Source organism: Dietzia maris (assembly GCF_036287335.1).
GTDB classification, from domain to species: domain Bacteria; phylum Actinomycetota; class Actinomycetes; order Mycobacteriales; family Mycobacteriaceae; genus Dietzia; species Dietzia cinnamea.
This window is the reverse complement of the sequence record NZ_CP143053.1, coordinates 802,260-850,000: the sequence shown is the minus strand read 5'-3', so window position 1 is coordinate 850,000 and position 47,741 is coordinate 802,260. Positions and strand designations below refer to the sequence as shown.

General features: G+C 71.4%; 46 protein-coding genes and 4 tRNA genes (2 of these 50 cut by a window edge). 15 read left to right on the top strand and 35 right to left on the bottom strand.

Going from position 1 to position 47,741, the window contains the following annotated elements; translation table 11 throughout:
- Positions 1–770, bottom strand: the 5' portion of a protein-coding gene (gene murA / locus VYL96_RS03920) for a UDP-N-acetylglucosamine 1-carboxyvinyltransferase (protein WP_007627009.1). The gene continues 514 nt to the left of window position 1, outside the view; the window shows 770 of its 1,284 coding nt (coding positions 1–770); its start codon is at positions 768–770; its stop codon lies beyond the left edge, outside the window.
- A gap of 72 nt (positions 771–842) precedes the next feature.
- Between murA and VYL96_RS03915 the strand changes: the two genes are divergently transcribed.
- A complete protein-coding gene (locus VYL96_RS03915; protein ID WP_061916078.1) occupies positions 843–1,415 on the top strand; it encodes a cob(I)yrinic acid a,c-diamide adenosyltransferase in 573 nt (190 codons plus the stop codon).
- Between the two features lie 31 nt (positions 1,416–1,446).
- On the opposite strand, the gene VYL96_RS03910 is transcribed toward VYL96_RS03915, so the two are convergent.
- From VYL96_RS03910 to VYL96_RS03880, 7 genes are all read right to left on the bottom strand, one after another.
- A complete protein-coding gene (locus tag VYL96_RS03910; protein ID WP_061228985.1) occupies positions 1,447–2,331 on the bottom strand; it encodes a LuxR C-terminal-related transcriptional regulator in 885 nt (294 codons plus the stop codon).
- A 205-nt stretch (positions 2,332–2,536) separates the two neighbouring features.
- A complete protein-coding gene (locus VYL96_RS03905) occupies positions 2,537–3,751 on the bottom strand; it encodes a CobW family GTP-binding protein (RefSeq protein WP_131886190.1) in 1,215 nt (404 codons plus the stop codon).
- Entirely contained in the window at positions 3,739–4,524 is a 786-nt protein-coding gene (locus VYL96_RS03900) for an enoyl-CoA hydratase (RefSeq protein ID WP_063934968.1), read from the bottom strand. Before VYL96_RS03900 ends, VYL96_RS03905 begins: the two co-directional genes overlap by 13 nt.
- A gap of 74 nt (positions 4,525–4,598) precedes the next feature.
- A complete protein-coding gene (locus VYL96_RS03895) occupies positions 4,599–7,838 on the bottom strand; it encodes an arabinosyltransferase domain-containing protein (RefSeq protein WP_131886189.1) in 3,240 nt (1,079 codons plus the stop codon).
- An 83-nt stretch (positions 7,839–7,921) separates the two neighbouring features.
- Positions 7,922–7,998, bottom strand: a tRNA-Phe gene (locus VYL96_RS03890).
- A gap of 47 nt (positions 7,999–8,045) precedes the next feature.
- Positions 8,046–8,122, bottom strand: a tRNA-Asp gene (locus VYL96_RS03885).
- Between the two features lie 205 nt (positions 8,123–8,327).
- Positions 8,328–8,400: transfer RNA gene (locus VYL96_RS03880), tRNA-Glu, on the bottom strand.
- A gap of 103 nt (positions 8,401–8,503) precedes the next feature.
- On the opposite strand from VYL96_RS03880, the gene VYL96_RS03875 reads away from it, so the two are divergent.
- From VYL96_RS03875 to phoU, 3 genes are all read left to right on the top strand, one after another.
- Positions 8,504–8,579, top strand: a tRNA-Lys gene (locus tag VYL96_RS03875).
- Positions 8,580–8,649: 70 nt separating this feature from the next.
- On the top strand, positions 8,650–9,828 hold the full coding sequence (dusB, locus tag VYL96_RS03870) for a tRNA dihydrouridine synthase DusB (protein WP_061228988.1): 1,179 nt from the start codon (positions 8,650–8,652) through the stop codon (positions 9,826–9,828).
- 79 nt (positions 9,829–9,907) lie between these two features.
- The gene (phoU, locus tag VYL96_RS03865; protein WP_061228989.1) at positions 9,908–10,690 is read left to right on the top strand and encodes a phosphate signaling complex protein PhoU; all 783 of its coding nucleotides are present in this window, start codon (positions 9,908–9,910) and stop codon (positions 10,688–10,690) included.
- 134 nt (positions 10,691–10,824) lie between these two features.
- Here the strand turns inward: phoU and pstB are convergent, their stop codons facing one another.
- The 6 genes from pstB to VYL96_RS03835 form a co-directional block, all read right to left on the bottom strand.
- Positions 10,825–11,601, bottom strand: a complete 777-nt coding sequence (gene pstB / locus VYL96_RS03860) for a phosphate ABC transporter ATP-binding protein PstB (protein ID WP_131886188.1) — start codon at positions 11,599–11,601, stop codon at positions 10,825–10,827.
- Positions 11,602–11,610: 9 nt separating this feature from the next.
- Positions 11,611–12,525, bottom strand: coding sequence for a phosphate ABC transporter permease PstA (pstA, locus tag VYL96_RS03855; RefSeq protein ID WP_007632139.1), 915 nt, complete (start codon positions 12,523–12,525; stop codon positions 11,611–11,613).
- A complete protein-coding gene (pstC, locus tag VYL96_RS03850; RefSeq protein WP_007632138.1) occupies positions 12,525–13,574 on the bottom strand; it encodes a phosphate ABC transporter permease subunit PstC in 1,050 nt (349 codons plus the stop codon). Before pstC ends, pstA begins: the two co-directional genes overlap by 1 nt.
- A gap of 80 nt (positions 13,575–13,654) precedes the next feature.
- Positions 13,655–14,764, bottom strand: a complete 1,110-nt coding sequence (gene pstS, locus VYL96_RS03845) for a phosphate ABC transporter substrate-binding protein PstS (protein WP_131886187.1) — start codon at positions 14,762–14,764, stop codon at positions 13,655–13,657.
- 252 nt (positions 14,765–15,016) lie between these two features.
- Positions 15,017–15,955 (bottom strand): mycothiol synthase, encoded by a 939-nt coding sequence (gene mshD / locus VYL96_RS03840; protein WP_131886186.1) that lies wholly within the window; start codon positions 15,953–15,955, stop codon positions 15,017–15,019.
- Positions 15,952–16,641: a winged helix-turn-helix domain-containing protein gene (locus VYL96_RS03835; RefSeq protein ID WP_007632135.1), complete on the bottom strand. Its 690-nt coding sequence runs from the start codon at positions 16,639–16,641 to the stop codon at positions 15,952–15,954. Before VYL96_RS03835 ends, mshD begins: the two co-directional genes overlap by 4 nt.
- A gap of 84 nt (positions 16,642–16,725) precedes the next feature.
- Between VYL96_RS03835 and VYL96_RS03830 the strand changes: the two genes are divergently transcribed.
- The 4 genes from VYL96_RS03830 to VYL96_RS03815 all read left to right on the top strand — a co-directional run bounded on the left by VYL96_RS03830 (position 16,726) and on the right by VYL96_RS03815 (position 19,665).
- Positions 16,726–17,469 (top strand): DUF2993 domain-containing protein, encoded by a 744-nt coding sequence (locus tag VYL96_RS03830; protein ID WP_061228994.1) that lies wholly within the window; start codon positions 16,726–16,728, stop codon positions 17,467–17,469.
- 10 nt (positions 17,470–17,479) lie between these two features.
- Positions 17,480–18,310: a sulfurtransferase gene (locus VYL96_RS03825; protein ID WP_061228995.1), complete on the top strand. Its 831-nt coding sequence runs from the start codon at positions 17,480–17,482 to the stop codon at positions 18,308–18,310.
- Between the two features lie 45 nt (positions 18,311–18,355).
- Positions 18,356–18,856 (top strand): DUF8021 domain-containing protein, encoded by a 501-nt coding sequence (locus VYL96_RS03820; RefSeq protein WP_131886185.1) that lies wholly within the window; start codon positions 18,356–18,358, stop codon positions 18,854–18,856.
- A 119-nt stretch (positions 18,857–18,975) separates the two neighbouring features.
- The gene (locus VYL96_RS03815) at positions 18,976–19,665 is read left to right on the top strand and encodes a heme-binding beta-barrel domain-containing protein (protein ID WP_207913583.1); all 690 of its coding nucleotides are present in this window, start codon (positions 18,976–18,978) and stop codon (positions 19,663–19,665) included.
- A gap of 107 nt (positions 19,666–19,772) precedes the next feature.
- Here VYL96_RS03815 and VYL96_RS03810 read toward each other — a convergent pair whose 3' ends face one another.
- Positions 19,773–20,681 carry an aminodeoxychorismate lyase gene (locus VYL96_RS03810; RefSeq protein ID WP_243699759.1) on the bottom strand — a complete coding sequence of 303 codons (909 nt, stop codon included), beginning with the start codon at positions 20,679–20,681 and terminating at the stop codon, positions 19,773–19,775.
- Between the two features lie 38 nt (positions 20,682–20,719).
- On the opposite strand from VYL96_RS03810, the gene ygfZ reads away from it, so the two are divergent.
- Complete coding sequence (ygfZ, locus tag VYL96_RS03805; RefSeq protein ID WP_131886184.1) at positions 20,720–21,883, top strand: CAF17-like 4Fe-4S cluster assembly/insertion protein YgfZ; 1,164 nt, start codon at positions 20,720–20,722, stop codon at positions 21,881–21,883.
- A gap of 207 nt (positions 21,884–22,090) precedes the next feature.
- The gene (locus VYL96_RS03800; protein ID WP_131886183.1) at positions 22,091–22,276 is read left to right on the top strand and encodes a DUF3073 domain-containing protein; all 186 of its coding nucleotides are present in this window, start codon (positions 22,091–22,093) and stop codon (positions 22,274–22,276) included.
- A gap of 158 nt (positions 22,277–22,434) precedes the next feature.
- On the opposite strand, the gene purM is transcribed toward VYL96_RS03800, so the two are convergent.
- The 4 genes from purM to VYL96_RS03780 form a co-directional block, all read right to left on the bottom strand.
- Positions 22,435–23,517: a phosphoribosylformylglycinamidine cyclo-ligase gene (purM, locus tag VYL96_RS03795; RefSeq protein WP_007630684.1), complete on the bottom strand. Its 1,083-nt coding sequence runs from the start codon at positions 23,515–23,517 to the stop codon at positions 22,435–22,437.
- 65 nt (positions 23,518–23,582) lie between these two features.
- Entirely contained in the window at positions 23,583–25,136 is a 1,554-nt protein-coding gene (purF, locus tag VYL96_RS03790) for an amidophosphoribosyltransferase (RefSeq protein ID WP_407935080.1), read from the bottom strand.
- Between the two features lie 232 nt (positions 25,137–25,368).
- Positions 25,369–25,755, bottom strand: a complete 387-nt coding sequence (locus VYL96_RS03785) for a sterol carrier family protein (RefSeq protein ID WP_063973035.1) — start codon at positions 25,753–25,755, stop codon at positions 25,369–25,371.
- Positions 25,752–27,317, bottom strand: coding sequence for an LssY C-terminal domain-containing protein (locus VYL96_RS03780; RefSeq protein WP_279432748.1), 1,566 nt, complete (start codon positions 27,315–27,317; stop codon positions 25,752–25,754). The genes VYL96_RS03785 and VYL96_RS03780 overlap by 4 nt, the downstream gene beginning before the upstream one ends.
- A gap of 60 nt (positions 27,318–27,377) precedes the next feature.
- Here VYL96_RS03780 and VYL96_RS03775 point away from each other — a divergent pair, with 60 nt between their 5' ends.
- Positions 27,378–28,514 carry a hypothetical protein gene (locus VYL96_RS03775; protein WP_131886182.1) on the top strand — a complete coding sequence of 379 codons (1,137 nt, stop codon included), beginning with the start codon at positions 27,378–27,380 and terminating at the stop codon, positions 28,512–28,514.
- A gap of 22 nt (positions 28,515–28,536) precedes the next feature.
- On the opposite strand, the gene VYL96_RS03770 is transcribed toward VYL96_RS03775, so the two are convergent.
- The 3 genes from VYL96_RS03770 to VYL96_RS03760 all read right to left on the bottom strand — a co-directional run bounded on the left by VYL96_RS03770 (position 28,537) and on the right by VYL96_RS03760 (position 32,830).
- On the bottom strand, positions 28,537–29,205 hold the full coding sequence (locus VYL96_RS03770) for a YoaK family protein (protein WP_131886181.1): 669 nt from the start codon (positions 29,203–29,205) through the stop codon (positions 28,537–28,539).
- Between the two features lie 40 nt (positions 29,206–29,245).
- Positions 29,246–31,546, bottom strand: coding sequence for a phosphoribosylformylglycinamidine synthase subunit PurL (purL, locus tag VYL96_RS03765; RefSeq protein ID WP_131886180.1), 2,301 nt, complete (start codon positions 31,544–31,546; stop codon positions 29,246–29,248).
- A gap of 72 nt (positions 31,547–31,618) precedes the next feature.
- Complete coding sequence (locus VYL96_RS03760) at positions 31,619–32,830, bottom strand: saccharopine dehydrogenase family protein (protein WP_131886179.1); 1,212 nt, start codon at positions 32,828–32,830, stop codon at positions 31,619–31,621.
- A gap of 535 nt (positions 32,831–33,365) precedes the next feature.
- Here VYL96_RS03760 and VYL96_RS03755 point away from each other — a divergent pair.
- Positions 33,366–33,599: a hypothetical protein gene (locus tag VYL96_RS03755; RefSeq protein ID WP_131886178.1), complete on the top strand. Its 234-nt coding sequence runs from the start codon at positions 33,366–33,368 to the stop codon at positions 33,597–33,599.
- A gap of 121 nt (positions 33,600–33,720) precedes the next feature.
- Here the strand turns inward: VYL96_RS03755 and purQ are convergent, their stop codons facing one another.
- The 4 genes from purQ to VYL96_RS03735 form a co-directional block, all read right to left on the bottom strand.
- Complete coding sequence (gene purQ, locus VYL96_RS03750; RefSeq protein WP_131886177.1) at positions 33,721–34,398, bottom strand: phosphoribosylformylglycinamidine synthase subunit PurQ; 678 nt, start codon at positions 34,396–34,398, stop codon at positions 33,721–33,723.
- The gene (gene purS / locus VYL96_RS03745; protein WP_007631242.1) at positions 34,395–34,649 is read right to left on the bottom strand and encodes a phosphoribosylformylglycinamidine synthase subunit PurS; all 255 of its coding nucleotides are present in this window, start codon (positions 34,647–34,649) and stop codon (positions 34,395–34,397) included. The genes purQ and purS overlap by 4 nt, the downstream gene beginning before the upstream one ends.
- A gap of 97 nt (positions 34,650–34,746) precedes the next feature.
- Entirely contained in the window at positions 34,747–35,451 is a 705-nt protein-coding gene (locus VYL96_RS03740; protein ID WP_131886176.1) for a DUF2334 domain-containing protein, read from the bottom strand.
- A gap of 84 nt (positions 35,452–35,535) precedes the next feature.
- Entirely contained in the window at positions 35,536–36,033 is a 498-nt protein-coding gene (locus VYL96_RS03735) for a glutathione peroxidase (RefSeq protein ID WP_131886175.1), read from the bottom strand.
- 63 nt (positions 36,034–36,096) lie between these two features.
- On the opposite strand from VYL96_RS03735, the gene VYL96_RS03730 reads away from it, so the two are divergent.
- Entirely contained in the window at positions 36,097–36,372 is a 276-nt protein-coding gene (locus VYL96_RS03730) for a helix-turn-helix transcriptional regulator (RefSeq protein ID WP_070721402.1), read from the top strand.
- Positions 36,372–36,926 (top strand): hypothetical protein, encoded by a 555-nt coding sequence (locus tag VYL96_RS03725; RefSeq protein WP_063972949.1) that lies wholly within the window; start codon positions 36,372–36,374, stop codon positions 36,924–36,926. The genes VYL96_RS03730 and VYL96_RS03725 overlap by 1 nt, the downstream gene beginning before the upstream one ends.
- 135 nt (positions 36,927–37,061) lie before the next feature.
- Here VYL96_RS03725 and VYL96_RS03720 read toward each other — a convergent pair whose 3' ends face one another.
- The 7 genes from VYL96_RS03720 to VYL96_RS03690 all read right to left on the bottom strand — a co-directional run bounded on the left by VYL96_RS03720 (position 37,062) and on the right by VYL96_RS03690 (position 44,532).
- Positions 37,062–39,311 (bottom strand): S9 family peptidase, encoded by a 2,250-nt coding sequence (locus VYL96_RS03720; protein ID WP_207913582.1) that lies wholly within the window; start codon positions 39,309–39,311, stop codon positions 37,062–37,064.
- Positions 39,308–40,201, bottom strand: coding sequence for a phosphoribosylaminoimidazolesuccinocarboxamide synthase (locus tag VYL96_RS03715; protein WP_063934961.1), 894 nt, complete (start codon positions 40,199–40,201; stop codon positions 39,308–39,310). The genes VYL96_RS03720 and VYL96_RS03715 overlap by 4 nt, the downstream gene beginning before the upstream one ends.
- 71 nt (positions 40,202–40,272) lie before the next feature.
- A complete protein-coding gene (locus VYL96_RS03710) occupies positions 40,273–41,136 on the bottom strand; it encodes an alpha/beta hydrolase (protein WP_063934962.1) in 864 nt (287 codons plus the stop codon).
- A gap of 55 nt (positions 41,137–41,191) precedes the next feature.
- A complete protein-coding gene (locus tag VYL96_RS03705; RefSeq protein WP_129591181.1) occupies positions 41,192–41,389 on the bottom strand; it encodes a hypothetical protein in 198 nt (65 codons plus the stop codon).
- Between the two features lie 211 nt (positions 41,390–41,600).
- Positions 41,601–43,058: an adenylosuccinate lyase gene (gene purB, locus VYL96_RS03700; protein ID WP_131886174.1), complete on the bottom strand. Its 1,458-nt coding sequence runs from the start codon at positions 43,056–43,058 to the stop codon at positions 41,601–41,603.
- A 21-nt stretch (positions 43,059–43,079) separates the two neighbouring features.
- Positions 43,080–43,289, bottom strand: a complete 210-nt coding sequence (locus tag VYL96_RS03695) for a hypothetical protein (protein WP_131886173.1) — start codon at positions 43,287–43,289, stop codon at positions 43,080–43,082.
- 67 nt (positions 43,290–43,356) lie between these two features.
- Positions 43,357–44,532 carry an aminotransferase class I/II-fold pyridoxal phosphate-dependent enzyme gene (locus VYL96_RS03690; RefSeq protein WP_131886172.1) on the bottom strand — a complete coding sequence of 392 codons (1,176 nt, stop codon included), beginning with the start codon at positions 44,530–44,532 and terminating at the stop codon, positions 43,357–43,359.
- A 157-nt stretch (positions 44,533–44,689) separates the two neighbouring features.
- Between VYL96_RS03690 and VYL96_RS03685 the strand changes: the two genes are divergently transcribed.
- On the top strand, positions 44,690–45,280 hold the full coding sequence (locus VYL96_RS03685; RefSeq protein WP_131886171.1) for a GNAT family N-acetyltransferase: 591 nt from the start codon (positions 44,690–44,692) through the stop codon (positions 45,278–45,280).
- A 79-nt stretch (positions 45,281–45,359) separates the two neighbouring features.
- Here VYL96_RS03685 and VYL96_RS03680 read toward each other — a convergent pair whose 3' ends face one another.
- Both VYL96_RS03680 and VYL96_RS03675 read right to left on the bottom strand, forming a co-directional pair.
- On the bottom strand, positions 45,360–46,967 hold the full coding sequence (locus VYL96_RS03680; protein ID WP_131886191.1) for an SLC13 family permease: 1,608 nt from the start codon (positions 46,965–46,967) through the stop codon (positions 45,360–45,362).
- A gap of 131 nt (positions 46,968–47,098) precedes the next feature.
- A protein-coding gene (locus tag VYL96_RS03675; RefSeq protein WP_131886170.1) for a family 43 glycosylhydrolase crosses the window boundary here: on the bottom strand, positions 47,099–47,741 show its final stretch. Its footprint extends 818 nt past the window's final position; 643 of the gene's 1,461 nt are visible here — the last part of the coding sequence; its start codon lies beyond the right edge, outside the window; its stop codon occupies positions 47,099–47,101.

The following is a 47,741-nucleotide window of genomic DNA, read 5'->3' as shown; positions in this document are numbered from 1 at the left end:
ACGTCCCCCCGGGTCATGACCGCGCCCATCGCCCAGGTGGCGGCGACGATCCGGTCGCCGATCACCCGGTGACTGACGGGAGTGAGCTCGTCGACGCCGCGGATGGTGATGGTGCTCGTCCCCGCGCCGCTGATCTGTGCGCCCATCTCGTTGAGCAGGTCGCAGATGTCCACGATCTCGGGCTCGCGGGCGGCGTTCTTCAGCACGGAGGTGCCCTTCGCCAACACCGCCGCGGTCACGAAGGTCTCGGTCGCGCCGACGGAGGGGAAGCTCAGTTCGTAGCTCGCGCCCCGGAGCTCGGTGGCCTCGGCGACCAGGCGACCGTGGTCCATCCTGGTGCGGGCGCCGAGACGATTGAGCCCGTTCTGGTGCCAGTTGAGGGGGCGGCTCCCGATCGCGTCTCCGCCCGGCATCGCGATCACGGCCCGGTGGTGGCGGCCGACGAGGGGGCCCAGGATGCACACCGAGGCTCGGAGTCGCTGGGCTGCCTTGTCGTCCGCGATGTGCCCCGGTTCGGCGGGCGTGTCGATCACCACGGTGTCGCCGGAGATCTCGACGGTGCACCCGAGGTGCCTCAGCACATCGGCCATCGCCGGCACATCGGAGATCGAGGGACAGTTGGTCAGCGTCGTCCGGCCCTCGGCCATCAGGGCGACCGCCATCAACTTGAGGACACTGTTCTTGGCCCCCGCGACGGAGATCTCTCCGGACAGTCGGGTGCCGCCTCTGACGAGGAAACTCTCCTCGCGGGACGTGGGATTACCGCTCACGCGTCCACCCTAGGCGAGACCGCCGGGCCGTCCTCCGACCGCGGGGCCCCGCGGCCACGTAGGTTGACTCCCATGGCTGTTCATCTGACCAAGATCTATACCCGCACCGGCGACGACGGATCGACCGGATTGTCCGACTTCTCCCGGGTGAGCAAGAACGACCCTCGGCTCGCGGCGTACGCGGACTGCGACGAGGCCAACGCCGCCATCGGCGTGGCCCTGACCGTCGGCGGACTCGACGAGCGCGTCGCCACCGTGCTCAGGACGGTGCAGAACGATCTCTTCGACGCGGGCGCGGACCTGTCGACCCCCATGGTGGAGAACCCCAAATACCCGCCGCTGCGGATCGAGCAGTCCTACATCGACCGGCTCGAGGGCTGGATCGACGAGTTCAACGCGGATCTGCCGGACCTCACGTCGTTCATCCTCCCCGGCGGGACCCCCGGGGGCGCGTACCTCCACGTCGCGCGCACCGTCGCCCGCCGTGCGGAGCGGGCGGCGTGGGCTGCCGTCGAGGCGTTCCCCGAGACCACCTCGGTCCTGCCGGCCAAGTACCTCAACCGGCTCTCGGACCTGCTGTTCGTGCTGGGCCGCGTCGCGAATCCCGAGGGCGACGTGCTGTGGGTGCCGGGCGGCGAGCGCTGACGCGTCCCGCGCCCGCTCTACGCCGCGCGGCTCAGGGCAGGGCGCCCATGCGCCGTGCGGCGTTGACCGCCTCGAAGCGGGTGTGGGCGTCGAGCTTGCGCATCACCGATCGCAGGTAGCTCTTCACGGTCTCGGCGCCGATGCCCATGTCGGCGGCGGTCTCGATGTTCGTCTTGCCCTGGGCGACACACGCCAGCACGTCGAGCTCGCGGCGGGAGAGGCGCGCGGTGGGCATCTCGGGCGGCGGCGAGACCATCTCCGCGCAGATCCGTTCGAGCTCGGCGCGGACGTCGGGATCCTCGGTGCGCGAAGCGAGCATCCGGAGGCGGGCGTGGGTCTCGCGCATCCGCTCGTTGGACAGCACGTCGTCCCAGCGGCCCTCACCGGAGCCGGGACCGACCGGGGCCGAACCGCGCGCCGCCAGCGCGTCGTTCACGGCGATCTCCTGCTCGAGGGCGCGCGCGGTGGCGGCCATCTGGTTGAGGACCTTCTCGCCGAACCGCACCGACGAGTGCACGCCGGCGTAGATGACGGCGCGCACGTCCTTGCCCACCACCACCGGGATCGCGGCCATGGACCGCAGGCCCTCGGAGAGCACCGGGAGGTCGTACTCGTGGGTGATGACGCCCGCGCGCGGGTAGTCGGCCACGCCGACCGGCTTGCCGGTGGCCATGACCTTCCCGCCCACACCGGCGCCGTAGTGGACCTTGAGGTCCTTCATCGCCGAGGTGCGCATCCCGAGCGATTCGGACAGCACGAGCGTGTGTCCCTCGCCGACCACTCCCCCGATCGTCACGGGGATCCCGGTCGCCTCACGCAGGGCCGCGATAGCGCTGCGCACCGAGGCGAGGTCACGCTTGCGCCGCTGGGCATCGCCCGCTGCGCTCGGGCCGCGGCCCGCATTCTCCTCGTCCACGAGGTCTCCTCCCTCGTTCGGTGCAGCACCCCCACCGCGGTCGGTGCAGCACCCCCACCGCGGTCGGTGGGGCCCCTGTCGGTGCGACACTTCGCCGTCGTCAGCGCCACTATACGCACGTGGACGGGGTGATGCCGAACAGGAACATGAGACGACCGTCAGGTTGACGGGGGTAGTGCGCCAGGCGTTCCCACCCGAAGGACGCTCAGGGGGTGAATGCTGGATCGAATGCCTCGGGATCCTCGGGGTCGGCCAACATGGCCGCGGCCCCGGTGAGCGGCGCAGCGCGCTGTTCGTCGTAGATCCACTCCTCCACGTCGCTGGAGTCCGGGTCGCCGATCAGGTACGGGTGAAGGCCGAGTCCGGCGGCGGGGTCGACGTGTTCACCGGGGGCCAGAACGGCCTCGTCGAGGAAGCGCGCCACCTCGTCGTCGTCCATCCCCACGCCGATCACCACCAGCCCGTCGGGGCCGGATCCCCCGGCGCGCAGCTCCAACCGGCGGCCCACCAGTGCCACCTCGTAGCGCCGCGGGCCGTCCGCGTCCGCCAGGGTCAGCGTGCCCTTGGCTCGGTAGGCGCCGGTCGGCGGGGCGGAGACCGCGGCGAGGAACCGGCGCGGGTGGAGGTGGCCGTCGGGCGCGACGGTGACGGCCGTGTAGCCGTCGTGGAGGTGGGAGTGGTCGCGCGCGTCGCCGCCCGGCGCGTGTCCGCCGTCCGTCGCTGCGGTCGACGCGGTGCGGGGCGCGGCGGGTTCCAGTCCCAGGAGCAGCCCGGCCGGCACGGCGGCGCGCACCGCGGGCAGTACGGCCACGCGCGGGGCGTGGGCGCGGATCGTCGCGCGGAGCTCGCCGAACCGTTCACGGGTGACGAGGTCGCATTTGTTGACGACGACGAGGTCGGCCTCCGCCAGGTGCGCCGCCAGACGCGGGTGGCGCTCCATGGCGTCGTCGAGGCCCTCGGCGTTGACCACCTGGATCATCCCGGCGTGCCGCACGATGTCGCGCGGCACGTCGTGGACCATCCGCGACAGCACCGACGGCTCGGCGAGTCCGCTGGCCTCGATCACGGCCAGGTCCAGACCCATCCCGGGATCGGCCAGCCGCCCCAGCGTCCCGGCCAGTTCACTGGCGTCGACCTCGCAGCAGACGCAGCCGTTGGCGAGGGAGACCATCGAGTCGACGCGGCCGGCCACGGCGGTGGCGTCGACGTCGATCTCGCCGAAGTCGTTGACGATCGCCGCGATCCGCAGTCCGGGCGCGCCGGAGAGCAGGTGGTTGAGAAGGGTGGTCTTGCCCGCGCCCAGGTAGCCGGTCAGGACCAGTACCGGCAACGGCTCGCCGGGGGCGCGGCGGGCGTCCGTACGCCCGTCACCGCCCCCGGCGAGGTGACCGTGCGCGAGACGGTTGCTCAGCGCTTCCACTCGGGCTTCCGCTTCTCCGCGAACGCGGACATGCCCTCGGACTGGTCCTCGGTGGCGAACAGCGCGTAGAAGGCGTTCTGCTCGGCGAGCAGCCCCTCCTCGAGCGTGGTCTCGAAGGAGCGGTTGACCGCCTGCTTCGCGGCGATCGCGGTGGTCTTGCTCATGGAGGCGATCTTGTCCGCGACCTTGCGGGTCTCCTCCAGCAGGTCGGCGGCGGGCACGACGCGCGCGACCAGGCCGGATCGCTCGGCCTCGTCGGCGTCCATCTGTCGGCCGGTGAGGCACAGGTCCATGGCCTTGGCCTTGCCCACGGCGCGGGTCAGGCGCTGGGAGCCGCCCATGCCCGGGATCACGCCGAGGGTGATCTCCGGCTGGCCGAACTTGGCGTTGTCACCGGCGATGATCATGTCGCACATCATCGCCAGCTCGCAGCCGCCGCCCAGCGCGAAGCCGGAGACGGCGGCGATGATCGGGGTGCGCGCGGCGGTGAGGCGCTTCCAGTCACCGAAGAAGCGCTCGAGGTAGATGCCGGGGTAGGTCTTGTCCTTCATCTCCTTGATGTCCGCGCCGGCCGCGAAGGCCTTCTCGGATCCGGTGATGATGATGCAGCCGACGTCGGGGTCCGAGTCCAGGCCCTCGACGGCCTCGACGACCTCCTTCTCCATGGCGCTGGACAGCGCGTTGAGCGCCTTGGGGCGGTTGAGGGTGATGGTCGCGACCCGGTCGGTCTGCTCGACCAGGATGTTCTCGAACTGCTTCTCGGTCACGGACATGCGCGTCTCCACTCTGTGTCTGCCTACGATTAGTTGGAAGTCCTTGTAAAGACTCCGGGGCCGATGCTAGCCGGTCAGCGCGCGAGCGGCCCGCCGTTCCACAGCCCCGACCGTACGGCCTCCCCGTGGTCGACGGTCGCCTCGCGCGCCTCGGGCACGAGCGGCGAGTACCGCACGAGCGATCCCCAGTCGCGGTCCCAGTCGTGCTCGAGGTAGGTCGGCACGGTCTCGCCCTCGAGCAGCAGCTCGATGAAGCCGAGCGGCCCGCCGCCGTCCCACGACTGCCACGTGTTGGTGGAGCTCACCGCCAGCCCGCGGTCCGGCAGTACGCGGTACTCGGGCAGCTCGTGGATGCCGGCGTACTCGTCGAACGGCCGCAGGCACGGCACGTGGAACGCCACCGCCCAGTCGGGCAGCACCGGACGGGTGTCGCCGACCAGCTCCTGCATCGTCACGAGCTCCGGCATGCGCGGCGGGGTGAAGGCGATCCAGCGCGACGGGTCGGGGTCGAGGTCGCGCACGACCAGCCGGATCGCGGTGGTGTCGTCGGGCAGCGTGTCCACGGGCACGCGCAGGTTGCGCCACGCGGGGGCCGGGCCGATGTCCAGGGGGAGGACGGAGCCGGCGACCTCGGTGCCGCCGCCGGTCGCGTACTCGACGCGCAGGGCGTCGGGGGCGAAGGAGCCGGCCACGGCGATGGTGATGAGCGGGTTCTCGTCCGACCGGTCGGGCAGCGGGTACCAGTCGGTGGTCGTCTCGGCGTTGAACTGCGCACCGGTCTGGTGGCTGCCCAGGACGGGCACGCGGGCGGGGTCGAGCCCGAACGGCAGGACGGCGTGGCTGCCGTTGATGCCCTCCCCGGCGCGGACGCCGCCCTCGGTGCCGGCGGTGGTCGACGTGGTGTCGGAGCTCTCGCCGGTGCCCGGGGTGTCGGTGTCGACGTCCTGCGTCGCCGTGAGGTCGGTGGGGATGCCGTCGGGTTCGAACCGGATCGCCTCGGCCCCGGCCTCGAGCTGGTCACGCGGCTCGCCCACGGGCGCGAGGAGGCCCGCGTTGGCGTCCGGCTCGGCGAGGACCGCGTCGGCGATGCCGCACGGCTTCCCGGACAGTGCGCGCAGGTTCTGGAGACCGACCGAGTAGGCGGGGTACTGGTTACGGACGGCCGCGGCCATGGAGGCGACGATGATGACGACGACGAGGGCGGCCGCGAGCCCGAGCGGGGCCCGCGAGACCTCGCGGGCGAAGCGACGGAGCGGCCCGCGGTCGCGGTCGGGCCGCTGCGGCCCGGTCCGCGTGACGAACGGCTCGCGGTAGTGCAGCACCAGCGCGGCGAGGAGGGCCAGCAGCATGAGGCCGACGAACACCGAGGACAGGGTGACGCCGGCGATGGACGGCTGGGCCCCGCCCCACGGGATGCCGTAGATAGAGATGTACCACCAGCCGTTGGTGGAGGTGAAGCTCAGCGCCAGGACGAAGAACACGGCGGCCAGGAACAGCATGCGGTTGCGCAACGAGCGGGTCGCGGTGGGCAGAACCGCCATGGTCACGAGGGCGGCGAGCGCCGCACCGATGGTCGCGAAGGCGCCGAAGTGGTGGGTCCACTTGGTGGGGTTGAGCGCCATGAAGGCGATGGAGATGGCCGCGAGGCCCACGATGCGCCGGGCCGGCCCGATCGCCACGCCGGGGACGTGGCCCTTGCGGAAGAGGATCGCCGCGCAGGTGATGAGCGAGAGGAACATGGTGAGCACCGCGAACCGCCGCGCGAGCGAGCCGTCCGGAGTCGGGTTCATCAGCCACTCGTAGCGCCACACCTCCTCGAACCAGCGGCCGGTCGGCCCGACGTCGCCGAGCAGCGCCGAGGACTGGAGCGTGGTGACCAGCGGCTGGTCCAGGAAGATGAGGTGCAGCACCCCGAGTCCCGCGGCCAGCAGGGGCGCCACGGTCGGGATCCACCCGTCGCGCCGCGCCCGCCGGATGACGAGCAGCAGCAGCGGGCGCGAGGCGGCGATGATGACGGCGATGCAGAACGTCCCCGTCGGCGCCGCGGACAGGGTGAGCCCGCCGATGATGAAGCCTGTCGCCGCCGGCAGCAGCCGGCCGGTCGCGAGGGCCCGTTCGAGCGAGACCCAGGTGGCCAGCACGCCGAAGGCGATGATCGGCTCGGGGCGCAGGCCGTTGTTGTAGGTGAGCCAGAACGCGAGGAAGACGGCGGCGGTGCTCCACCGGACGGCGGGCGCCCGGCGGGCGGCGATTCCCAGGCGCGGGATGACCTCCCGCGAGAGCAGGATCCACGATCCGATGCCCAGGAGCAGGGCGGGCAGTCGGAGCCAGACACTGCCGAGCGAGACCGCGCTCATCAGGGTGTAGAGATAGTACGGCATCCCGAAGGGGGCGTAGGGGGCACCGTAGTAGCGGAAGACCTCGGGCATGTAGCCGCTGGAGACGGCCGCGCGCGCCTCGGTGAGGATGTAGCCGTCGTCGGCCGTGTTGGCGCCGATGACGTGCCACACGAGCAGGGTGCCCACGACGAGCACGTCCAGCGGTCGCGGCTTCCACCAGCCCGGCGGGAGGATCCGGCGGGCCAGCCGTCCGTCACGCAGGTCGAGCCGGTGTAGGGCGACCAGCGCGACGATGATGGCGAGGATGCCCACGACGATCGCGATCTGCTTGATCGCCGTCGCCTGCGTGGTGTAGCGGGAGTCGACCGTGATGTCGACGGACATGCCCTCCGGGGCCGCGCCCTCCAGATCGGTGAAGACGCCCACCACCTGGGGTCGCAAGTCGCGGTCGATGCGGCCTCCGACGCCCTGCCCGTCGACTGAGAGTCCGGTGAACTCGGCACCGATCGAACCGGAGTCGGCGATGACGCGGATGCTCGAGCAGCCGCCGGGCGCGGCGACCGCCTCGGTCGGAGCGGAGGCGATGAGGACGTTGCGGCTGCGCACCTCGACGTTCGGGCCGGCCACGGACACCATGAGGCCGCGCGCGCCGGCGTCCTCCCCCGCCTCGCGCGGCGCGGTGGAGACGAGGACGCCGTCCTCGCGGCCCTGCTCGCGCAGCTCGGTCACCGCCGAACACGGGAGTTCCACCTCGATGTCGAGCGGGTAGTACGCCACCAGGGGCGCGGTGACCGGGTCGAGGGTGCCGCCCTCGGGCCAGCTGATACTCGTCGTGGTCTGCGTGACGGGGAGCAGCGGCACGACGATCGCGAGCAGGATGCCGATCAGTCCACTGACAGCGGCGATGATCCCCCACCGAGGTCCCGACTGGGTTCTCTCCGGCACGACAGGGACCTCGCTGGCAGTCGATGGCATGGCGTCCACGCTATAACGAGGGATCGACGATCCCCGAAACGACGAACGCGCCGGAGGGATAACCCTCCGGCGCGTCATGTCCGTGGTGGCCAGAGTCGGGATCGAACCGACGACCTTCCGCTTTTCAGGCGGACGCTCGTACCAACTGAGCTACCTGGCCATAAGACCACCGGCGCACCCGGTGAAACCGAATGCGCCGGTTGCCTCTGGCGACCCTGACGGGACTCGAACCCGCGACCTCCGCCGTGACAGGGCGGCGCGCTAACCAACTGCGCCACAGGGCCGTGCTCTTCGCACGAGAAAGAACATTAGTGGACGCCGCCGTCGATGCGCAAATCGGGGCCCGGTCCCCCGGTCGTGCGCTGGTCAGCACCGCGTTCGGAACGGGGCGCCCCCGACCCCGAGGGAGCGCGGTGGCGCCACCGTCGCGAGGCACTGAACGCACGAGGTCCCGGCCACCTGCTCGGTGACCGGGACCTCGACTGTGTGTACCCCCTACGGGATTCGAACCCGCGCTGCCGGCGTGAAAGGCCGGTGTCCTAGGCCGCTAAACGAAGGGGGCCTACGCCACGTCCGGGATCGCCGGTCCGCAGCGCGCTCCAGTGTAGGGCACCGCCCGCCGGGCGGATAAACCAACCGGGAGGCGGGGCGGTATCGTGGCCGTCGCCCCTATAGCTCAGTTGGTAGAGCTACGGACTTTTAATCCGCAGGTCGTCGGTTCGAGCCCGACTGGGGGCACCACCGCGGTCGCCGGGTCGGCTGCTCGTCACCGATTTTGGACGCGTGCGCCGACCACTGGGACACTTGATCCATGTCCGCCCCCACCGCCACCGCCTCCCCCGCGCTGCGCATCGGCCCGCTCGAGCTCGCGTCGCCCGTCGTCCTCGCGCCGATGGCCGGGGTCACCAACGTCGCCTTCCGCACCCTGTGCCGCGAGATCGAGCGGGAGCAGCAGGGATCGGTGTCGGGACTGTACGTGTGCGAGATGGTCACCGCCCGTGCGCTGGTCGAGCGACAGCCCGCGACCTTGCACATGGCGACGTTCGCGTCCGACGAGTCGCCCCGCAGTCTGCAGCTGTACACGGTCGACGCGGAGTACACGTACGCGGCGGCCAGGATGATCGTCGACGAGAACCTCGCCGACCACATCGACATCAACTTCGGATGCCCGGTCCCCAAGGTCACCCGGCGCGGCGGCGGATCCGCGATCCCCTACAAGCGCCGCCTGTTCCGGTCGATCGTGGCGGCGGCGGTGAGGGCCACCGAGGGCACCGAGATCCCCGTGACGGTCAAGATGCGCGTCGGGATCGACGACGAGCACCACACTCACCTCGACGCCGGTCGGATCGCCGTGGAGGAGGGCGCCAAGGCGGTGGCGCTCCATGCGCGGACCGCAGCCCAGCGGTATTCGGGAGAGGCGGACTGGTCGCAGATCTCGCGACTGGTCGAGCACGTCGGCGCGGTATCGGACGTGCCGGTTCTCGGTAACGGCGACATCTTCTCCGCCGAGGACGCGGTGCGGATGCGCGAGCAGACCGGGTGCGCGGGCGTGGTGATCGGGCGCGGTTGTCTCGGCCGGCCGTGGCTGTTCTCCGAGCTGGCCGCCCGCCTCGCGGGCCGCGAGGCGCCGACCCCGCCCACTCTCGGAGAGGTCGCCCGGATCATGTACCGCCACGGCGAACTCCTCGCCGAGCACCACGGCGAGGACAAGGGCATGCGGGACATCCGTAAGCACGTCGCCTGGTACCTGCGCGGGTTCCCCGCCGGGTCGGAGAAGCGGGTGGCCCTGTCCGCCGTCCGCACCCTGAACGATCTCGCCGCAATGCTGGCCGACCTGCCGACCGACGAGCCGTTCCCCGCGGACGGCTACGGACCGCGTGGGCGGCAGGGCTCGCCGTCGAAGGTCCTGCTGCCCGAAGGGTGGCTGGACGACCCCGAGGACGACGCGGTGGCGCTCGCCGGCGCGGACGCCGAGAACTCCGGGGGCTGACCCCCGGGGTGACCCCGAGTTCACCGGGCGTTCACCGTGAGCGGCGATCACCGCGCTGACATGGGCGTATGCTGGCGGTATGCGTCTTGTCTACTCCGAAGAACTCGCGGATCTGGCCACCTCCATGGCCCGGATGTGCTCCCTCGCGACCGATGACATGGAGTTGGCCACCCACGCTCTGCTCCAGGTCGACCTCGTCGCCGCGGAGAAGGTCCTACAGTCGTCGTCGGAGATGTCGCGGCTGGCGACCGAGAACGAGGAGCGCGGTTTCGCGCTGCTCGCCCTCCAGGCCCCGGTAGCGCGTGACCTCCGCCAGGTGGTCACGTCGATCCAGCTGGTGCAGGACCTGGTCCGGATGGGCACCCTGGCGGGCCACGTCGCCAAGATCGTCCGCCGGCGCCATCCCGAGCCGGTTCTGCCAGAGCCGGTCAACGGCTACCTAGCGGAGATGGGCCGCGTGGCCGTCGCCCTCGGCCGCTCGGCCACCGAGGTGCTGCTCAACCGGGACCCCGAGCAGGCCGCGACCCTGGCACAGCAGGACGATGCGGTCGACGACCTGCGTCGCCACCTGTTCACCCTGCTCACCGTTCGCGAGTGGAAGTGGGGCGTGGCCTGCGCGGTCGACGTGACCCTGCTGGGCCGGTACTACGAGCGGTTCGCCGACCACGCGGTCGAGGTCGCGCAGCGCGTGATCTTCCTGGCGACCGGCGAGTACGCCACCACCCCCGAGAGCGATCCCGAGGAGCCGTCGCCGTCGAGCGAGGAGCTGGTTCGCCGCTTCAACGAGACGGACCGTGCCTTCAAACAGCGGATGGCGCAGCACGAACCGGATGAGGACGAAGGGTCACCACAGGGGTCCTGACCAGCGGGTGGCGCGCCACACGCGTCACGCACGACGAAGACCGCCCCGTCCCGGGGTTCCGAGCCCGGGGCGGGGCGGTCTCGTGTGTGGCGGGATCCGGCTCGTGCTGCGAGGCGATCCGGGTCGTAGTCGGCTCAGCCGAAGCGGCCCGAGACGTAATCCTCGGTCTGCTTGTTCTCGGGGTTGGAGAAGATGCGCTCGGTGGAGTTGACCTCCACGAGCTGCCCGGGCATACCGGTGGCCTCGAGGGAGAAGAACGCCGTCTGGTCGGACACGCGGGCGGCCTGCTGCATGTTGTGCGTGACGATCACGATGGTGAAGTCGTTCTTGAGCTCGGCGATGAGATCCTCCACCGCCAGGGTGGAGATCGGGTCGAGCGCCGAACAGGGCTCGTCCATGAGCAGCACCTGGGGCTCGATGGCGATCGCTCGGGCGATGCACAGACGCTGCTGCTGACCGCCGGACAGGCCACCGCCCGGCTTGTCCAGACGGTCCTTGACCTCGTTCCACAGGTTGGCACCGCGCAGCGACTTCTCCGCGACCTCGTCGAGGGTCTTCTTGTTCTTCACGCCCTGCAGACGCAGACCCGCGACCACGTTCTCCTTGATCGACATCGTGGGGAACGGGTTCGGGCGCTGGAAGACCATCCCGATAGTGCGGCGGACGGCGACCGGGTCGATCTTCTTGTCATAGATGTCGACGCCGTCGAGCTTGATGGAACCCCTCACCGAGGCGCCGGGGATCTCCTCGTGCATCCGGTTGAGCGAACGCAGCACCGTGGACTTCCCGCAGCCGGAGGGGCCGATGAACGCCGTCACGGAGCGGGGCGGAACATGGAGGTTCACGTCCTTCACGGCGTGGAAGTCGCCGTAGAAGATGTCGACGCCCTCGAGGTCGAGTCGCTTGGCCATGTCGGGTCCTTACTTGGTCTTGGGCGCGAGCGCCTTGGCGGCGAACGTGGCGAGAACGTTCGCCAGCCCGATGATGATGATGAGCGTCAGGGCAGCACCCCAGATGCGGTACTGGCCGGCCTCGTTGGGGTTCGAGAGCTGGTTGTAGATCAGCAGCGGCAGCGAGGCCATGTTGCCCTCGAAGACGTCATAGTTGTAGCGCGCCGTGTAGCCCACGAGGATCAGCACCGGGGCCGTCTCACCCATCACGCGGGCGAGCGCGAGGAAGATGCCGGAGATCATTCCCGACAGCGCGGTCGGGACCACCACACTGACGATGGTCTTCCACTTGGGCACCCCGAGAGCGTAGGAGGCTTCGCGGAGCTCGTCGGGAACCAGCTTGAGCATTTCCTCGGTCGACCGCACGATGAGCGGCAACATGAGGAGGACCAACGCCAGCGCCACGGCGAACGCGCTGAGGTTGAACCGCAGGACCGAGATCCAGATGCCGAAGATGAAGATGGCGGCCACCACGGACGGGACGCCGGCGAGGACGTCGACCATGAAGGTGGTGGGCTTGGCGATCTTCGAATCGGGGTACTCGACGAGCATGATGCCCGCCGCCACGCCGAGCGGGATCGAGATGACGGCCGCGATGAGCGCCTGCACGAGGCTGCCGTAGATGGCGTGTCCGACACCGCCGGCCATCGACGACGGCGAGACGAGATTGAACGAGTTGGTCCACCAGTCGAGGTTCAGGACCGCGGGCACGCCCGAGACGACGACCTTGAACAGCAGGGCGACCAGGGGGACGACGGCGAGCACGAAGCACACCGTGAACACCACGGTCGCGGCCTTGTCCTTGACCTTGCGGCTGCCCGAGATCGGGAGGAAGGTGTCTGCCGGCTTGGCCGGCTTGGCGAGGTCGGGGGTTGCCTGGGACATCAGCCGTTGACCTTTCCACCGGACACCGAGCGCGCGATGAGATTGACGATGAAGGTGAGGATGAAGAGCACGAGGCCGGCGGCGATGTACGCGCCGGTCGGCAGCGGGTGGTTGAACTCCGCGCTGCCGGACGCGATCTTGGACGCGAACGTGAAGCCGCCGTCGAACAGCGACAGCGTGCTGGGCGCGCTCGCCGCGCGGAGGATGATGAGGACGGCCACGGTCTCACCGAGGGCGCGACCGAGGGCGAGCATGGAGCCGGCGATCATCCCCGACTTGGCGTAGGGGAAGCAGGTCATCCGGATCTTCTCCCACTTGGTGGCGCCCAGCGCGAGCGCCGCCTCCTGGTGCAGAGAAGGCGTCTGGCGAATGGTCTCGCGGGACATCGAGGTGATGATCGGCAGGATCATGATCGCCAGGACGACGCCGGCGGTGAAGATGGTGCCGCCGCCGGCGATCGTGACGTTGCCGTCGCCGAACAGGAAGAACCAGTTGAGGTTCTCGTTGAGCCACGTGGCGAACGGGACCATCCACGGCCCCAGGACGAGCAGACCCCACATGCCGTAGATGATCGACGGCACGGCGGCCAGCAGGTCGATGAGGGCCGACAGCGTCCGTGAGAGCCGGGGCGGCGCGTACTGCACCAGGAACGTGGCGATCCCGATGGAGACGGGCACCGCCAGCACCAGGGCGAAGACGGAGCTCAGCACCGTGACCTTGAGCAGGTCGAGGATGCCGAACGACATGTTCTCCGGGTCCGTGGTGTTCCACACGGACGACGTGAAGAAGTTGACGTTGTTCTGCATGAGCGACGGCGTCGCCTGCATGACCAGAACGATCCCGATGAGGGCGATGAGCGCGACGATGACCGCGCCCGCGAAAACGGTGAGCCCGCGGAAGATCGCGTCGATCCTCTGGGACGACCCGGCGTCGCGCAGGCCGCTCCCGCCGCCCGTGTCCGCGTCCGACGCCGGGGCGGTGCCGTCGGCGGGCCCGCCGGACGAGGAGTTCTTGCCGGCGTCACGGTCGACGGATTCGTGAACTGTCATGAGACCTTCAGTCGCTCAGGTGGGAAAGGGGTCGGTCACCGCGCCCGACCGTACAGGGGTGGACGCGGTGACCGGAAATATCAGGAGATCTCGGAGATCGCCGTCACCAGCTTCTCGCGGAACTCGTCGGGCACCGGGATGTAGCCCTCGGGCTCGAGCTGACCCTGGACGTCCTCGGACACCGCGATGTTGAGGAAGGACTTGACGGCCTCGGCGGTCTCGGGATCGCCGTAGGTCGAGCAGACGATCTCGTAGGTCGGCATGATGATCGGGTAGGCGCCCGCGGCCTCGGGGACGTAGAACGACGAGGTGTCGATGACCAGGTCGTTGGAGCCCTCGTTCTTCAGGGTGGCCGAGTCGATCGTGGTGCCGGCGGTCTCGGCGTTGAGCTCGACGCCCTCGGAGTCGGCCGGGGTGATGACCTTGACCATGCCGAGGTCCTGGCTCTTGGCGTAGGACCACTCGGTGTAGGTGATGGTGCCCGGGGTCTGCGCGACGGCGGCGGAGACGCCCTCGTTGCCCTTGGCGCCCTCGCCCGTGCCGCCGTTGAACGTCTTGCCGGCGCCCTCGGTCCACACCTCGGGCGCGGCCGCCTCGAGGTACTTCTGGAAGTTGTCGGTGGTGCCCGACTCGTCCGAGCGGAAGATCACGGTGATGTCCTGGTCGGGCAGCTCGACGCCTTGGTTCTCCTCGGCGATGGCCGGGTCGTTCCAGTTGGTGATCTCGCCCTTGAAGATCTTGGCGAGCGTGTCGGCCGACAGCGCGACCTCGACGCCGTCCAGGTTGTAGGCGATCGCGATCGGGCCGAAGACAGCCGGCAGGTTCCACGCCGGGCCCTCGCACCGCTGCTCGGCCTGCGTGTACTCCTCGTCCTTGAGGGGGGAGTCCGAGCCGCCGAAGTCGGTCTGGCCGCCGATGAACTCCTTGACGCCGGCGCCGGAGCCGTTCGAGTTGTAGTCGAGGGTCTGGCCCTCGCAGCTCATGGCGTAGGAGTTGGCGAAGACGGTCATCGCGTTGTTCTGCGACGAGGCGCCGGAGGCCTTGAGTGCGGCCTTGCCGCCGCACTCCGCGTCGGCGACCTGCTGAGCGGCCTGATCGCCGGAACCGGCATTGTTATCCGAGCAGGCGGCGAGGCCGACCGTCGTGAGGGCAGCGAGGCCGAGCAGAGCACCGGTGCGCTTGAGGTCCACAAAATCTCCTAGGTTCATCCGGCGGGACGCCCCACCGGGTCACGTTCTTGGCGATCTGGTCGCGGGGCCGGACCGCACACCGGCCCGACGGGGAGAGAACCTAAAGCTCGGACGTGAACAGCCCCGCGGAGGTAGGTGAACCCGAGATGAACTCCCTGCTCTCGCGTAGTTCACCCGACCCGCGGACCTCGCCCGGCGGGGCCCCCACCTGGGGTGTCCCTGAGAATCGGCGGGCACCGTCACCGCTGCCGGTCACCGCGAGGCATACGTCACATCGCGGTGTTCGACGGCGAAACCGAGCCGCTCGTAGGTGCGGATCGCCGGCGTGTTGTCGCCCTCGACGTAGAGCACGACCGACTCCGCGCCGATGGTGTCCTCCAGGTGCGCGACGCCGATGGCGGTGAGGAGACCGCCGAGGCCCCGACCCTGCTCGGCCGGATCGACCGCGACGACGTAGACCTCGCCCTCCACGGGCTCCCCCGGCTCGGCGACGGTCTTGGTCCAGTGGAATCCGGCCAACGTCGGCCGCGGGCCCGTGACGTCCACGGCGAGGAACACCGCGGCGGGGTCGACCCAGTCCACGGCGAGGCGCTCGTCGAGCTGCTCTCGACTCCACCCGCCCTGCTCCGGGTGCCACGAGAACGCGGCGTTGTTCACTCGAAGGAACTCCGCCCGCGCGTCCAGTCCCGGCCACCGCTGTCCGCCCTCGGAGGCCGCGTCGGCGAGCGTGCCGGTCTCGATCCCCTCGGCAGGGCGCGGATCAGGCAGCGCAGGGCCGTCGGCGGCGCGCCTGCGCATCATCAGCAACTCGCGCGTGCGCGCGAGGCCCATGCCGTCGGCGAGCGCCCGGGCGGCCGGCAGATCCCCGTGGGCCCACACGGCCACACCCGGTTCCGCTTCCAGCACCGCGCGCACGAGGGCGGTCCCGAGTCCCTGCCGGCGGTGTCCGGGGTGGACCACCAGCTCGGCGGTCGCACCGGTCCCGGAGCCGGTCAGCTGCGCGTACCCGGCCGGCTCGTCGGCGCCGGGAGCGCTCGCGAGGAAGTGACGGGCCCGGGCGGACGGCGACCGCAGCGCACGGAGGGGCTGCTCACCCAGCGGGGCCACCCCGTCCAGCCTCTCGGCCTCCACCGCCATCGCCTCCACCCGGTCGGCGGTGGTGGCGTCCATCGATCGTTCGTCGATCGTCATGCGTCCCCTCCCTCCTCGCGGCGGTCCGTCGGCCTGACCGCCTTGTATCCGACGTTACGGACGGTTCCGATGAGGGACTCGTGATCCGGGCCGAGCTTGGCGCGCAGGCGCCGAACGTGGACGTCGACGGTCCGTGTGCCGCCGAAGAAGTCGTAGCCCCACACCTCCTGGAGGAGCTGGGCGCGCGAGAACACCCGGCCGGGGTGCTGGCAGAGATGCTTGAGGAGCTCGAATTCCTTGTAGGTGAGGTCCAGGGGCCGGCCCTTGACGCGTGCGACGTAGGTCTCCTCGTCGATCACCAGCTCACCGACCGTGAGCAGGCCGCCGTCGGCCTCGCCCTGCGTGGTGCGGCGCGCGGCCGCCAGTCGGAACCGGGCGTCCACCTCCGCGGGCCCCGTGGTCGGCAGGAGGATGTCGTCCAGTCCCCAGTCGCCACTGACCGCGATCAACCCGCCCTCGGAGACCACCGCGATGACGGCGAGGTCCGCGCCGCCCGCGAGAAGCCTGCACAACGCCCGCGACGCCGCCAGATCACTCCGCGCGTCGACCAGCGCGAGGGCCGCCCCGGAGAGCTCGCCCAACGAGGAGGCGAGCGGCGGGAGCACACGCACCGAGTGCGGGAGCAGAGGCAGTGCCGGGATGACCGCCTCCGGGTCTGCTTCAGCGGCGAGGAGCACTACGTCCATGTCGCTTCCTCTCCATCCGGGGGGCCGAGAGGAATACTAGCGACCTCCACCCCCGAAACAGGGAGTGGAGTACACCTGGAGCCCATGAGGATCCCCCGCCCCGCCGTCGTCGCGGTCGTCGCAGTGGCAACGGTCGCCCTCGGCGCCTTCGTCACGGAGACGGTGCACGCCTCCCGGATCGAGGCGGACCTGTCGACCCGGATCGGCGGCCCCGCGACGCCCGGGTCGGCGCCCCCGTCGGTCATGATCGGCGGCGGTCCGGGGTCGCGATGGGTCGGGCCCGACACTCTCGCGTCCGCGGCGATCCGGATCGAGGGGGTCGAACGGCCGGGTCTCGGCCCCGTCGCCGTCGAGGCGAGGGCCACCGACGTCCTCGTGCCGGACGATCCGGCAGCCCCGCCGATCGCCGGGGAGTCGACGGTCTCGGTCCAGATCACCGGCGACTCACTCGGCCCCGCCCTGGGGATGCGGGACGTGCTGGTCGGCGCCGCCGACGACCCGAGTCTCGCGGGCGGAACCGAACACCGGGCCCGCGTCACGGGGACCCTCGAGGGATCCGACGTCCGCGTCTCGGCGTTCGTCGACCTCGTCGTCGACACCCACGGCGCGCGGCTCGTCCCCGTCGCCCCGGCGACCGGACCCGCGGGGTTCCCCGACGGTGACGGCGAGCTCGCACTGCGCCGGACCGCCCTGACCCTGGAACCCGATGTCCTCCCCCTAGGAGCCACGGTCGACACCCTCACGGTGACCGGCGGCACCATCACCGCCGCCGGCGTCGCCGCGCGCGGCGGAGCGCCGCTCGACGGTCTCGCGCGCCCCGGCCACTAGACTCGGCCGCATGAGTCGCGACGACGTACTGGTCAGCACCAGCTGGGCCTCCTCGCGCCTGGCCGATGACTCGGTGGTCTTCCTCGAGGTCGACGAGGACGTGACGGCGTACCACACCGACGGCCACATCCCGGGCGCCGTCGCCCTCGACTGGCGGACCGAGTTGCAGCAGCAGTACACGCGCGACCTGGTCGACCGCGAACGCTTCGGCGAACTCATGTCCGAGCGGGGCATCAGCCGCGACCACACGATCGTCGTCTACGGCGGCAACCACAACTGGTTCGCGGCCTACGCGTACTGGTACCTGCGCCTGTACGGGCACCGCGACGTCCGACTCCTCGACGGCGGACGCATGCTGTGGGAGCGCGAGGGGCGCCCCCTGGAGACCGAGGCGCCCCGGCGCCCGGTCACCGACTACGTGGCCGACCCCCAGGACCTGTCGATCCGCGCGTTCCGCGACGACGTCCTCGCCGGGCTGGGACGCGACGGCTTCGTGGACGTGCGCTCGGTGGACGAGTACACCGGTCGCCTCGCCGCCCCCGCAGGGCTGCCGCAGGAGGGCGGGCGCCAGCGCGGTCACATCCCGGGCGCGGTCAGCATCCCCTGGAACCGCGCGGTCACCCGCGACGGCACCTTCCGCTCCGACGCGGAACTGCGCGAGATCTACTCGGACGTGCTCGACGACCCCGCTCGGCGCATCGTGGCCTACTGCCGGATCGGTGAGCGGTCCAGCCACACCTGGTTCGTCCTCCACGAGCTCCTCGACCAGCCCAACGTCGTCAACTACGACGGCAGCTGGGTCGAGTACGGCTCCCTCATCGGGGTCCCGGTCGAGCGGTGAGACCTCGCGCCCCGCGCGGGTGCGAAGCTGGCTAGTCTCGATCTCATGTCTCTGCTGTCCCGTGCGCTCGGCATGGCCGGGCGGGCCTCGGTGGTCGCCGTCGGCGCCTCCGTCGCCTCCGCAGTCCTCGTGGGTGTCGATCAGCGTCGGGGGGCGACCCCGGAGGTACCCGATCACCCCGGCCCGTACTCCCCAGAGGAGCGCGAGGAGGCGGTGCGGATGTACCTCACCGCCCTCACCGCGCCGGCCGCGGCGTTCCGCGTCCCGTTCGCACCCGACTGCGTGCGGCGCGAGAACGGGATCAAGACCGGTTTCAACGCGGCCCAACTCCGCTGGGACCTCCACCTGCACCTGCAGTACTCGGTGATCCGTGAGGTGCGGGACATCGTCCTCACCGTGGACCCCCCGGGCCGGGAGGGCGTCGTACACGCGGAGTTCACGCTCGCGACCGTTCTGGGCGTGAAGGCCAGGGTCTCCGAGGACTTCGTCGTGCCACCCGAGGACTGCCTCATCCACTCGATCGACGCCCGCATCGCAGTGGGCTGAACGCCTCGGGGTTAGAATCAGGCCATGGTGCTCTTCTTCGAGATCCTCCTGGTCCTCTGCACGCTGGCCATCCTGTGGGCCACCTGCTACATCGTCTACCGCACGGTCACCGACGAGTCGTGACGGAAAGCGGCCAGCCGAACGCCGGTGACCCCACGCCGCCCACCCCTGACGGGGTAGGGGGCGAGTCGGTGGTGCGCGGGTCCGGGAACGCTGCCGTCAACGCCGCCGCGCAGCGCTCCGAGGAGACCGCCCGCCGGAACATCCCCGCGTTCTCCGAACTCCCCGTCCCCGAGGACACCGCCAACCTGCGCTTCGGGCCCGACCTCCACCCCGGCCTACTCGCCCTGCTACCCCTCGTGGGTGTCTGGGAGGGCGAGGGCGAGGCGGACACCGAGGACCGCGGTCAGCACCGGTTCGGCCAGCAGGTGGTGGTCTCGCACGACGGCGAGAACTACCTGAGCTGGACGTCCCGCTCGTGGACCTACGACTCCGGAGGCGCCGTGGACGACGCGGCCTACCGCGAGACCGGGTTTTGGAGGATCTCAGCGGACGACCAGCTCGAGTTCCTCGTGGCCCACGCCTCGGGGATCATCGAGATGTACTACGGCACCCCCATCACCCAGTCGGCATGGGAGATGGCCACCGACGTGGTCCTCGCCTCCCCCACCGGCCCCAAGCGGGGCGGCGCCAAGAGGATCTACGGGATCGTCGAGGGCGGCGACCTCGGATGGGTCGAGGAACGGGTCCACTCGGAGAAGGGCCTGGTCCCACACATGTCCGCGCGCCTGCGCCGCGTCGCGGGCTGACCCGAACGGGTCCCGGGCCGCGCAACCGACCCAGCCCCGCGTAGCCGACCCGGCCCGTCCCGCGGACTCCGCTCCCGCCCACCCGACCCCGGTCGGGTGGGCGGTTCTCACGCGCGTCCGACCGCGCGATCGACCATCCCGGCGACGTCGATCCCGGGGTCCCCGCCCGGCAGGGTCGTGTCGTCGATCCGGCGGACCCGGGCGTACAGCGTCACGGAGGACAGCAGCCACATCGCGTCGGCCGACACGAGGTCGGTGAGCAGGAGACGCTCGCGCCGCACGGGCACACCATCGCGTGCGGCGACCTCCGCCATCGCGGCCAGGGTCGTGCCCTCCAGGATCCCGACCTCCGCCGGTGGGCTCAGCAGTTCACCGTCGCGGGCGATCACCACCGTCGAGCGCGGCCCTTCGAGAACCTCCCCGTCCGAGGAGAGGTAGACCACGTCATCGAACCCGGTCGCCGCGGCGTGCCGGAGCGCCGCCATGTTCGTGGCATACGACAGGGTCTTGGAGCCGATCAGCAGCCACGGCGCGGATCCGGCGGCATCGGAGGCGTACCCCCGACCGAGGGCCGTCACGGCGATCCCCTCCGCCCGCGCCCGGAGCGCCGACCCGCTGACGGGCGCGACGGTGATGTACGCGGTCTCCTGCCCGCCCCGCTCCGGTCCACGAGACAGCACCAGGCGCAGCATGGCCTCCGTCCGGGTGCCCCACTCGCGCGCGGCCAGGTCCATTCCGGCCCGCCACGCGGACTCCGAGGGCCCCGTGAGCCCCAACGCGGCCGCCGACCTCGCCAGACGCGCGAGATGCCGCTCGGGCTTGGCCGGGCGGCCTCCCACCACCAGGAGGGTCTCGAAGCACCCGTCCCCCCGGACGGCGGCGAGGTCGTCCGCCAGGAGCAACGGCTCGGACGCCGGGTGGACCCGTGGCCGCGGCCCCTCCGGTCCGCCGGAGACCAGGACGACGACCCTGGCATCGTCAGGTCGATCGATCGCCGTTCCCGCTGGAGTGCCCATGAGGCCCACACTACGACCTGGTACGTACACTCGCGATCGTGACCGATCCAGCTGTGCCCGACCGGAACGACAGCCGCTACCGCAGCCCGATCCTGGCCCGCCCCGGAGCGGTGGACGCGAGCGACGACTCCGCTGACGCGGGGGTCCCCCACCACTACGGCGACCCCTTCGGCGAGCAGCGGGCCGCCGACTCCGGGTTCGTGGTCGTCGACCGCTCCCATCGGGATATCCTGACCATCGGCGGTGGCGAGCGGCTGACGTGGCTCGAGGGGTTCGTCTCCCAGCACGTCGCCGAGATCGGCGACGGCGGCGGCGGCGAGACGCTGGTGCTGGACGCCAACGGGCGGATCGAGCACCACGCCGTGATCGCCGACGTGGACGCCACGGTGGTCATGGACACCGAACCCGGTCGGGGCGAGTCGCTGCTGCAGTTCCTCACCAAGATGGTCTTCTGGGCCGATGCGTCCCCCGCGGCCGCCGACCTCGCGGTCCTCACCCTCGCCGGGGCGCGCCTGCCCACGACCCTCACCTCGCCCGACGGCGCCGAGGTCGACCTCCCGACCGGGGACTACGCGAGCGTGGCGCTGCCGGGTGGCGGGATCGCCCGTCGGATGCCGTGGCCCCAGGCCGGCTCGGTCGACCTGGTGGTCCCCCGCCCGGCGCTGACGGCGTGGTTCGCCGCCGCGGTCGACGCGGGCGCCCGGCCCGCGGGCTCCTGGGCGTACGAGGCGCTGCGTGCGGCCGGGACGACCCCGCCGAGGGGGCGCCTGGGCGTGGACACCGACGAGAAGACGATCCCCCACGAGATCCCCACCTGGATCGGCGGCGTGGCCGAGCGGGGCGCGGTGCACCTGGACAAGGGTTGCTACCGGGGCCAGGAGACGGTGTCCCGGGTCCATAACCTCGGACGCTCCCCCCGCGTCCTCGTGCGGCTGCAGCTGGACGGCTCGAGCGGCGACGACCTGCCCGCGGTCGGCGCCGAGGTCCGCGCGGGTGGCCGCCCGGTCGGCCGCGTGGGCACGGTCGTCCAGCATCACGAGGACGGCCCGGTCGCCCTCGCCCTGTTGAAGCGAGCGGTCCCCATGGACTCGGCCCTCGAGATCGGCGGGGTCGACGCCGCCGTCGATCCCGAGACCGCCCCGCAGGACGGCGGCCCGCAGGCCGGCCGCGAGGCGATCCGTCGGCTCCGCGGCCAGGCCTGACGGCCCCCTCCGGCCGGTCCTGACAGACCGCACTGTCCTGCCGCGGAGGCCCCGCCCACCCCCGTGTGTGGCCGACCCGCGGGCCGCTCCGCGACACCCGGGCGGACATTCCGCGCCGGGCACGCTATCCTGTGGGCAGGCAGATACTCACACTTGCAATGGGCACCCCCGAGGTGGCCCAGCACCGTTTCCGAGGGGGTCAGGTCAATGGGCCGAGGCCGCGCGAAGGCGAAGCAGACCAAGGTCGCTCGCGAACTCAAGTACAACACTCCGCAGACGGACCTAGAACGTCTCCAGCAGGAGTTGTCGGGTGGGGGGTCGTCCACACGGCTCAGCACCGACGAGGACGACGACCCCTACGGGTCGTGGTCCGACGGCGACACCAGGTACTGACCACTCCCGCTCCCGCCAGACCTCTCGTGGGCCGGGCATCCCCCGATGGATGCCCGGCCCACGTACGTGGCGCGGGCGGGGATCAAGCGAAAACGACAGCGACCCGGCCGGAACTGCCCCGGCCGGGTCGCTGTCGTCGTGCGGCCCGGGTGGTGCGGTCAGAACCGCGCGTGTGAGCCCTCGAGCACGACGCGGGGCGCGTCGGCGTCCTCGCCGGCCTTCTCCACGCGGCCGATGACCCAGTTCTCCACGTGGCGGGCGGTGAGGACGGCCTGGGCCCGGTCCACGTCCTCCTCGGGCAGGACGGCGACCATGCCCACCCCCATGTTGAACGTGCGCTCCATCTCCGCCTGCTCGACGCGGCCGTGGTGCGCGATCGTGCCGAACACGGCGGGCACCGGCCACCGACCGCGGTCGAGCCGCGCGACCAGACCGCGCGGCATGACGCGCGCCAGGTTCTCGGCCAGGCCACCGCCGGTGACGTGGCTGAACACTCGGACGTCGGTCTCGGCGATGAGGCTCAGGCAGTCGAGCGCGTAGATCCGCGTCGGCTCGAGCAACTCCTCACCCAGCGTGCGGCCGAACTCTTCGACGTGCCCCTCGAGGGGCAGCCGCGCGAGGTCGAGCAGCACGTGCCGCGCCAGGGAGTACCCGTTGGAGTGCAGCCCGGAGGACGCCATCCCGACGATGACGTCGCCCGGCCGGACGTTCTCGGCCTGGAGGATCTCGTCGGCCTCCACGATCCCCACGCCGGTGGCGGAGATGTCGTACTCGCCCGGTGCCATGAGACCCGGATGCTCGGCGGTCTCGCCGCCCAGCAGGGCGCAGCCCGCGCGGACGCATCCCTCGGCGATGCCCTCGACGATGTCGGCGACGTGCTCGGGGACGACCTTGCCGATCGCGATGTAGTCCTGCAGGAAGAGCGGCTCGGCGCCACACACCACGAGGTCGTCGACGACCATGGCGACCAGGTCGATCCCGACCGTGTTGTGCACGTCCATCGCCTGGGCGACCGCGATCTTGGTGCCGACGCCGTCCGTGGACGAGGCCAGCAGCGGCTGACGGTAGGTGTTCTTCAGTGAGAACAGCCCGGCGAAGCCACCGAGGCCCCCCATCACCTCCGGCCGGGTCGCCCGCTTGGCGTGCGGCGCGAACAGCTCCACCGCGCGCTCACCCGCGTCGATGTCGACGCCGGCGGCGGCGTACGAGGCGCCGGTCGGGGGGTGTGGGTTCTCGGTCATGTGGTGTCTCTCCTCGTCGGCGCCGCTCTCGGGCGCCCGGTGGGGGTCGGCGGTCGACGCCGGTGTCAGAGCCTGTGGACGACGTCCGCGCTCTCGATGCTGTCCGGGGCCTCGGCGATCTCCAGCTCGTCGACCTCGGCGGCGAGCGCACGCACGGCCGCGCTCATGGCCGAGTCGTCGGGGAGCTCGATGGGATAGTGCCCGTCGAAACACGCCGCGCACAGCTCCTCGCTGCGCTGGCCGCTCGCCTCGATCATCCCGTCGACGGAGACGTACCCGAGGCTGTCCGCGCCGATCGCGCGGCGCACCCCCTCGAGCATCCCGTCCGACGCGTCGACGCCGTTGGCGATGAGCTCCGCCGGGCTGGCGAAGTCGATGCCGTAGAAACACGGCCAGCGCACCGGCGGCGAGGCGATCCGGACGTGCACCTCGAGGGCGCCCGCCTCACGCAGCATCCGCACCAGGGCGCGCTGCGTGTTGCCACGGACGATCGAGTCGTCCACCACCACCAGGCGCTGCCCCCGGATCACCTCGCGCAGGGGGTTGAGCTTGAGGCGGATGCCCAACTGGCGGATGGTCTGGCTGGGCTGGATGAACGTGCGGCCCACGTAGGCGTTCTTCGTGAGCCCCTGCGCGAACGGGATGCCCGAGCCCTGGGCGTACCCGACGGCCGCCGGCGTGCCGGACTCGGGCACCGGGATGACCAGGTCGCCGTCGGCGGGGTGCTCGCGGGCCAGCCGGCGACCGATCTCGACGCGGGCGGAGTTGACCAGACGCTGGTTGATCACCGAGTCCGGCCGGGCCAGGTAGACGTACTCGAAGACGCACGTCTTGGGGGTCGGGGGCGAGAGCTTGCGGGACCGTACGCCGTCGGCGTCGATCGCGATGAGCTCGCCGGGCTCGATGTCGCGGACGAACGAGGCGCCCACGATGTCCAGGGCGGAGGTCTCCGAGGAGACGACCCACCCGCGCTCCAGGCGACCGAGCGCCAGCGGGCGGACCCCGTGCGGGTCACGCGCCGCGTACAGGGTGTTCTCGTCGGAGAAGGTGAGGCAGTAGGCGCCCCGCAGGTGCGGGAGCAGGCGGGCGGCGGCCTCCTCGAGCCCGCCCTCCCGCGCCTCGTGCGCGAGCAGGGTCGAGATGATGTCGGAGTCCGAGTGCGCGCTGTCCTCGGTGTACCCGCGGATCCCCAGCTCGGTGGCGTGCCGCTTGAGCTCGCGGGTGTTGACGAGGTTGCCGTTGTGCCCGAGGACCACGGAACCGCCCTCGGTGGTGGGGCGGAACATCGGCTGGGCGTTGTCCCAGCTCGCCGCGCCCGTGGTCGAGTACCGGCAGTGGCCGATCGCGACGTGGCCGTGCATCGACTCGAGCGTCTTCTCGTCGAAGACCTGGCTGACGAGGCCGAGGTCCTTGTAGACGAGGACCTGCTCGCCGTCGGCGACGGCGATACCGGCCGCCTCCTGGCCGCGGTGCTGCAGCGCGTACAGGCCGTAGTAGGTGAGTTTCGCGACGTCCTCGCCGGGGGCCCACACCCCGAAGACGCCGCACTCCTCGACGGGGCCGATCCGTTCGGTGTCGATCGGCAGACCCGCCGGTCCGGGCGCGGACGGGTCCGGCAGCCCGAGCCCCACGGCTGCGGGGACGCCGGTACGGCGCAGTGCCCCGGACGGTGCCGGACGTGACGACGTGCTCTCCACCAGCTGGTGCTCCCTCACGGCTTTCGGGACTCCCCGCCCGGACGGACCCCGACGGTGTGTGCTGCAAGTCTACGTTCCCCGACCCCCGTGACCCCAAAGCCAGCGGCGGCACCCCCTCCAGCCGGCCTGTGAGCGGACCACCCGAGGGCCGCGGTCACGCCCGGCGGACGACGGGCAGGCCCGCGGCGACCGCCGCCGCCCGCGTCCCCGAGGCCCGCACCCGGCCCTCGGCGACGGCGGTCTCCCACGTCACCCGGCCGGTGGCCAGCTGCAGCCACGTCCGCGGGTCCGTCTCGACGACGTTGGGCGGGCTCCCCCGCGTGTGCCTCGGCCCCTCGACGCACTGCGCGGCGGCGTACGGCGGCACACGGACCTCCACCGACCGCCCCGGCAGCTCGGCCGCGAGGCTCTCCACGGTGCCGCGGACCGCCGCCGCGAGGGCCGACCGACCAGGTCTGGCGTTCGTCTCGTCGTCGTCGAGCCAGGGGGCCACCGCCTCGACGGCCGCCCGCACCGCCGCGGCGTCGGGGACGCGGCTCACGCCGGGGCCCCCGCGCCCGCCGGCAGGGCTCGCCGGCGCGCGCGCCGCTCCTGTGCGGTGCGTCGGCTCCACGTGCGCGCGGGCCGACTGGTGAGCAACAACAGGATGAGAACGTTCACGGCCAGGACAGGATAGCCCCCGAGGAAGGTGTCCTGTTCGGCGTCGGTGGTCAGGCGGCCGTACTCGGTGGAGATCGTGCTGACCACCGTCATCGTCAGCAGCCACACGCGCGGCCGCGCGTACCCCAGCCACGTGAGCAGCGCGAGGACGGCCATCGCCCCGTACACGGCGCCGATGAACACCGCGAGCGCCATGACGGCCGGGACGACCTCGGACTCGTCCAGGCCGGCGAACTCCTCGAGGTCGGCCCCGCCCAGCACGTCGCGCAGCGCGAGGACGGTGAGGACGAGCACGGTCACCGCGACCAGCGCGCATCCCGCCGTCAGCGCGGCGGGGCGCGGCAGGTGCCCGGGGTCGGGGGCCGCGTCATCGGCCGGGCGGTCCGGGTCGCCCGACGCGATCCCGCCCTCGGCCCGGGGGTCGTCGTATCCGCGCGCCGCCCGGACGACCCCGGGCGGCAGCTCCGCCGCCGACACGTCGGGCACGGGCACGGCGCGCAGGTCCACGACCGGCAGGTCACCGTCGGTGCGGATCGCATCGCCACCGCCGTTGCGGGAGTGGTAACCGGCCGAGAAGTTCTCCAGCACCCGCACCCCCGCCTCGGGTACGTGGTAGCGGATCGAGTCGACGATGTAATCCCGCTCGACGTCGATGTCCGCGTCGATCTTGTGGGTGACCTGCAGCGTGAACAGCGACAGGCCCACCGCGCGGTCGTACGTGCCGGCGCCGAGCCACTGCACCCGGTGACCGCCCGGCAGGAGCCAGCCGTCGGGGCAGCGCCAGAACCGGACGTGGTGCCGCCGGGAGGCGTTGCCCTCGACCTCCTGCTGGTAGGCCAGGCACTGCCGCCGGCCGAAGAGCGTGAGGGGACTCACCGGCGCGGACGGGTACGACCGCCGCAGCACCGACGACAGGACGATGCCCCACGACGAGCGGACCGTGACGTCATCGGCCAGCACCCAGCCGCACGCGGTCATCGCCTCGTGGATCTGCCGCGCCGTGCCGTCCACCGCGAGGTTCACCGGATCCCCCAGCAGGCCGTCGGAGGTACGGGTGCGCGCGATGAAGTAGCCGGGCACGTACACGGACGTGATGAGCGTCTGCAGCCGCGGCAGGACGAGATAGGCCACCAGCGCCCAGAACGGGACGAGCAGGAACACATGCCACCACGCGTGGTGCCACACGTCGTCGAGGAGCCGCCAGCCCAGCCACGCCGCCGCGACCGTGGCCAGGGCGAAGAACACGGTGTCGACCACGGTCCCCGGCAGCGGCGGCCGCACCGTGTCGTCGCGGACCTTCGCCGGCGGGCTCACGTAGACGGGCGGCCCGGCGGGGGCCTGCTCGTCCCGGGACGCGGCCGGGGAGGTGGTCGGGGTCGCGGGCGGGGCGGCGGGGGCGGCGTCGCCGCCGGCAGCCGACGCCGTGCGCTCGCTGGTGGACATGGCTCGACGATAGCGTCCGGTACGACCCGCCGGACCGCGGATCGCTGCGAGAATATCGCCGTGCCCACGCCCGATCCGACGCCCGCGAGCAGCCTGCCCGCACACGAGGACCACCTGCGTGCGCTGGGCCTGCCGCTCATGATCGCCCCCTCGACCCGACGCCGCGAGGTCCTGTCCCGGTCCGCCGGCGTCAGCGCCGCGCTCGCCGTCGCCGGAACCGGCCTCGCGGCCGCCGACCGGTCGAACGACTACACGACCGCCCTCCTCGAGCGTGTCGGCCCGGACTCGGATCCCGAGCTGCTCGCCGCCCCCGAGCCGATCGTCCAGCTGCTCCTGCTCGCGATCGCGCTCGTGGCGATCGCCCCGCTCGTGGGGTGGCTGGTGTCGAAGACGGCCCGACGCGCGGGCCCGGTGACCGGCTCCGCCCTCGGACTGGTGTCGCTGATCGCCCTCGTCGTCGTCCCCCACGTCGCCTTCGACCCGCACGACGGCCCATCCCACCGCACCACCCTCCTCGCCGCGGCCGCGGTGCTCGTCGGGACCTACACCGGGCTCGGGTCGCTCGTGCGCTGGTCGGCGCGCCGCGTGCGCCGGGAACTCACGACGATGGGGCCGATGGTCGCGCGCGTGCTGCCGATCCTCATGCTGGCGGTCCTGTTCCTGTTCTTCAGCGTGGAGATCTGGCAGGTCATGGTGGAACTGTCCTGGCCGCGCACCGTCGCCGTGCTGGGCGTCGTCGTGGCCCTCACCGTCCTGCTGGTCGGCATCTCGACGCGCGACGACATCCTCCACGAGCTCCGGGACCGCGGACCCGAGCACCCGCTGCGCCGCGGCGAGCGGATCAACCTCGTGATGGTGCCGGTCGTGGCGACCCTCATCCAGGCGGCGCTGTTCGCCACGCTCGTGTTCTTCTTCCTCACGCTCGGCTGGATCGCGGTGCCCGACATCACGGAGACCCGGTGGACGCTGCGCCCCCTGAACGACACGGGCGGCCTGCTGTTCGGACTCCCTGTGAGTGTGACCCTGGTGCGGGTGTCGCTGATGCTGGCGGTGTTCTCCGCGCTCAACCTGGCCGCCGCGGCGGCCTCCGACGCCGCGCACAAGGCGCGGTTCGTGCGTCCGATGCTCGACGAGGTGGTCCGTGGCCTCGCCGCGCGGGAGGCCTACCTGACGGCACGACGACGAGGACGGCGCTGAGCCCGCACGCCCTGACGGGCCGTCAGGGCGTTCGGAGGTCCCGGGCCCGCAGCCGGACGGTCACGATCACGGCACCGATCACGACCGCGGCGGCAAGGGCCAACGCGTCGGCCCCCATGACCACGTGCAGCAGGGCCCCCGCCACGCCGCCCAGCACGAGCGCCGACCACAGCGCCACCTGCTGGCGGTACGGCGCCCACGAACCACCGGCCAGCGCGTCGACCAGGCGGTGGGCGGACTTGACCACCGCGCCCGTCATGTAGGTCACGCCCAGTGAGACCTCGCCGCCGGAGTGGAACACCGAGTTCATGGCGCCCATCGCCGTGGCCGCGACCGCCACCGACAGCGGCACCGCGAGGACCTCGACGGTGGTGAGCCGCTGCGCCACGAGAGCCGCCACCAGCAGCACCGCGACGAGGGTGAGAACGGCCGGCCGGTCGTCGAGGTTGCGGCGGCGCGTGACGACCGCGCCGGCCACCGCGCCGGCGAAGAACGACACCAGCACGACGGCCGCGATGCCGGCGGCGCCGAGGTCCCCGTCCGCGAGGGAGACGACCATGCGGGTGGAGTTGCCGCTCATGAACGACACGAAGTAGCCGCCCACCACGAGGAACCCGACCGCGTCGACGAACCCGGCCGTGCCGGCGAGCACCACGGCCAGCACCCGTTCGCGTCTCCGGAGATCCCGCATGCGCCCGACTACCCCCCGGCCCGGCCGTCGACGGTGACCGTCACACGGGGTCGACGCCGAACAGCGCCGGCAGCGTCCCCTCGTGTGCCTCGCGCAACTCGTCGATCGTCAGCGTGAACTGACCCTGCACCTCGAACGTGCTCGGGTCCGGGTCCGTCACACCGATGCGGGCGTGCGGGATGTTCTGCGCGGTGAGCATCTGCTGGAAGCGGATCTCCTCGCCGCGCGGCACCGAGACGATGACGCGGCCCGAGGACTCGGCGAACAGCCACACGAACGGGTCCGCGTCCTCGGGCAGCACGATGCGCATGCCGCACTCCCCCGCCAGCGCCGACTCGACCAGCGCCTGGGCGAGGCCTCCCTCGGAGAGGTCGTGGGCACCGGTGATCAGGCCGTCCTTGGAGCAGGTCGCCATGATGCGGGCGAGCGTGGCCTCCCACGTCAGGTCCACGGTCGGGGGCGTCCCGCCGAGGTGGTCGTGGGCGACCTGGGCCCAGATGGAGCCGTCGAACTCGTCGCGGGTCTCGCCCAGCAGGTAGATGCTCTCGCCGGGGGTGTCGCCGAACGCGGTGGGCGTGCGGCGCGCGACGTCGTCGATCACGCCGAGCACGCCCACGACGGGCGTCGGCAGGATCGGCGTGGTGCCGGTCTGGTTGTAGAAGGACACGTTTCCGCCGGTGACGGGGATCCCCAGTTCCGCGCACCCGTCGGCGAGCCCGTGCACGGCCTCGCGGAACTGCCACATCACGCCCGGGTCCTCGGGCGAGCCGAAGTTGAGGCAGTTGGTCACCGCGACCGGGGTGGCGCCGGTGACGGCGACGTTGCGGTAGGCCTCCGCCAGGGCGAGCCGGGCGCCCGTGTACGGGTCGAGCCGGGTGTAGCGGCCCGAGGCGTCGGTCGACAGGGCGATGCCGCGGCCGGACTCCTCGTCGATGCGCAGGACGCCGCCGTCGGCGTACTCCGCGAGGATCGTGTTGCCGCGCACGTAGCGGTCGTACTGCTCGGTGATGAACTTGCGCGAACACAGGGCGGGGCTGGAGATCATGTCCAGCAGGGTCTGCCGCAGTTCGTCGCCGGTGGCCGGGCGGGCGAGGCCGGCGGTGGTGTCGGCCTGCAGGGCGTCCTGGTCGGCCGGGCGCTCGACCGGGCGCTCGTAGACCGGTCCCTCGTCGGCCAGCGACTCCGGCGGGGCGTCCACGACGATCTCGCCGCGGAACTCGATGGTGAGGCGGTCGCCGTCCGTGACCTCGCCGATGTCGGCGGCCAGCACGTCCCAGCGGCGGCACACCTCCATGAACGCGTCGACGTTCTCCGGGGCCACCACGGCGCACATGCGCTCCTGCGACTCGGACGACAGGATCTCCGCGGCGCTCATGCCCTCGGCGCGCAGCGGGACGTTGTCCAGCACGATGTGCATGCCGCCGTCACCCGCCGCGGCCAGCTCGGAGGTCGCACACGCCAGGCCGGCGCCGCCGAGGTCCTGGATGCCCACGACGAGCTTCTCGCGGTACAGCTCGAGGCAGCACTCGATGAGCACCTTCTCCATGAACGGGTCGCCCACCTGGACGCTGGGCAGCTTGCGCGGCTTCACGGGCGCGCCGTCCTCGCCCACGTCGAAGGTCTCCGACGCCAGGACCGACACGCCACCGATCCCGTCGAGACCCGTGCGGGCGCCGAACAGGATGATGCGGTTACCCGTGCCCGACGCGAACGCCAGGTGCAGGTCCTCCACCCGCATGACGCCCGCACACAGGGCGTTGACGAGCGGGTTGCCGGCATAGGACTCGTCGAACACCGTCTCGCCACCGATGTTGGGCAGGCCCAGGCAGTTGCCGTAGCCACCGACGCCGGCCACGACGCCGGGCAGCACCCGGTGCGTGTCGTCGGCGTCCGCGGGCCCGAAGCGCAGCTGGTCCATCACGGCCACCGGCCGCGCGCCCATCGCCATGATGTCGCGGACGATCCCGCCGACGCCTGTCGCGGCGCCCTGGTAGGGCTCGATGTACGAGGGGTGGTTGTGCGACTCCACCTTGAAGGTCACGGCCCAGCCGTCGCCGATGTCGACGACGCCGGCGTTCTCGCCGATGCCGGCGAGCATGGTGGACCTCATCTCGTCGGTGGTGGTCTCACCGAAGTACTTCAGGTGCACCTTGGAGGACTTGTAGGAGCAGTGCTCCGACCACATGACCGAGTACATGGCCAGCTCGGCGTCCGTGGGGCGGCGCCCCAGGATCTCGCGGATGCGGGCGTACTCGTCCTCCTTGAGTCCGAGTTCGGCCCACGGCTGGGCGAGCTCGGGGGTGGAGGAGGCGTGCGAGATGGAGTCCACGTGAGAGGTCACGGGGCCGAGTCTAGTCGGAGCCCACCGGCGGGCGAATCCGCTCCCGTGCCCCGTGACCGGCGCGGCATCCGACTAGGTGGACAGGACCTCGAACGTCAGGCCGCCGCGCCGCACCCGCTCGAGGAGCGCGTCGCCCATCGCCTGCGCGGTGGTGAGCTGACCGGAGAGCGCGGGCAGGTCGTCGAACGCCAGGCACAACGCCGACTCGGCCAGCATCATGGACGTCTCCGTGTAGCCCGGGTCCCCGCCCGAGACGCGGGTGACGACCCGCCGCCCACCGGCCAGGGCGACGAAGGTGACGTCGAACGACGAGCGGGCCCGGCGGGACTCGCTCGGCCCGGCGCCGCGGTCGATCCGCTTGAGGATCTGCGACCGGATCGGGCCGACCTGGGACCCCGCCGCGAGCGCGCCCACACCGACCATCCCGGCGACGGCGGTGACGGGCGAACCGACCGAGGCGTAGTGCGAGTAGGTGAAGTCGGGGCCGTAACTGTCCAGCGCGGCGGCCGAGCGCAGGATGACCTGCGGATCGATGGTCGGCAGCGGCACGAGCCACCGGCCCAGCACGCTGTCGTGGTGCGGCTTACCCGTGACTGACTTGATCCGCCGGCCGGCCACGCGTCCCTCCTTCTGCCGCCGCCGCGCGGCCGTCTTCGCGGCCTCGCGCAGTCGGGCGAACTGGCCGATCGCCGAGTGGAACGTCCCGCCCGAGAACCGGGCGTCCGCGTGGACCGCCCCGTAGACGACCGCGGGCACGCCCTCGGGCACGTGCTTCATCGTGTAGAACACGCCCATGTCGTGGGGGACCGAGTCGAAGCCGCAGGCGTGGACGATCCGGGCCCCGGACGCCACGGCCGCGTCGTTGTGCTCGAGGTACATGCGGTCGACGAACTCGGGCTCGCCGGTCAGGTCCACGTAGTCGGTTCCGACCTCAGCGCAGGCGGCCACGAGCGGCTCGCCGTACTCGAGGTAGGGACCGACAGTGGTGATGACGACGCGGGCCGACAGCGCCATCTCCACCAGCGACCTCGCGTCCTCGGTGTCCGCGACCACGACGCCCGGGGCGGGGACGTCCGGCCGCTCGGACGCCAGGCGGGCGACGAGGGCGTCCAGCTTTGTCCGGTTGCGCCCGGCCACGGCCCACGAGCCGCCCTCGGGCAGGTTCCGCATCAGGTACTCGGCCACCAGTCCCCCGGTGAACCCGGTCGCGCCGTAGAGGACGATGTCGAACGGGCGATCGGCCTTGTCGGACGGGGACGCGGGCTGGATGCTGGATTCGCTCATTCCACGGTTGTACCGCAATCAGGCCCTTCGTGACCGGGCCCCGATCTCGCCCGCGTGTCTGCCGTGGGACGCCGCCGAGCGCGGCGGCCGCGCACGTAGTCGGCCCCTCGCTGCGAAGATCGCGCTGTCAACCCTTCGCGGCGACACCTTCAAATGGTCGTGACCACACCGGCGATGGTCGTAACCATGTCGGCGACACCCCCGGATTCGCACGATGGCTACGACCACAATCGAGATCCCGCTCGCCGCGGATCCGCCGCACCGGTGCCAACGCACCCGCGCGCGGGTCGACGTCACTCGGCGTGGGAGAGAAGACTTTTCCCAGAGTTCTTCCTACCGACCGCCCGCACACCAGGCGGACGAAGTGCGAACACTGCGCTCACCAGCACGTTTAGTACCACAGTGATGTGCACCACTGGCTTATCGAAACCTGAGCGCGATCTCGGTCGGCCGTGCACAATCATCACGCACGCGCGACCACCCGGGTCGCCGGCACTCGCCCCACTCCCCCGGGGCGATTAGATAAGGAGACCCCATGGACTTCACCGGTTCGATCCTCAAGGAAACCCTTCCCCTCTCGGCCGAGATCACGAGCGGGTCGACGGGCACGGGCTCGTCTTTCATCGACACCCTCGTGGGTGCGCCGTTCACGCTCCTGAACATGGTGGCGCTTTTCGTCGGCGGTCTCGGCGGAGACATCGGCAGCTCCGGTAGCGCCGATCTCGGCACCGTCATCGGCGAGATCGCCAAGGGCATGCTGCCGGCCTGAGCGAGCATCAGCAGCGGCCAGCCCGACTGGTCGTCAACACCGAAGGGCCCGCCGGGAGAGATCCCAGCGGGCCCTTCGCATTGACTGCGGAGCGGCGTCGACCGCGGTCAGCAGCGCCTGCCTAGACCTTGACGACCGCGTCGAGCGCGGACAGGAACAGGCCGAGGCCGTCGTCGGACGGGCCGGTGAGCGGGTCGATCGCGTGCTCGGGGTGCGGCATGAGCCCCACGACGCGTCCGTTCTCCGAGGTGATGCCGGCGATGTGGTTGGTGGAGCCGTTGGGGGCGTCGCTGGCGAAGCGGAACACGACGCGCCCCTCGCCCTCCAGCTCCTCGATCGTGTCGGCCGTCGCCATGTAGCGCCCCTCGCCGGACTTGAGCGGGATGAGGATCTCCGCGCCCTTCTCGAAACGCGACGTCCAGGCGGTGTCGGTGTTCTCGACGCGCAGCCACTCGTCGCGGCAGATGAAGTGCATGTCGCGGTTGCGGCCCATGGCGCCGGGCAGGAGGCCGGCCTCGCAGAGGATCTGGAAGCCGTTGCAGATGCCCAGCACGGGCATGCCGCCGCGGGCGGCGCTGATGACCTCGCCCATCACGGGGGCCATGGACGCGATGGCACCGCAGCGCAGGTAGTCGCCGTAGGAGAAACCGCCGGGCACGACCACCGCGTCGACACCCTTGAGGTCGGCGTCGTCGTGCCACAGCGAGACGGCCTCGCCGCCGGCGCGGGTCACGGCACGGGAGGCGTCGATGTCGTCGAGCGTGCCGGGAAAGGTGATGACGCCGATCCGCGCGCTCACGAGGCGACCCCCGCGGTGTCGACCCGGACGACCTTCCAGTCCTCGATCACCGTGTTGGCCAGCAGCGACGAGGCGATCTCCTCGAGCTCGGCGTCGGTGACCGAGTCGGAGACCTCGAGCTCGAACCGCTTGCCCTGCCGGACGTCGGTGACGCCGTCGTGGCCGAGACGGCCGAGCGCGCGGTGGATGGCCTGACCCTGCGGATCGAGGATCTCGGCCTTGGGCATGACTTCGACGACGACTCGGGCCACGTGGGAACTCCTCGTTCGGGGCGGTTTCGCGGGGCGGGCCCGGACCTGCCGGGACTCACCTGTCGATCCTACCCGCAGCCGGCGCCGCGGCCGAAGCTCAGGCGGCGCCCACCAGCGCGGTGGGTGACCACTCGTAGCGCGCGACCCGCGCTCCGTACTCCCCCGTGACGAGGTCCACGGCGTCGAGCAGCGCGGCCCGCGGGGCCGGGCGGGAGAGCTGCTTGGCGGAGACGTTGAGCCTGACGAGCCCGTCCGCTGCGGCGGTGCGGCCAGCGGCGGCGACGAGCGCCCGGCACCACCAGGCGTCGGCGACGAACCCCTCCCCGATCGACAGGGCACGGCCGCGCTCGGTGGTGCCGCGGACGACGTCGTGGATCCCGGTGAGGGCGGCACACATCCGGAACCCGACGTCGGGCAGGGCCCTGAGGCAGCCCGGAGAGGCGTTCCAGCGCGGCGGCGCGAAGACCCGGGTTCGCAGGCCCATGTCGGCCATGAGCCGGTCGGCGGCGGTGAGACGCACGGTGGCCTCGGCGGGGCCGATGGACGCGAATTCGGGTCGTCGGGGCCTGGTCGCCGCGTCGTCGTAGCCGCCCAGCACGATCGCGTCGCCCTGCCCGCGGCGGTGCCGGAGCCATGCCTGGGTGCCGTGGTCGGCGGCGAGTGCGTACTCGCGACCCCGTCGCGGGGCGACGAGGAGGGAGACGGGGACGGACCTGCGCTCGAGCTCACCGACGAGGTCGACGGCGTGGTCGAGGCTGGTGTCGCGCAGACCCGAGAGGGAGACGATGAGGCGCGGGGTCATGGCCGCATGGTCGCAGACCGGGGTGACATGACGACGACGAGGTGGACGTCTGATGGCCGGGCCCCGTCGGGCCTGCTCAGCCCGTCAGATCGGGAGTGTCTCCTCGAGCGCCTCCACCAGTTCGGGGGCCCCGGGCTCCACCTTGGGGCGGAACCGGCCGACGACCTCACCCTCGGGGGAGATCAGGAACTTCTCGAAATTCCACTGCACGTCGCCGGCCTCGCCGTCCGCGTCGGCGACCTTGGTCAGTTCAGCGTAGAGCGGGTGCCGGTCAGGGCCGTTGACGTCGACCTTGGCCGCGAGCGGGAAGGTGATCCCGTACTTGCCGGACGTGAACTCCTTGATGGTGTCCTCATCCCCCGGCTCCTGGCCCATGAACTGGTTGCACGGGAACCCGATCACGAACAGTCCGCGGTCGCGGAAGTCGTCCGCGAGCTCCTGGAGGCCCTCGTACTGCGGGGTGAGACCGCACTCGCTGGCGACGTTGACCACGAGGACGGCGTGGCCCGCGTAGTCGGCCATACTGGCCTGCTCTCCGTCGATGGTGGTGAACGAGATGTCGTGGACACTGCCGTTGCTCATGTGACCCAGCCTACTCGGATACCGCTATTGACAATTCGTTGGGTTTTCCCAACACTCAGGTACATGAGTCCAGTGCGTCGGGGAGAAAAGCTCCCGATCTTCAACCGGATCGCCGTCCTGCGCGCCGAGCACCGCCTGAGCAGGGCGGCGTTGGCGGAGCGGATCGAGGTCAACCCCCAGACGGTGGGGGCGCTCGAACGCGGCGACCACTACCCCAGCCTGGATCTGGCCTTCCGGATCTGCGCGGTGTTCGACCTCCCGGTCGAGGCCGTGTTCTCCCGCGAGGAGTTCCGCCCGATGTCCGCAGAGATCTACCGCCGCGACCGAGAGGACTCGTGATGACCACGCGCACTCACGACAACCCGACCCCCGACAGCCCGACCTCCGACGCTCGTACCACCGCGGAGCGGCGGTACGAGAAGAACCTGGAGCGCACCGAGATGAGCCTGCCGACCTGGCGGACGGCAGCTCGTCGCCGTCTCCTCGTCCGTCTCAACTGGGCGAGCCTGAGCATTATGGCCGCGATCGCGGTGGCCGGCTACTTCTGGTTCCCGATCATCCTGGCCTGGTTACCCATGACCGTGGTGATCTGCACCGTCTGGACCATGCTCCGGGTGACGATCGACTCCAAGGACACCGCACCCGCCCGCTACCTCGACGAGTTCGAGACCGCCACCCTGCTCCAGGCCCGGTCCCGGGCGCTCAACCTGGTGACGAGCGGACTGTTCGTGATCTCGCTCGTCCTGATCTTCGGCTCGAGCCTGCAGCTCGGGGAGGGCCACCGTCTGGCCTACATGATGGGCGGGCTCGGCATCATCCTGTTCCTCGCCGGTGCGGTCATCCCCGCTGCCGCGATGGCCCGCACCATGGAGCCCGCCGACGACCCGGCCTGAGCCCGGGCTCGCCCCCGCCACCCCGCCGACGAGCGCCCCACCTCCCCGAAATCCGCTACTCCCGCTCGGAATCCGCTACCCGTGTGGGAGTAGCGGATCCGAAGCGGGAGTAGCGGATCCTTGTGGCGGGTGGGCCTAACCGGCGCCGGCGGTGCGGACCGTCCACGCGTATTCGAACGCCGTCTGCCGCCACCGCTCGTAGCGGCCCGACACGCCGCCGTGCCCGGCGCTCATCTCGCAGCGCAGCAGCACCGGCCGGTCGGTGGAGTTGGCCGACGGCGCCACGGCCCGCAGCTTGGCCACCCACTTGGCGGGCTCCACGTACAGCACGCGAGTGTCGTTGAGCGAGGTCACCGCGAGGATGGCCGGGTACTCCTTGGCCTCGATGTTCTCGTACGGGGCGTAGGAGGCCATGTAGTCGTAGACCTCCTCGGAGTGCAGCGGGTCGCCCCACTCGTCCCACTCGATCACCGTGAGCGGCAGCTCGGGCATGAGGATCGAGGTGAGCGGGTCGACGAACGGCACCACGGCCTGGATCCCCGCGAACAGGTCGGGGGCGAGGTTGGCGACCGCCCCCATGAGCAGGCCGCCCGCGCTGCCGCCCTCGGCGACCAGCCGGTCCGGCGCGGTGAGCCCGGAGTCGATGAGGTGCCGCGCGCAGTCGACGAAGTCGGTGAAGGTGTTGCGCTTGGCCAGCTTCTTGCCGTTCTCGTACCAGAGCCGGCCCATCTCGCCGCCGCCGCGCACGTGCGCCACGGCGTAGGCCATCCCCCGGTCGAGCAACGACAGCCTGGCCACCGAGAACGCGGGATCAATACTCGACTCGTACGAACCGTAGCCGTACAGCAGGGTCGGCACCTGCTCGCCGGCGTCGACGCGGGCGGCGGTGTCGTTCGACATCACCAGCGAGATCGGCACGCGCGTGCCGTCTCCGGCGGTGGCCCAGTCCCGACGCTGCACGTAGCCGCTCGGGTCGTAGCCGCCGAGGACCTCCTGCTCGCGCAGCAGCGTGCGCTCGCCGGTGGCCAGATCGAGCGAGTAGACCCGTCCCGGCGTGACGAACGAGCCGTACCCGAACCGCAGGACCGGCGAGTTCCACTCCGGGTTCGATCCGGGGCCGGAGGTGAACAGCTCCTCGTCGAACTCCACGGGCTCGAAGCGCGTGTACTCGCCGGTCCCCGCCGTGGAGTCCGGGTCGATCGGCATGAGCGCGAAGCGCGGCAGCGCCCCCTCGCGGTAGCCCAGCACCAGCACCCGGGCGAAGGCGTCCACGCCCTCGACGCGGACGTCGTCGCGGTGCTCGACAAGCGTGCGCAGGTCCCGCAGCGAGCCCTCGATCGGGCCCGCGGGCGCCTCGGCCACCACGTAGTTCGGCGCGCCGTCGTTGTGCGTGATGATGAAGCGGTCCTCGCCGCCGATCACCGCGTGCTCGACGTCGTACTCCACGCCCTCCTCGCGCGGGCGGACGCACCAGAACTCGCCCGCGGGATCGCCCGAGTCCAGGCACCACACCTCGGTGGTGATCTTGGAACCCGCCGCTATCTGCAGGTACTTCTCACTGCGTGTCTCGCCCACCCCGATCCAGTAGGACTCGTCGGGCTCGTGGAACACCTCGTCGTCGTCGTCCCTCGTCGTCCCGAGGCGGTGACGCCAGACGGTGTCCGGTCGCCACGCGTCGTCGACCGTCACGTAGAACACGTACCGGCCGTCGCGGGACCAGGTCACGCCCGCCGCGATGCCGGAGATCTCCTCGTCCGGCGCGGTGACCTCGGGGTCCAGCGAGCGGAAGCGCAGCGTGTAGCGCTCGTCGCCCTCGGTGTCGGTGGCCCACGCCAGCATCGTCCCGTCGTGACTGACCGAGAACGCGCCGAGCGCGAAGTACTCGTGCCCCTCGGCCTCCGCGTTGCCGTCCATGAGCAGTTGCTCGCCGGGCAGTTCCTCGTCCGGGGAGACCTCCGGCGGCGCCCACCCGGCCGGGTCCGCCGGGTCGTCGACGTACTGCTGCGGAACCGGGACGCGGCAGTGCTTCGCGTAGGACCGGCCCTCCTCCGTACGCGAGAAGTACCACCACCCGCCGGAACGCACGGGGACCGACATGTCGGTCTCCTTCACGCGCGAGCGGATCTCCTCGTAGACCGCGTCCTCCAGCGGCTTGAGGCCGGCGGTCATGGCGTCGGTGTAGGCGTTCTCCGCCTCCAGGTACTCGCGCGTCGCCGGGGCGTCCTTGTCGCGCAGCCACTCGTAGTCGTCGACGAAGACGCGACCGTGGTGCTCGCGCCGGTGCGGGCGACGCTCGGCCACGGGCGGCGCGGGCGGGGTCGTCGGAGTCGCGGGCGAGGTCGATTCGGTCGCGGAACTCCGCGAGGTGGCGTCGAAGGCGCTCACGCGTCGCCACCGCCGATCCAGTCCGCGAACGACAGACCGGAGATCCGCTCATACGCCTCGATGTACCGCTCGCGCGTGGCGGCCACCACCTCGTCGGGGAGCACCGGCGGAGGGGTGTCGGCATCCTTGTTCCAGCCCGCCTCCGGCCCGGTCAGCCAGTTGCGCACGAACTGCTTGTCGAAGCTCGGCTGCACGCGGCCCGGCGAGTAATCGTCGGCCGGCCAGTACCGGGACGAGTCCGGCGTGAGCACCTCGTCGGCGAGGATCAGCTCCCCGTCGGCCAGCCCGAACTCGAACTTCGTGTCCGCCAGCAGCACGCCACGGTCGGCGGCGATCTCCGCGGCCCGCGAGTAGATGTCGAGGGTCTCCGACCGCAGCCGCTCGGCGAGCTCGTCGCCGACGATGCGGGTGAGCTGGTCGAACGAGATGTTCTCGTCGTGGTCCCCCACCGCCGCCTTGGTGGCCGGGGTGAAGATCGGCTCCGGCAACTTGCTGGCCTCCACCAAGCCGTCGGGCAGCTCGATGCCGCACACCGTGCCCGATTCGCGGTACTCGGTGATGCCCGACCCGGTCAGGTAACCGCGGGCGACACACTCCGCCTGGACCATATCGAGCCGACGCACCACCATCGCGCGCCCCAGCACCTCGGCCGGGATGCGCTCGTCGTCGAGTGGTCCCGCCAGGTGGTTGGGCACGTCGAGCGCGTCGAAGAAGAACGCGCTCATCGCGGTGAGCACCCGGCCCTTGTCGGGGATGGGAGTCCCGAGCACGTGGTCGTACGCCGAGATCCTGTCGGTGGCCACCATGAGCAGCGTCTCGTCGTCGATCTCGTACAGCTCGCGGACCTTCCCGGAGACGAGGTGGCGGTAGGAGGACAGATCGGGTCGCATGACGGCCAGCGTAGCCGGACGACGATCACCGACGAGGCGGTGCGTCGAGCCGGCCGGCCCCGCGCGGAGACTCAGCCCAGCCGGGCGTCGAGCCACTCCCCCAGTGCCGCGTACGCCTCGTCCGCGCAGAGGTCGTTGAACAGTTCGTGCAGCCCGCCCTCGATCTCCCGGTAGGTGATCTCCGGGCGCGGATCGTGATCCGTGCCTGCAACCTGCGCGAACCGGCGCGACCCCGTCGGGGAGGTGATGGAGTCGGCGGAACCGTTGAGGATGAGCGTGGGCAACCGCAGGGACCGGGAACGCTCGATCAGCCTGGCGCCGCCAGCCAACATCGTCCCCGCGGTCAGCGCCGGCACCCCGGATTGGTGCACCAGCGGGTCCGAGCAGTAGTCCTCCACGTACTCGGGCACCCGCGAGATGTCGTTCGCATCCAGTTTCTCGACCGGAAGGAACGGCAGCAGGCGCGCGACCACGGGAGCGACCGCCTTGAGAGCCGCTGGCGTGCCCTCACCCACGGCGAGCCCCGGCGAGGACAGGATGAGCCCTTTGAGGTCCCAGGGTCTCCTGAGCGCGGATTCACCGGCCACCTGCCCGCCCATGGAATGCCCCATGAGCAGTCTCGGGAGGGCGTCGGCTCCGGCCCCCTCCTCCGACCGGGACCACTCAGCCACCGCGTCACGCACCGCCAGGTTGTCCTCGATGTGGGTTTCCATCGCGACTTTGAATCGCGGCCCCGGGGCGGTGCCGTGACCACGCAGGTCGTAGGTCGCGACCGTGATCCCGCGATCGGTGAGGAACCGGATGGTTCGCGCGTAGCGACCGGAGTGTTCGCCGAAGCCGTGGACCAGCACCATCAGAGCCCTCGGCTCGTCGGCGTGGTGCAGCTTCGCCTGTAGTCCAGAGGTGCCGGGGACGGGGATCACGGTCTCGTACATGGTGATGAGACTAGTGCCCGCCCGCGCCGACCAGGGGCCGATCGCCGGGCGGTCCTCAGATGCCGAGCTGCCGCAGGATGAGGTTGTCCACGCCCAGTGACATCAGCGAGAAGGCGATAGGTACCTGGAACTGCTCCATGAACGCCGCCGGGTCGATCCCGACCGCCGAACTCGCGGTGGCGAGTCCTGACTGGATCGCACCGGAGCACCGGGTGTTCCAGGGAGGCGAGCAAGGGCGGGGGCGAGGCGCCATCTCCAGGAGCGGCTGCCCGGAGGCCAACACTCCCGCCCCCGACGATGGCGTCTGGCCCCCGCGCCGGGGCAGGCGAGACGCCATGCCGAGGAGCGGCTGCGATCGAGGCGAGCAAGGGCGGGAGCGAGACGCCATCCCCGGGAGCGGCTGCGCGGTCCCCGGGGCGGCGCGTCAGCCCCGATCCGCGAGGCGGACGCGACCCGCTCGGGTTCTACAGAATCGAGCCCGGCGCGTAGCCGGCGGCCTCTGGGTGCCGGGCGACGAGCGCCTCGACGCGGGCGACCACGGCATCGACCTGGTCGCCGGCCGCACCGATGAACGCCGCGCGGTCCGCCAGCGCCTCCTCCAGCGCCGGACGGCCCAAAGGCAGCCGCTCGTCCGCCGCGAGCCGGTCGATGAGGTCGGGTTCGCGGCCCTCCTCGCGCATGGCCAGGGCCACGGCGACGGCGTTCTCCTTGATCGCCTCGTGGGCGAGCTCGCGACCGACCCCGGCGCGCACCGCGGCCATGAGCACCTTGGTGGTGGCGAGGAACGGCAGGTACCGCTGCAGCTCCTTGTCGATCACCGCGGGGTAGGCGCCGAACTCGTCGAGGACGGTCAGGAAGGTCTCGAACATGCCGTCCAGCGCGAAGAACGCATCCGGCAGCGCGACACGACGGACCACCGAACAGAACACGTCGCCCTCGTTCCACTGCGCGCCCGCGAGCTCGGCGGCCATGGACCCGTATCCGCGCAGGACCACCTGCAGTCCGTTGACCCGCTCGCACGAGCGGGTGTTCATCTTGTGCGGCATCGCCGAGGAGCCGACCTGCCCGGGCTGGAAACCCTCGGTGACGAGCTCGTGACCGGCCATGAGGCGGATGGTCTGCGCCAGCGAGGACGGGCCCGCCCCGAGCTGGACGAGCGCGGAGACGACCTCGTGGTCCAGCGACCGCGGGTAGACCTGCCCGACCGAGTCGAAGGTGCGGGCGAAGCCCAGGTGTTCGGCTATCCGCCCCTCGAGCTCGGCCATCTTGGCGGCGTCTCCGCCGAGGAGGTCGAGCATGTCCTGGGCGGTCCCCATGGGGCCCTTGATGCCGCGCAGCGGATACCGCTCGAGGAGGGATTCGACCCGCTCAAGGGCGACCAGCAACTCGTCGGCCGCGGAGGCGAAGCGCTTACCGAGGGTGGTGGCCTGCGCGGCGACGTTGTGGCTGCGTCCCGCCATGATCGTGTCGCGGTGGGCCACGGCGTGCTCGGCCAGACGACGGGCCGCGGCGACGCCCCGGTCGCGCACCAGCTCGAGCGACCGCACCACCTGCAGCTGCTCGACGTTCTCGGTGAGGTCCCGGCTCGTCATGCCCTTGTGGATGTGCTCGTGCCCGGCTAGGTCGTTGAACTCCTCGATCCGGGCCTTGACGTCGTGCCGGGTGACCCGCTCACGCTCGGCGATCGACGCGAGGTCGACGCGGTCGATCACCGCCTCGTAGGCCTCGATCACGCCGTCGGGCACGTCGATCCCCAGGTCGCGCTGCGCGCGGAGCACCGCGATCCACAGCTGGCGCTCGAGCACGATCTTGTGTTCGGCGGACCACAGCGTGGCCAGGTCGACGCTCGCGTAGCGCGAGGCGAGGACGTTGGAGATCCGGGGCTTTTCGGCCCGGGCGGGCGAGGCGTTCTGGGCGGTCACGCCCCCAGTATCGCAGCCCGCTCAGGAGATGACCGAGCCGCCGGTGGACCCGGCGAGGATCTCGCGGGCGTTGAGGTAGACCTGCTCGCCCGTCAGCGGCGCCTGCAGCAGCAGCCACGGCCGGGTGATGTAGACGCTGGCGGTGATGATCTCGGCGGAACCCATGTGCTGACGGTAGCGGCCCTGCGCCACCGGCGGGGCCGCCACGTCGGCCACCGGCGGGGGCGCCACGTCCGGCACCGCCGGGGGCGCCACGTCCCCGGGGCCGACGGCGCCCACATCGCCCGCGGGCCGGTGCCTACGGGGCCAGTTCCGCCTCGAGCCGGTCCATGGCCTCGGCGATCTCATCGGTCGCCCCGGCGAAGCTCAGCCGGACGGTGTGGCGGCCGTCGACGGTGTCGAAGTCCACTCCCGGCGTGAGCGCGACCCCGGTTCGGTCGAGGATCCGTGCGCACCACGCCACCGAGTCGTCGGTCCACCGCGAGACGTCGAAGTAGGCGTAGAAGGCGCCGTCGGGCGGAGCGATCTCCCCCACCCCGAGCTCGCCCAGCCGGCGCAGCACGAGGTCGCGGTTGCGGGCGTAGCGCTGGACGTGGAGGTCGAGCTCGGCGGTCGACTCGTCGGTGAAGGCGGCGACGGCGGCGAACTGCGCGTCCGCCGGCGGGCAGATCGTCAGGTTGCCCACGAGCCGGTCGACGGGCTCGCGGAGGTACTCGGGCAACAGCATCCAGCCGATGCGCCAGCCGGTCATGGAGAAGTACTTGGACACCGAGCCCATGACCACCGTCTCGCGGCTGGTCCGCCACGCGCTCGCGCACTCCCGGCCGTAGGTGACGCCGTGGTAGATCTCGTCGCTGATGAGCAGTGTGCCGTGCGCCTCGCACCACCGGGCCAGCGCGGCGAGCTCGTCCGCGTCGATGATCGTGCCGGTGGGGTTGGCGGGGCTGGCGACGATGAGCCCGGCGGGGGCGTGGCCGAGCTCCACCGTGACCGCCTCGAGTTGCGCGACGGTGGGCTGATACCGCGTGTCCGCCCCGCAGGCGATCTCGTGGACGCGGCACCCCAGCGCCTGGAGGGTGTTGCGGTAGGCGGGGTAGCCGGGGCGCGCCATGACCACGGTGTCGCCGGGGTCGAAGGCGGCGAGGAAGAGCGCGGTGAAGCCGCCGGAGGAACCGGTGGTGACGACGACGTCGTCGGCGCTCACGTCGAGCCCGTCCCGTCGCCGGTGATACGCGGCGATCGCCTCACGCAGGGGCCGGATCCCCACGGCCTCGGTGTAGCCGAGGATCTCGGTGTCCAGGGCCCGGCGGGCCGCGGCCAGTACCGGCGCCGGGGCCGGGGTCGAGGGCTGCCCGGCGCACAGGGAGATCACGTCCCCGTGGGTCTCCTGGCGCCTGGCCGCGGCCGCGAGGACGCTCATCACGTGGAACGGCTCGACGGCCGAGCGGCGGGAGGGTTCGCGTGGGACGGACATGCCCCGACGCTAGCGCCCGGGTCGGCGGTGTCCACCACGGGCCGGTCGGTCGGATGCGGCGAGAGCGGTGGGAACGGCCGTTCAGTCGGATGCCGGGGGTGCGCTGGCGGACTAGCGTCAGAACCGTCGCAGGTCGACGAGGCTCGAGGACGGCCCCATGAACTCCTCCGCTGACGGCGTCGTCGTGCGCCCCGCCACCAGGTTCGACGACGTGGCGGTTCTGCTGGGCCCCAGGAAGAACCCCGACGCCTCGGTGTGCTGGTGCCTCAGTCACCGGGTGGACTCCGCGACCAACAGGTCACTGGTCGGCCGCGCCCGGGGCGACCGGGTCCGCGAACTGTGCGAGGGAGACGTCGCCCCGGGAGTGCTCGCCTACCTGGGGTCCGAGCCCGTGGGGTGGGCGGCCGTCGCCCCGCGCCACGACCTGCCCGTCGCCCGGTCGAGGGTGATCCCGACCGTGGACACGCGCCCCGTGTGGTCGATCTTCTGCATCCGGGTCCGACCCGGGTATCGGGGCCGGGGCGTCGCCCACGACCTCGTCGAGGGAGCGGTCGCCTTCGCCCGTGAGCACGGTGCCCCCGCCGTCGAGGCCGTCCCCGTCGACAACGGCGGGGCGAAGGTCGACCTCACCATGGCCTTCGTCGGGTTCCGCTCCCTGTTCGAGGCCGCGGGATTCGTCAAGGTCGCCGACACGTCGTCGGTGACGGCGGGCTTCCCCAGGATCGTGATGAGGCGGGAGCTCGGGTGAGACCGGGTTCCCGGCCCCCCGCGACCGCCCGTCAGACCGTCAGGCCGTCAGGCCGTCAGGCCGTCAGGCCGTCAGGCCGTCAGGCCGTCAACCCGAACACCCACACCAGCAGGGTCATGGTGACCAGCGTGATGAGCACGATCCCGATGAGGTTGAGCCACAGGCCGCCCCGGATCATCTGACCGATCGTCACGTACCCGGAGCCGTAGGCGATCGCGTTGGGCGGTGTCGCCACGGGGAGCATGAACGCGCACGTGGCGGCCAGTGCGACCGGCACCGCGAGGAGCATCGGGTCCACTCCCAGTCCGAGGGCCACGCCGCCGGCCACCGGCAGGAACGTCGCTGCGGTGGCGGTGTTACTCGTCAGCTCGGTGAGGAAGATGATCCCCGCGGCGGCCACCACCACCAGCAGGACGACCGGTAGGGCGCCCAGCGCACCGGCCTGCTCGCCGATCCAGTCGGTGAGCCCCGAGCCGGAGAACTGCGAGGACAGCGCCAGGCCACCGCCGAACAGCAGCAGGACACCCCACGGCAGCGCCAGCGCGGCGTCCCAGGTGAGCAGTCGCACGCCTCGCCGGGACCCGGCAGGCAGCAGGAACAGCAGCAGGCCGGCCGCGAGCGCGATGCCCGCGTCGGAGATCGGCGGGTCCTCGAACACCAGGGGGACGGCCACCCAGGACACCGCGGCGGCCACGAAGACGGCCAGGACGCGCTTCTCACCCGACGACGTGGGACCGAGACGGCGCAGCTCGTCGTCGAACAGCTGCCGCCCACCGGGGATCCGCTCGATCTCCGGCTTGAACAGGACCTTGGTGAGCAGGAGCCAGGTGATCACCAGCATGACCACCGCGAGCGGCAGCCCGACCAGCATCCACTGGCCGAAGCCCAGCTGGATGTCGTGCTCGGCGCTGAGATATCCGGCGAGCAGGGTGTTTGGCGGGGTCCCGATGATCGTCGCCAGTGACCCGACGGACGCCGCGTAGGCGATGCCGAGCATGAGGGCCGTGCCGAAGTTGGAGCGGATCACCGCCTCCTTCACCGCATCGGAGCTCGGATCCGCCTGCGGGTCCATCTCGGGCATCGCGGTCTTCCCGTCGCCGTCGCCGCCGCTGAGTTCGGAGGCCAGCATCAGCACGGACACACCGATCGGCAGCATCATCACGGCCGTCGCGGTGTTCGACACCCACATGCTCAGGAACCCGGTCGCGATCATGAACCCGGCGATCACGCTCGTGGACCGGGTGCCCATCGCGCGCACGGTGAGCAGGGCGATCCGCCGGTGCAGGTTCCACCGCTGCATGGCGATCGCGATGAGGAACCCGCCCATGAACAGGAAGATGATGTTGTTGCCGTACTCGGCGCCCACGTCGTCGACCGAGATGTCCTGACCCAGTACGGGGAAGGCGATGAGCGGCACCAGGGCGGTCGCGGGGATGGGGATGCACTCGGTCATCCACCAGATTCCGAGCAGCACGGCCACCGCCGCGGTGAGGCGCGCGTTGTGCTCGAGGTCGCCCGGTATGAGCAGGTACACGATCGCCGCGGCGGCCAGCCCGGCGACGGTGCCCACGACACTCCGGATGAACTCCCCGCGCTGCACGGCCTCGTCGAGCTCGCCCGGTGACTTCTGGTCGACCTCAGCCCCGCGGTGGGGGTCGGGCTCCAGACCACGCAGGTGCGGTGCCATGACGATGCGGCGTTCCGCGGGGCCGTCATCCGTCCGGCCGACCGCGTCGTCACCCCTCCGGTCGTCGTCCCCGGTTGCCATGTCGCCTCCCTCTCGCCGTTACCGACCGTCGTCGGTACAGCTTCCGGCACTCACGATCCGAACGGTACCGATCCGAGCGCCCCGGACCCGAGCGACAGCGAGCCGTCCGGGGCCACCTCGAGTCCGAACACCGCCAGTTCCTGCGCGGCGCCGCCGACCGGGCCGAGGGACACCACCAGCTCGTGGCGGCCCGCGGCCAGCGGTCGGGGCGCGCGCAGGGTCAGCGTGCGGTCGAGCACTCCCCCGGCGGCGACCTCCGCCGGGGCGGCGGGCAGGTCCCCGCTCCCGGCCACGACCGGCAGCGCCGTCCGTCGCTTGTCGGGACCGGTGACCGTGGCCCTGAGCTCACCCGTGTACGCGGTGCCGGTGGACGCGATCCGGATCGGGAGATCGAGCACCTCGTCGTCGTCGACCCGTCGGAGCGCCGCGTCCCCGACCGCGGTGACGCGCACGGGCAGGTCGATCACCGGATCGGCCGGGCGCGCCCCGGACGGGGTGCCGTCGCCGACCACCGGCCAGCCACCCACCCAGTCCAGGCGGTCGAGCAGCATGTAGCGGCGCTGCACGCCGCCCGGCAGCACGGCCTGACCGCGCGGCGCGGCGTGGTAGAGCATCCAGTCCTGCCCGGCGTCGTCGGTGGCGACGTCGACGTGCCCCGGCCCGACCCAGTTCTCGTCGCCCCTGAGGATCACG

Bases quoted from the DNA above. Each gene is read 5' to 3' on its own strand.
- VYL96_RS03915 (WP_061916078.1), top strand. From the start codon at position 843: ATGGCTGTTCATCTGACCAAGATCTATACCCGCACCGGCGACGACGGA.
- VYL96_RS03900 (WP_063934968.1), bottom strand. From the start codon at position 4,524: ATGTCCGTGACCGAGAAGCAGTTCGAGAACATCCTGGTCGAGCAGACC.
- VYL96_RS03895 (WP_131886189.1), bottom strand. From the start codon at position 7,838: ATGCCATCGACTGCCAGCGAGGTCCCTGTCGTGCCGGAGAGAACCCAG.
- dusB (WP_061228988.1), top strand. From the start codon at position 8,650: ATGTCCGCCCCCACCGCCACCGCCTCCCCCGCGCTGCGCATCGGCCCG.
- phoU (WP_061228989.1), top strand. From the start codon at position 9,908: ATGCGTCTTGTCTACTCCGAAGAACTCGCGGATCTGGCCACCTCCATG.
- pstB (WP_131886188.1), bottom strand. From the start codon at position 11,601: ATGGCCAAGCGACTCGACCTCGAGGGCGTCGACATCTTCTACGGCGAC.
- pstA (WP_007632139.1), bottom strand. From the start codon at position 12,525: ATGTCCCAGGCAACCCCCGACCTCGCCAAGCCGGCCAAGCCGGCAGAC.
- pstC (WP_007632138.1), bottom strand. From the start codon at position 13,574: ATGACAGTTCACGAATCCGTCGACCGTGACGCCGGCAAGAACTCCTCG.
- mshD (WP_131886186.1), bottom strand. From the start codon at position 15,955: ATGACGATCGACGAACGATCGATGGACGCCACCACCGCCGACCGGGTG.
- VYL96_RS03835 (WP_007632135.1), bottom strand. From the start codon at position 16,641: ATGGACGTAGTGCTCCTCGCCGCTGAAGCAGACCCGGAGGCGGTCATC.
- VYL96_RS03830 (WP_061228994.1), top strand. From the start codon at position 16,726: ATGAGGATCCCCCGCCCCGCCGTCGTCGCGGTCGTCGCAGTGGCAACG.
- VYL96_RS03825 (WP_061228995.1), top strand. From the start codon at position 17,480: ATGAGTCGCGACGACGTACTGGTCAGCACCAGCTGGGCCTCCTCGCGC.
- VYL96_RS03820 (WP_131886185.1), top strand. From the start codon at position 18,356: ATGTCTCTGCTGTCCCGTGCGCTCGGCATGGCCGGGCGGGCCTCGGTG.
- VYL96_RS03810 (WP_243699759.1), bottom strand. From the start codon at position 20,681: ATGGGCACTCCAGCGGGAACGGCGATCGATCGACCTGACGATGCCAGG.
- VYL96_RS03800 (WP_131886183.1), top strand. From the start codon at position 22,091: ATGGGCCGAGGCCGCGCGAAGGCGAAGCAGACCAAGGTCGCTCGCGAA.
- purM (WP_007630684.1), bottom strand. From the start codon at position 23,517: ATGACCGAGAACCCACACCCCCCGACCGGCGCCTCGTACGCCGCCGCC.
- VYL96_RS03780 (WP_279432748.1), bottom strand. From the start codon at position 27,317: ATGTCCACCAGCGAGCGCACGGCGTCGGCTGCCGGCGGCGACGCCGCC.
- VYL96_RS03770 (WP_131886181.1), bottom strand. From the start codon at position 29,205: ATGCGGGATCTCCGGAGACGCGAACGGGTGCTGGCCGTGGTGCTCGCC.
- VYL96_RS03760 (WP_131886179.1), bottom strand. From the start codon at position 32,830: ATGAGCGAATCCAGCATCCAGCCCGCGTCCCCGTCCGACAAGGCCGAT.
- VYL96_RS03755 (WP_131886178.1), top strand. From the start codon at position 33,366: ATGGACTTCACCGGTTCGATCCTCAAGGAAACCCTTCCCCTCTCGGCC.
- VYL96_RS03740 (WP_131886176.1), bottom strand. From the start codon at position 35,451: ATGACCCCGCGCCTCATCGTCTCCCTCTCGGGTCTGCGCGACACCAGC.
- VYL96_RS03735 (WP_131886175.1), bottom strand. From the start codon at position 36,033: ATGAGCAACGGCAGTGTCCACGACATCTCGTTCACCACCATCGACGGA.
- VYL96_RS03730 (WP_070721402.1), top strand. From the start codon at position 36,097: ATGAGTCCAGTGCGTCGGGGAGAAAAGCTCCCGATCTTCAACCGGATC.
- VYL96_RS03725 (WP_063972949.1), top strand. From the start codon at position 36,372: ATGACCACGCGCACTCACGACAACCCGACCCCCGACAGCCCGACCTCC.
- VYL96_RS03715 (WP_063934961.1), bottom strand. From the start codon at position 40,201: ATGCGACCCGATCTGTCCTCCTACCGCCACCTCGTCTCCGGGAAGGTC.
- VYL96_RS03710 (WP_063934962.1), bottom strand. From the start codon at position 41,136: ATGTACGAGACCGTGATCCCCGTCCCCGGCACCTCTGGACTACAGGCG.
- VYL96_RS03705 (WP_129591181.1), bottom strand. From the start codon at position 41,389: ATGGCGCCTCGCCCCCGCCCTTGCTCGCCTCCCTGGAACACCCGGTGC.
- VYL96_RS03690 (WP_131886172.1), bottom strand. From the start codon at position 44,532: ATGTCCGTCCCACGCGAACCCTCCCGCCGCTCGGCCGTCGAGCCGTTC.
- VYL96_RS03685 (WP_131886171.1), top strand. From the start codon at position 44,690: ATGAACTCCTCCGCTGACGGCGTCGTCGTGCGCCCCGCCACCAGGTTC.
- VYL96_RS03680 (WP_131886191.1), bottom strand. From the start codon at position 46,967: ATGGCACCGCACCTGCGTGGTCTGGAGCCCGACCCCCACCGCGGGGCT.